Source organism: Paenibacillus sp. RRE4 (assembly GCF_031844205.1).
Classification (GTDB): domain Bacteria; phylum Bacillota; class Bacilli; order Paenibacillales; family Paenibacillaceae; genus Paenibacillus; species Paenibacillus xylanexedens_B.
In genome coordinates this window covers 1-57,671 of record NZ_JAUZUT010000006.1, presented here as the reverse complement: position 1 = coordinate 57,671, position 57,671 = coordinate 1, and the positions used below count along the sequence as shown (strand labels likewise).

43 protein-coding genes and 1 riboswitch (1 of these 44 running past the window's edge) are annotated in these 57,671 nt (G+C 47.9%); of the genes, 33 read left to right on the top strand and 10 right to left on the bottom strand.

Translation table 11 applies throughout. From position 1 onward, the window contains the following. The 5 genes from Q9R46_RS22560 to Q9R46_RS22540 all read left to right on the top strand — a co-directional run. Positions 1–2,650: the 3' portion of an alpha-mannosidase gene (locus tag Q9R46_RS22560; protein WP_311281880.1), read on the top strand. It extends 641 nt beyond the left edge of the window; 2,650 of the gene's 3,291 nt are visible here — the last part of the coding sequence; its start codon lies beyond the left edge, outside the window; the stop codon is at positions 2,648–2,650. A gap of 321 nt (positions 2,651–2,971) precedes the next feature. Then, positions 2,972–3,847: a sugar phosphate isomerase/epimerase family protein gene (locus Q9R46_RS22555; RefSeq protein WP_311281879.1), complete on the top strand. Its 876-nt coding sequence runs from the start codon at positions 2,972–2,974 to the stop codon at positions 3,845–3,847. Between the two features lie 11 nt (positions 3,848–3,858). Continuing rightward, positions 3,859–4,731 carry a sugar phosphate isomerase/epimerase family protein gene (locus tag Q9R46_RS22550; RefSeq protein WP_311281878.1) on the top strand — a complete coding sequence of 291 codons (873 nt, stop codon included), beginning with the start codon at positions 3,859–3,861 and terminating at the stop codon, positions 4,729–4,731. A gap of 189 nt (positions 4,732–4,920) precedes the next feature. Beyond that, the gene (locus Q9R46_RS22545) at positions 4,921–5,148 is read left to right on the top strand and encodes a DNA-binding protein (protein ID WP_311281877.1); all 228 of its coding nucleotides are present in this window, start codon (positions 4,921–4,923) and stop codon (positions 5,146–5,148) included. Positions 5,149–5,431: 283 nt separating this feature from the next. Further along, on the top strand, positions 5,432–5,860 hold the full coding sequence (locus Q9R46_RS22540) for a VOC family protein (RefSeq protein ID WP_145336034.1): 429 nt from the start codon (positions 5,432–5,434) through the stop codon (positions 5,858–5,860). A 146-nt stretch (positions 5,861–6,006) separates the two neighbouring features. Here Q9R46_RS22540 and Q9R46_RS22535 read toward each other — a convergent pair whose 3' ends face one another. After that, entirely contained in the window at positions 6,007–6,852 is an 846-nt protein-coding gene (locus tag Q9R46_RS22535) for a hypothetical protein (RefSeq protein WP_311281876.1), read from the bottom strand. A gap of 242 nt (positions 6,853–7,094) precedes the next feature. Here Q9R46_RS22535 and ytxJ point away from each other — a divergent pair, with 242 nt between their 5' ends. From ytxJ to Q9R46_RS22490, 10 genes are all read left to right on the top strand, one after another. Next, positions 7,095–7,634, top strand: a complete 540-nt coding sequence (ytxJ, locus tag Q9R46_RS22530) for a bacillithiol system redox-active protein YtxJ (protein WP_311281875.1) — start codon at positions 7,095–7,097, stop codon at positions 7,632–7,634. Positions 7,635–7,754: 120 nt separating this feature from the next. After that, positions 7,755–8,519, top strand: a complete 765-nt coding sequence (locus Q9R46_RS22525) for a spr1630 family ClpXP-sensitive toxin (protein WP_311281874.1) — start codon at positions 7,755–7,757, stop codon at positions 8,517–8,519. 223 nt (positions 8,520–8,742) lie between these two features. After that, positions 8,743–9,939: a spr1629 family repressor/antitoxin gene (locus Q9R46_RS22520; protein WP_311281873.1), complete on the top strand. Its 1,197-nt coding sequence runs from the start codon at positions 8,743–8,745 to the stop codon at positions 9,937–9,939. A 327-nt stretch (positions 9,940–10,266) separates the two neighbouring features. Then, positions 10,267–10,344, top strand: a complete 78-nt coding sequence (locus Q9R46_RS28630) for a potassium-transporting ATPase subunit F (protein WP_090924284.1) — start codon at positions 10,267–10,269, stop codon at positions 10,342–10,344. Positions 10,345–10,440: 96 nt separating this feature from the next. Beyond that, positions 10,441–12,114: a potassium-transporting ATPase subunit KdpA gene (gene kdpA, locus Q9R46_RS22515; RefSeq protein ID WP_311281950.1), complete on the top strand. Its 1,674-nt coding sequence runs from the start codon at positions 10,441–10,443 to the stop codon at positions 12,112–12,114. 144 nt (positions 12,115–12,258) lie between these two features. Continuing rightward, positions 12,259–14,352 carry a potassium-transporting ATPase subunit KdpB gene (gene kdpB, locus Q9R46_RS22510; protein WP_311281872.1) on the top strand — a complete coding sequence of 698 codons (2,094 nt, stop codon included), beginning with the start codon at positions 12,259–12,261 and terminating at the stop codon, positions 14,350–14,352. Positions 14,353–14,457: 105 nt separating this feature from the next. Continuing rightward, complete coding sequence (kdpC, locus tag Q9R46_RS22505; RefSeq protein WP_311281871.1) at positions 14,458–15,024, top strand: potassium-transporting ATPase subunit KdpC; 567 nt, start codon at positions 14,458–14,460, stop codon at positions 15,022–15,024. Between the two features lie 42 nt (positions 15,025–15,066). Then, the gene (locus Q9R46_RS22500; RefSeq protein WP_311281870.1) at positions 15,067–17,400 is read left to right on the top strand and encodes a histidine kinase; all 2,334 of its coding nucleotides are present in this window, start codon (positions 15,067–15,069) and stop codon (positions 17,398–17,400) included. Between the two features lie 17 nt (positions 17,401–17,417). Continuing rightward, positions 17,418–19,034 carry a DUF4118 domain-containing protein gene (locus tag Q9R46_RS22495; protein WP_311281869.1) on the top strand — a complete coding sequence of 539 codons (1,617 nt, stop codon included), beginning with the start codon at positions 17,418–17,420 and terminating at the stop codon, positions 19,032–19,034. Beyond that, positions 19,035–19,736 (top strand): response regulator, encoded by a 702-nt coding sequence (locus Q9R46_RS22490; protein ID WP_090924223.1) that lies wholly within the window; start codon positions 19,035–19,037, stop codon positions 19,734–19,736. Between the two features lie 120 nt (positions 19,737–19,856). Here the strand turns inward: Q9R46_RS22490 and melA are convergent, their stop codons facing one another. After that, on the bottom strand, positions 19,857–21,155 hold the full coding sequence (gene melA, locus Q9R46_RS22485; protein WP_311281868.1) for an alpha-glucosidase/alpha-galactosidase: 1,299 nt from the start codon (positions 21,153–21,155) through the stop codon (positions 19,857–19,859). Positions 21,156–21,383: 228 nt separating this feature from the next. Here melA and Q9R46_RS22480 point away from each other — a divergent pair, with 228 nt between their 5' ends. The 6 genes from Q9R46_RS22480 to Q9R46_RS22455 all read left to right on the top strand — a co-directional run bounded on the left by Q9R46_RS22480 (position 21,384) and on the right by Q9R46_RS22455 (position 27,765). Next, complete coding sequence (locus tag Q9R46_RS22480) at positions 21,384–22,220, top strand: AraC family transcriptional regulator (RefSeq protein ID WP_311281867.1); 837 nt, start codon at positions 21,384–21,386, stop codon at positions 22,218–22,220. A 99-nt stretch (positions 22,221–22,319) separates the two neighbouring features. Beyond that, positions 22,320–22,514, top strand: a riboswitch (cobalamin riboswitch). A 196-nt stretch (positions 22,515–22,710) separates the two neighbouring features. After that, a complete protein-coding gene (gene nikB, locus Q9R46_RS22475) occupies positions 22,711–23,649 on the top strand; it encodes a nickel ABC transporter permease (RefSeq protein ID WP_311281866.1) in 939 nt (312 codons plus the stop codon). Beyond that, entirely contained in the window at positions 23,650–24,486 is an 837-nt protein-coding gene (gene nikC / locus Q9R46_RS22470) for a nickel transporter permease (RefSeq protein WP_311281865.1), read from the top strand. 18 nt (positions 24,487–24,504) lie between these two features. Next, complete coding sequence (locus tag Q9R46_RS22465) at positions 24,505–26,112, top strand: ABC transporter substrate-binding protein (RefSeq protein WP_311281864.1); 1,608 nt, start codon at positions 24,505–24,507, stop codon at positions 26,110–26,112. A gap of 2 nt (positions 26,113–26,114) precedes the next feature. Further along, on the top strand, positions 26,115–26,936 hold the full coding sequence (locus tag Q9R46_RS22460; protein ID WP_311281863.1) for an ABC transporter ATP-binding protein: 822 nt from the start codon (positions 26,115–26,117) through the stop codon (positions 26,934–26,936). Beyond that, positions 26,926–27,765, top strand: coding sequence for an ABC transporter ATP-binding protein (locus tag Q9R46_RS22455; RefSeq protein WP_311281862.1), 840 nt, complete (start codon positions 26,926–26,928; stop codon positions 27,763–27,765). The genes Q9R46_RS22460 and Q9R46_RS22455 overlap by 11 nt, the downstream gene beginning before the upstream one ends. A gap of 223 nt (positions 27,766–27,988) precedes the next feature. On the opposite strand, the gene Q9R46_RS22450 is transcribed toward Q9R46_RS22455, so the two are convergent. The 4 genes from Q9R46_RS22450 to udk form a co-directional block, all read right to left on the bottom strand. Then, positions 27,989–30,700: a DUF5704 domain-containing protein gene (locus Q9R46_RS22450; RefSeq protein WP_311281861.1), complete on the bottom strand. Its 2,712-nt coding sequence runs from the start codon at positions 30,698–30,700 to the stop codon at positions 27,989–27,991. Between the two features lie 716 nt (positions 30,701–31,416). After that, positions 31,417–32,694 carry an S-layer homology domain-containing protein gene (locus Q9R46_RS22445; RefSeq protein WP_311281860.1) on the bottom strand — a complete coding sequence of 426 codons (1,278 nt, stop codon included), beginning with the start codon at positions 32,692–32,694 and terminating at the stop codon, positions 31,417–31,419. Positions 32,695–32,959: 265 nt separating this feature from the next. Continuing rightward, complete coding sequence (gene csaA / locus Q9R46_RS22440) at positions 32,960–33,289, bottom strand: chaperone CsaA (RefSeq protein WP_311281859.1); 330 nt, start codon at positions 33,287–33,289, stop codon at positions 32,960–32,962. Between the two features lie 137 nt (positions 33,290–33,426). Beyond that, positions 33,427–34,059, bottom strand: a complete 633-nt coding sequence (udk, locus tag Q9R46_RS22435; protein ID WP_090924213.1) for a uridine kinase — start codon at positions 34,057–34,059, stop codon at positions 33,427–33,429. A 419-nt stretch (positions 34,060–34,478) separates the two neighbouring features. Between udk and Q9R46_RS22430 the strand changes: the two genes are divergently transcribed. The 4 genes from Q9R46_RS22430 to Q9R46_RS22415 all read left to right on the top strand — a co-directional run bounded on the left by Q9R46_RS22430 (position 34,479) and on the right by Q9R46_RS22415 (position 39,535). Continuing rightward, on the top strand, positions 34,479–35,315 hold the full coding sequence (locus Q9R46_RS22430) for a PRD domain-containing protein (RefSeq protein ID WP_311281858.1): 837 nt from the start codon (positions 34,479–34,481) through the stop codon (positions 35,313–35,315). Between the two features lie 194 nt (positions 35,316–35,509). Beyond that, a complete protein-coding gene (locus Q9R46_RS22425; RefSeq protein ID WP_311281857.1) occupies positions 35,510–37,441 on the top strand; it encodes a beta-glucoside-specific PTS transporter subunit IIABC in 1,932 nt (643 codons plus the stop codon). Between the two features lie 24 nt (positions 37,442–37,465). After that, on the top strand, positions 37,466–38,932 hold the full coding sequence (locus Q9R46_RS22420; RefSeq protein ID WP_483874824.1) for a glycoside hydrolase family 1 protein: 1,467 nt from the start codon (positions 37,466–37,468) through the stop codon (positions 38,930–38,932). 135 nt (positions 38,933–39,067) lie between these two features. Continuing rightward, positions 39,068–39,535 (top strand): hypothetical protein, encoded by a 468-nt coding sequence (locus Q9R46_RS22415; protein WP_311281856.1) that lies wholly within the window; start codon positions 39,068–39,070, stop codon positions 39,533–39,535. A gap of 127 nt (positions 39,536–39,662) precedes the next feature. Here Q9R46_RS22415 and Q9R46_RS22410 read toward each other — a convergent pair whose 3' ends face one another. Together Q9R46_RS22410 and Q9R46_RS22405 are read right to left on the bottom strand one after the other, a co-directional pair. Then, complete coding sequence (locus Q9R46_RS22410; protein ID WP_397386403.1) at positions 39,663–42,701, bottom strand: DEAD/DEAH box helicase; 3,039 nt, start codon at positions 42,699–42,701, stop codon at positions 39,663–39,665. Next, complete coding sequence (locus Q9R46_RS22405; protein ID WP_311281855.1) at positions 42,698–44,446, bottom strand: SWIM zinc finger family protein; 1,749 nt, start codon at positions 44,444–44,446, stop codon at positions 42,698–42,700. The genes Q9R46_RS22410 and Q9R46_RS22405 overlap by 4 nt, the downstream gene beginning before the upstream one ends. A 258-nt stretch (positions 44,447–44,704) precedes the next feature. On the opposite strand from Q9R46_RS22405, the gene Q9R46_RS22400 reads away from it, so the two are divergent. Continuing rightward, positions 44,705–45,529, top strand: coding sequence for an endonuclease/exonuclease/phosphatase family protein (locus tag Q9R46_RS22400; RefSeq protein ID WP_311281854.1), 825 nt, complete (start codon positions 44,705–44,707; stop codon positions 45,527–45,529). Between the two features lie 189 nt (positions 45,530–45,718). Here the strand turns inward: Q9R46_RS22400 and Q9R46_RS22395 are convergent, their stop codons facing one another. Then, a complete protein-coding gene (locus Q9R46_RS22395; RefSeq protein WP_311281853.1) occupies positions 45,719–46,546 on the bottom strand; it encodes a methyl-accepting chemotaxis protein in 828 nt (275 codons plus the stop codon). 358 nt (positions 46,547–46,904) lie between these two features. Here Q9R46_RS22395 and Q9R46_RS22390 point away from each other — a divergent pair, with 358 nt between their 5' ends. From Q9R46_RS22390 to Q9R46_RS22360, 7 genes are all read left to right on the top strand, one after another. Next, positions 46,905–49,214: a glycoside hydrolase family 88/105 protein gene (locus Q9R46_RS22390; protein WP_311281852.1), complete on the top strand. Its 2,310-nt coding sequence runs from the start codon at positions 46,905–46,907 to the stop codon at positions 49,212–49,214. 219 nt (positions 49,215–49,433) lie between these two features. Continuing rightward, a complete protein-coding gene (locus Q9R46_RS22385) occupies positions 49,434–50,765 on the top strand; it encodes an ABC transporter substrate-binding protein (RefSeq protein ID WP_311281851.1) in 1,332 nt (443 codons plus the stop codon). Between the two features lie 133 nt (positions 50,766–50,898). Continuing rightward, the gene (locus Q9R46_RS22380) at positions 50,899–51,849 is read left to right on the top strand and encodes a carbohydrate ABC transporter permease (RefSeq protein ID WP_397351819.1); all 951 of its coding nucleotides are present in this window, start codon (positions 50,899–50,901) and stop codon (positions 51,847–51,849) included. Continuing rightward, on the top strand, positions 51,846–52,694 hold the full coding sequence (locus Q9R46_RS22375; RefSeq protein WP_145336082.1) for a carbohydrate ABC transporter permease: 849 nt from the start codon (positions 51,846–51,848) through the stop codon (positions 52,692–52,694). The genes Q9R46_RS22380 and Q9R46_RS22375 overlap by 4 nt, the downstream gene beginning before the upstream one ends. A gap of 27 nt (positions 52,695–52,721) precedes the next feature. Then, on the top strand, positions 52,722–54,611 hold the full coding sequence (locus Q9R46_RS22370; RefSeq protein WP_311281850.1) for a cache domain-containing sensor histidine kinase: 1,890 nt from the start codon (positions 52,722–52,724) through the stop codon (positions 54,609–54,611). Further along, positions 54,608–56,215, top strand: coding sequence for a response regulator (locus Q9R46_RS22365; protein ID WP_311281849.1), 1,608 nt, complete (start codon positions 54,608–54,610; stop codon positions 56,213–56,215). The genes Q9R46_RS22370 and Q9R46_RS22365 overlap by 4 nt, the downstream gene beginning before the upstream one ends. 182 nt (positions 56,216–56,397) lie before the next feature. Continuing rightward, positions 56,398–56,952, top strand: a complete 555-nt coding sequence (locus tag Q9R46_RS22360; protein ID WP_311281848.1) for a GNAT family N-acetyltransferase — start codon at positions 56,398–56,400, stop codon at positions 56,950–56,952. A gap of 404 nt (positions 56,953–57,356) precedes the next feature. Here the strand turns inward: Q9R46_RS22360 and Q9R46_RS22355 are convergent. Continuing rightward, the coding region (locus Q9R46_RS22355; RefSeq protein ID WP_311281847.1) for a hypothetical protein at positions 57,357–57,671 on the bottom strand (315 nt) is incomplete at its 5' end.

The following is a 57,671-nucleotide window of genomic DNA, read 5'->3' as shown; positions in this document are numbered from 1 at the left end:
TCCGGGACGCTGGCAGGATGGTGTATGGCTGCATGAGCTGGAGCAGAGAATCGCCCAGACCGTGGAGCGGCAAGACCCGGAGCAGCATCGAAGCGGGTTTATGCATCTGGTTGGACAGTCTCATATTGATGTGGCTTGGCTCTGGCCTGTGCGGGAAACCGTGCGCAAATCGAGCCGGACGTTCTCTACGATGTGTACGCTAATGGATACGTATCCGGATTTTGTGTACTCCCAGAGCCAGCCTCAACTATATGCTTTTGTAAAGGAGCATTATCCCGAGCTGTATGAACGGGTGAAGTCGCGTATTGCTGAAGGGCGTTGGGAACTGGTTGGTGGCATGTGGGTGGAGCCGGACTTGAATATTCCGAGCGGCGAGTCCTTGGTGCGCCAGATTTTGTACGGACAGCAGTTCTATCAGTCGGAATTTGGCAAACGTTCAAATATTGAATGGCTGCCGGATACGTTTGGATACTGCGCTTCGCTGCCTCAGATTCTGAGGCTTGCGGACGTTCCTTATTTTATGACGACCAAACTAAACTGGAATGATACGAATGTGTTCCCGTATGACCTGTTCGACTGGGTGGGGATTGACGGTACCTCCGTGCTGTCTTACCTGAATCATGGTGTAAATGAACATACACGTCCCAAGGATGTGCATGAGCACTGGCAGTCCTACAAGCAAAAAGACGTTCATGCGGAGCAGATGTTGCTCTATGGGCACGGCGATGGTGGCGGCGGTGTGACGAATGAGATGGTGGAGTTTGCCGAGCGTTCCCATCTGATGGCAGGGCAACCTAGCAGTCAATTCAGCACGGCAGGAGCTTTTTTTGAAGGGATTGCAGCGAGTAAGCCAACACTGCCGAAGTGGCACGGTGACCTGTATCTGGAGCTGCATCGCGGCACATATACAACCCATGCGCGGAATAAACGCAGCAATCGCAAGGCCGAGGTGCTCTATCGCGAAGCAGAAATCTGGAGCCAGTGGGATCAGAATCGCGGCCTGATGTTGGATCGCAAGGAAATGCTTGATGAAGGCTGGAAGCTGATCATGCTGAACCAGTTCCATGATATCATTCCCGGTACGTCGATTCCCGAAGTGTATGTAACTTCTGCCGAGGAGTATACGAAGGTATTTGCGCTTGGTGATGACGTGTTGCAGGGGTCACTTGAGGCGCTCACGGATAACATTGCAACGAATGAAGTATCAGGTAAGCCGTACGTTGTTTTCAACAGTCTTGGCTGGGAACGAAGCGAAGTGATCTGCATCTCATGTGGAGACGAATCAGCTGTATTGGCGGCGTATGATCGTCAGGGGAACCGTTTGATTAGCGAGGTAGAGCGGGAAGGGCAAGAAAATGAGGCTCGCCTGCATGTTCTTGTTCCTTCGATTCCTGCCTTCGGGTATATCACCATATGGGTGCGTGAGACAGAGGAAGAAGTAGAACGATATGCAAAGGGAGAAATAGCGGTAACCATAGAACAGGGAACAGATAGAGTATCTGAAGCGGTAGTAAGAGAGTTAACAACTAAAGCGGACACAATAGCACCAGACGCAAAAATACAACTGAAATGCGCAGAACAAGATTCGGCTAAGCTTGAGCAGATACCTGCATGTTGGGAAACCGGGTTCTACTTGCTTGAATTTAACGACTTGGGTGAGATCACAAGATGGTATGACAAGACCGTAGAGCGTGAATGGTTGCAACCGGGTGACCGAGCGAATGAGTGGCAATTTTTCCATGACAAACCGACGTACTGGGATGCGTGGGATATTGATCCGCGGTTTGAATCTCAACGGGCATGTGCTGTGCAGCTGATCGCCAGAGAGATTGTGCAGCGCGGCTCCGTACAGGATGTACTGCGTTTCCGCTGGAAGCTGAATGATTCCGAGATTAGCCAGGATGTAATTTTGTTTCATCACCAGCGGCGCGTTGATTTCAAAACTCGGGTAGACTGGAATGAAAGTCACAAGCTGCTCAAGGTGGCGTTTCCGGCAGATCTGGTTGCGGCTAAAGCAACCTATGAGATTCCGTTTGGTGCCTTGGAGCGGGCAACGCATAACAATACGAGTTGGGAACGGGCACAGTTCGAGGTGTGCGGGCATCGTTGGGCTGATCTTTCGGAGGGCAATAGTGGTATCAGTTTGCTGAATGATTGCAAGTATGGCTACGACATTAAGGATCGCACCATTCGTCTTTCGCTGTTGCGAGCGCCAAAATGGCCGGATGTATATGCCGATCAAGGGCAGCATGACTTCACATATTCGGTGCTACCACATGCAGGAGACTGGCGTCAGGCTAATGTTGTACGGCGTGCGATGGAACTGAATCATCCGGTACAGGTGGTTGCATCCAAACCACATGTGGGTGTAAAACCCTCTGAACACAGCTGGGTACAGTCTCATAGTGAACATGTCATTTTGGATACGATCAAGGTGGCCGAGGACGAATCAGGAACGGTACTGCGCTTCTACGAATCAAGCGGAGGCCGTGAAACGGTACAGGTGCAGTGGAATGAACGAAACGTGAGTGCTTCAATCATTAATCTGCTGGAAGATGAGCTTGCCCCACTCCCTTGCGAGGGGGGAGCTTTTAAACTGACGTTTAAACCCTATGAAATCAAGTCGGTAAAGCTTGTTTCTTTGAGCTGATACCATTTAAGTTGAACTATTCATTTACACTATAACGGAGAGGACAGAAAAAACCTGAAAAAGCGAAGCTACAAGCTTTCTGTAAGAAAGCTGCATCGGAAGCATAGGCTTCGCCTTTATCACCGGATTTTTCCCTTTGGAAAAGGGAATCCAAAAAAATCTGGGGATAACCGCTACTCTCCAGGTTATTCTGTCATCGGAGTGTTCCGTGTAAAAACTTCCTTTAGTTCAACTTATATAACATAATTTTTGAATTCACTGATGCACGATGGATTGAAACGTAAAAGAGCATAACTCATTGAATCTCATGGGAGGTACGACATGAAATTAACCAATCAAATCGGTGTAATCGTGGACAGTTTTGGTGTAGGTGTACGGGAAGGGCTGTTGAAAGCAAAGGACGCGGGGGCAGAAGGGGTACAGATCTACGCGGTGAAGGGAGAAATGGACCCGGAAAATTTGTCTCCTGAGGCACGTAAAGAGCTTCGCAGTTATATAGAGGGTCTCGGTCTTGAGATTTCAGCATTGGTAGGTGATCTGGGCGGTCACGGCTTTCAGGTTAAGGAAGACAATGCATGGAAAGTGGAAAAGTCCAAGCGAATTGTTGATCTTGCTCTTGATCTGGGCACAAATATTGTGACCACACATATCGGTATTGTTCCACACGATCCTTCTTCCGAAGTATACGAAACACTGCACGCCGCATGTGAAGAGCTGGGACAGTATGCCAAAAGTGTCGGTGCCTACTTTGCCATCGAGACGGGGCCGGAAACGGCTGCTGATCTGAAAAGTTTCTTGGATACCCTCTCCACGAACGGGGTATCCGTAAACTTTGACCCGGCAAATATGGTGATGGTGACAGGAGATGATCCGGTGCAGGGTGTGAAGCTGCTCAAGGATTATATCGTGCATACCCATGTGAAGGATGGTTTGCGTCTGAAAGAGGTCGATCCACGGGACGTGTACGGTGCGGTGGGTTACGCTCCGATGGATCATGAGAAAATTGCCGAAATGGTAGCTTCCGGTGCCTTTTTCCGTGAAGTTCCGTTAGGTGAAGGGGCCGTTGATTTTGATGCTTATTTTGCCGCGCTGCAGGATATTGGTTACACAGGGTATCTGACCATTGAGCGCGAAGTGGGGGACCAACCGGAAGTGGATATTCGCAAAGCCGTGCAGTTCATCAAACAATATCGATAGGAGTGGAGCAGATGAAGGTAGGTCTGAGCACGTACAGTTTGTTGAATGATCTGAATTCGGGAGCCATGACGGTACTGGATGTGATCGAGTGGATTGCGGCAAACGGCGGCGAGCACATGGAGATGGTTCCCTACGGATACACGGTGGAGGATAATCATGAACTGGCGGATGCGATTCGGGAGCGCGCCGAAGCAGCTGGGATTGAACTGTCCAACTATTCGATGCCGGCCAATTTCGTGCAGGAGACGGAAGAGGCTTTTGAAGAAGAGGTGGCTCGGGTCAAAAGACATGTGGATGTGGCACACCGGATGGGTGTTCGGCATCTCCGCCACGACGTTACTGCATTCAGGCTGCCCAAGGAGAGCACAACGATTGCCTGGTTTGAACAGAATCTGCCTCTGATGGTTAGGGGAAGCCAGATCATTGCGGATTATGCTGCGCAGTACGGGATGATCACAACGATTGAGAATCATGGGTTCAGCGTGCAGGCTAGTGATCGGGTTCAGCGAGTATTGCATGCCGTAGATCGGCCGAATTTTAAAACAACGCTGGATATTGGCAACTTTATGTGTGTAGACGAAAATCCGATTATCGGTGTGATGAAAAATTTGCCGTACGCTTCGCTCATTCATTTTAAAGATTTCTACTTCCGTCCGTATGACGAGCATCCAGGGGAGGGGGAGTGGTTCACCACAACCTATGGCAACTTCCTGCGCGGTGCAATTGTGGGTCATGGTGATATCCCCATTCGTAAAATCGTCAAGCTGATCAAGGACTCCGGTTACGATGGCAACATCACGGTGGAGTTCGAAGGCATGGAGGAATGCAAAGCCGCTTCCAAAATCGCCATGGACAATCTGCGCCGTTTCTGGGATGAAGCATAGAGGGAACGTTAATAGTGATCTGGAACAGGGCCGCGTTTTCGTGGCTCTTTTTGTCATATACAGCATACGAATTAGGAGATCATTTCGTAGTGCCATAAAGAGGAATAAGTGACGATAATCACAAGTATGCTATACTGAATGTACGCAGCCTGAAAATAACTGGCTATGGATAGGAGAGATCGTGAATCTATGCAGGTATTTGAGGACTGGAACCAAAAGGTAAAGAAGACGTTCAACGCAACGAATCCCGAAGTGGTATTGACGGTAACTGAGGCGGGCAACCTGCTAGGGCTGAGTAAAGACCAGATGAAATTATACGTGGATAAAAACAAACTCACCAAAGTACCTATTATGAGAAGTGTGCATCGATATCTTTTGTTAAAAAGTGAAATCGATCGCATTGTGCAGGCACAATAAGTATAGGAAAGAGTAGTACAGACTTGCATCACACGGGTAATAACTGAATATAACTTTTATAGCCATTCGACCGAAAGTACTCGGGAGAGTGGCTTTTTTCTTGAGTAGAGAGGGGGAGGATGAGGTAGAGAATGGGAGAAGAAGATGTTGGGAAATATAGCTCAGTAACGGTCACCGTATAGAGTGGAAACTTGTGCTTGTCAAAGGACAATTCGTTCCTATATACTCATGTCGCAAGTGGCCTGACCCATAAACTACACGAATCCAAGGAGATGAACAATCCATGGCAATTAGCTTGAATGTGTACCTTGTAACTAACGGTAACGGGCGTGAAGCTGTCGAGTTCTACAAAGAGGCATTTGGTGCTGAAGTGCTCGCAATGCAGACGTTTGGGGAAGGCCCATCCAGTCCGGAGCATCCGATTCCACCAGAAGCCAAAGACTGGATTATGCATGCGTCTCTGCAAATCGGCAGTTCGGTGCTGATGTTATCGGATACACTGCCCGGCATGCCTCACACCATTGGAGATAATATCACGGTGACGGTCAATACGGATACAGCTGAGCAAGCGAAGGACATTTTCAGTAAACTTGAAGTGGGCGGTAAAGTGAATATGCCGATTCAGGAAACGTTCTGGAGCCCGGCTTACGGTAATGTAACCGATAAGTTCGGCGTACTGTTCCAAATTAGCGCTACACCTGGACAAGCATAGGGACAGTTATAGGCTGGGCGTATGTGCTAAGTTTCAAGCGTTGAACCATAAAATACGTAATAACTAATAACTAGCTGAAAAAAACCTCCATTCGCTACATATTGCAGCGTGGAGGTTTTTTGTTGCTTTTTTTTATAAACGAAAGACTAATCTTCCTTCTGAATCTTGGACGGGTTGTTGATTTTGTATGGTACCGGATTGCGGGTCAACTTCTTTTTAATGATTTTAGCTTCAAAGGTTAGCACATCGCCAACTTCTAATTCCTGTTTCTTCATCGTTGCACTGTGACTGGACCAAGCCTCTCCAACCTCAATGACATCAGGCTCCATAATGGTTACAGACTCATAAATGATAACTTCATCGTCATTATCCGAGAAATGGTTGGGTACTGTCGTAAACTCCTTAACCACCCCGCTCATCTTCACTTTGCCTTCGGGCAGATCGATTTTAACGGCTTTTGTTTTCGGTGCAGCTTTGGTTTTAGGTTTGGTTTCTGAAGTCACATCGGCATTGTTCCCTGCCTGGGGCCCCATGTATTCCTCCACCAATCCGTCAGGATCACCTTTGAGCTCGGAGAAGGAATCTGGCCCATCCATGTCATCCTCCGGATCAACCAGCTCGGCTGGCGAGTCGTCCTGGGCAGATGTTTCATCGGAAGCATGGGCTTGTGTAGTGTAGCCCTGTTCCGTTCCCGTCTCTGCTCCCGCTCCGGTTAATCCTCTGGTGCTGTAGCCCGAGGCCTGCATTTCTTTGAGATAGGACGGGTGAATGCAGTGTTTTTGTCCATTATCCAGCTCAATTACAGCTGTCATGTGATCGACAAAGCCTAAAATGTTACAGGGCAGGTTCAGCCCGTTGCCTTTATAATAAAATGTTTTAAGTTTAGTTGCTTTCGCCGAAATCAGGCCCCATTCCTGACACTTGGCCATTAACTCAGGCTCGTTGTCCAGTGCATAATATTCCGGTGGTTCAATCGTAAAAGCGTATGTCATATTGGATTTCCGCCTTTCAGTTGCTCTTATGTTCATCGTTTCCAAATTACCATCAGTGTAACACAATTATGTACCCGAAAGATGCAGATTCTGAAAGCTTGTGTGCAGGGGCTGTGCTATAATTTGAACAAAATATGAGATAGAAACATGATCATTGAAGTATTCAGGAAAAGCCTGTTTAGTCGTTCGGCATATATAGCTTCGAATCGCTTGATTCATACGTAGAGAAAGGATGACTTGATGTGGAGAAAAAGGTAAATCATCAGGCACTTTGGCTCGGAGTCGGTGTGGCCCTTGGTGCAAGCTTTGGTACAGCTACGGGGCAGATTGGGCTGGGCATCGCTTTTGGCGCCGCCCTCGGCGTGGTGATCGGTGCCGTGGTCAGTAAACGTACAGGTGCCGATTCGCATGAGATGTTAAGCGAGCATGTTCTGGAATTACATAAACTTGAGGATTGGCAAGAGGTGCTCCAACGTTCGCAAGATCATCCGGTGCTTTTGCTGAAACACAGCACAACTTGTCCCGTTAGTGCGCGAGCATATAGAGAGTTCATGGCTTTTGTCGGCACAAATGCATCCGATCCGAAGCAGGCGATGGAATATCGGATGGTGAAAGTCATCGAGAACCGTCCATTATCTCGCCACATCGCGGAAGAGACCGAGGTTCGCCATGAATCGCCACAGGTGTTACTACTCGATCAAGGGCAGGTTATTCAACACACTTCACATGGACGGATCACCAAAAAACGGCTGACACAGTGGGCGCAGAATCCGTTTGGGTAAGTTGTGAGTTAATACAGTAATTTGTTCACTTTAAAAATATAAGAAAAAATCATATCATATCTGGGGTATATCATTTAAAATAAAAGAAGCCTTTATACCTTCTGAATCGGAGTGATATATATGGAACAATATAAATTCAAGCCTGAGCATAGTCAGATGATTGTTAAAGCTATTATCGAAGGGTACCGAGAATATATTGAGCACCGTATAGATCGACGAGATAACATGGAGATTAGTTCGGCATTTGCTTGGACAAAGGGTAACTTCATAGAGAGCAAAATTGCTGAATACTGTAAGGAAGACGACGGAAAAGCGTTCACGCATAAAAAGTCCAAAGCAGGTTTGACTTGGGATTATCTTCAATTCACACATAAGGACTCCAAAGTTCTGTTTTTGATAAAAAATGCAGCTTACTTTAATGAAAAATGTTTTTCTCGGGCAAAACTACCTACGGGTGAAGACCGAAAGGGGATAATGCGCACATATTTACATGACCTGTCCAAAATTAATGTGGGTTTGGACTTTCCGATAGAGCCACCCCTGAGTGATACGGATCATTCCGAAAAGGTAGTGCAGCTTTCCTTGCCTATTCAAGTAAGCCAAGTTACTCGTGTAAAAGAAGAACTTAAACAGCTGTCATCTCTGTATAATGAGTTTCACATTCTCACCTATGCTATTGATGATGCGTATCAAATATCCGCTATAAAGCACTATTTGCCTAATCCGCATGATAATATAGCCTATTTTATAGAAGATCTGTCTGATCTCATCTCAGGTGCGGAACTTAGCGATCATGAACGTGAAGTTCTTGCGCCCGACGTGGACGATATACTTGATCCGGCAGCATATGATATTGAAATTTTGGAAGAAGAACGGCAGGGGTAACCCCACCCCTAGCCTCTATAAGTTGAACTATTTAATTACACAGTAACGGAGAGGACAGAAAAAACCTGAAAAAGCGAAGCGTTCGCCTTTATCACCGGATTTTCCCTTTGAAAAAAGGGAATCAAAAAAATCTGGGGATAACAGCTGCTCTCCAGGTTGTTCTGTCATCGGAGTGGTCCGTGTAATCATCTTAGTTTAACTTATATTTTAAGGAGGAAACCGTGTGTTCATGGGTGAAAATCTGACCAATCTGCGCATCATGCATGGGTATTCGAGAAAGGAGCTTTCCGAAAAACTGGGTGTGACCGAGCAGGCGGTCTGGCAGTATGAAAATGCGTACACTTCCCCCAAAGTGCCTATCGTTAATGAATTGAAACGGATTTTCAGTGTGAAGAGCAAGTATTTTTATGAGAAGGACAAATTAACTGAGCGTAACAACCAAGGTAACATCAACGTGATGAACATTGCGTATCGATCCAAGGTGATGAATGTGATCTCCAAGACACAGACAGAGGCAAAGCATGTGGAGTATCTGGATACCTTTGTAAACTATATTACTGCTCAGATCAGCCTTCCTACCTTGAAGATTATTGAACTTAGGGAAGAAGCGATCCAGTACATGAATCAATCACAGGATGATCGTAAAGCCCAGATTCAATATGTTGCAAAGCTTGCGCGGGAGCGGCTGAATCTGGAGCAGACAACAAATGAAAACCTGATGTTCTGGATTGAAAAAAGCGGAGTGTACGTCTTCGAGAAGGCCATTGGCGAGGGGATTGATGCCTACAGTCTGTGGACGAAAGAGGATCGTCCTTTCATCATCTTAGGCAACATTAAACGCTCGGCCGTGCGTAGAAATTTTGATATCGCTCATGAGCTTGGTCATTTGTTGCTTCACTATCGCCTGGAGTTCGTAAATCTGGATCGCAAAGAGCATAAGGGCATTGAAAATGAAGCCAATCTGTTCGCAGGTGCATTTTTATTACCGGAAGAAGAATTTACACAAGATATGCAAGCCATTTCCCAACTAACCAATCCAGACCAATATCTTGATTTGAAAAATAAATGGAAGACATCCTTGCAAGTGTTAGGATACCGTGCAGCGGATCTGGGGTTGATGGATGCCAAAGCACACCGTAATTTTTATGCGGCAATGCATCGAAGGGGATATTTGGAAAGAGAACCGTATGATCAGACGATCCCCTTGCAGACACCTATGCGGGTTCGGACGATCATTGATCTTCTTGCGAATAAAGGGCTGGTAGATATTCGGTATATGGTCGAGCAGGATTGGAAAGTAGAGACATCTTTCTTTCATCATATGACAGGAATCAAACCAGAGTTTTTCAACAAATATATGAACAGTAGTCCGAGTACCAAGATTCGTGAAATGAAGGGTAAGACTACTCGCAGTTCTTAAAAAAGATGATCTATTCAATGTAATCCTTAATCCTACATTGATATGCATTTACGTCAGACCCGTTCTTTCAGCTGATCGCTGAGAAGAGCGGGTCTTTTTTACGCTTTTTTTACAGCCAGAGCGGCATTTCTTTACCCCCTTTTTACAGCGATTCGTATTACGATTTTCTCTGTAGCAAAGGAAGATGAACGGTAAAGAAGAGAGGGATGAAGGACGCATGGTGAATGATGCAACGATGATTGGACTGATCGTACTGTTGTTTGCGGTGTTTTGGGGCTTTGTGAAATTTTGCGAGAAGGCCTGAAGGCAGAAAGGAAGGGCGAAAAGATGATTTTCATCGGCGTGATTGTCATGGCTCTGATTGTCTATCTCGGGTACGTGCTGGTGAAGCCAGAGAAATTCTAACGTAACTGTTCAGACAATGTGCTTGTAGCTGAAGATAAAGAGTAGGTTAGTGGGAAACACCAAGGTTGGAATTAGGGAGGATATGCAGATATGGGTATCGGTGTAGTGCAAGTAGCGGTCACGCTACTCATTATATTGCTGCTAGTGAAGCCGGCGGGCAGTTATTTGGTGAGGGTATTTGACAGGCAACGAACGGGACTTGATCGTGTGTTTGGCGGACCGGAGCGATTATTGTATCGGCTGATGGGCGTACGGGAAGATGAAACGATGGGGTGGAAAAAATATCTGTCTGCCGTGCTCATCTCCAATGCGGTCATGCTGATCCTGATGTTTCTGGTGTTACGGCTGCAAAAGTTCCTGCCTCTCAATCCGGATGGGATCGATAATATGCCGGCAGCGCAGGCCTTTAACACAGCCGCGTCGTTTATGACCAATACCAACTGGCAGTCCTATACGGGCGAGAACGCTCTGTCATATCTGTCACAACTGCTGGCAGTGACGTTTCCAATGTTCACCTCGGCGGCAACGGGATTCGCGGTGGCGATTGCCTTTATTCGCGGATTAGTAGGACGCCGGGATGATCTGGGTAACTTTTATGTCGACCTGGTTCGGTCGATTACTCGTATTTTTTTACCGCTCAGCTTCATTGTGGCCTTGTTCCTTGTATTTCAAGGGGTGCCGCAGACGCTGGCCGGTGCGGTGAACGCAACCACGCTGGAGGGTGCACAGCAGACCATTACGCGCGGATTAGTGGCTTCGCTGGAATCGATTAAACACATTGGAACCAACGGAGGGGGCTGGTTCGGCACCAATGCGGCGCATCCATTTGAAAATCCAACCGCGCTGAGCAATCTGGTGCATATCGTTTGTATGATGTTGCTGCCGACAGCGCTGGTGTATGCATTTGGCTTAATGGTGAACAATCGGAAGCAGGGCTGGGCGTTGTTTGCCGCAATGGGAGTTCTGTTTCTAGTGATGCTGACGACGGTATTTGTTTCCGAGTATCGCGGAGTGCCTGCGCTGGATGCGAATGGATTACAAACCAACATGGAAGGTAAAGAGGTCAGGTTTGGCATTCCCGAATCGGCTCTGTTTACGGCTGTAACTACGGCGGCAACGACGGGGTCAGTGAACAATATGCATGAGTCACTTACTCCGCTTGGGGGATTGGTTTCTCTTGCTCAGATGATGCTAAACAATGTATTTGGCGGCAAGGGTGTAGGTTTGTTGAATGGTCTGCTGTATGTGATCATTGCGGTCTTTATCTGCGGGTTAATGGTCGGCCGGACACCGGAGTTCCTGGGCAAAAAGATCGAAGGCAAAGAGATCAAGCTGGCCTGTATCGCGCTGCTGATTCATCCCTTGATTATTCTCGTGCCAACCGCACTCGCTTTAATAAATCCGGAGGCCGTGGCTTCCATTTCCAATGGCGCTACACATGGGCTAACCGAGGTGTTGTACGCTTTTGCCTCAGGAGCGGCCAATAACGGATCGGCTTTTGCCGGACTGAACGCCAACACGGACTTTTACAATATCGCTATAGGGATTGTGATGTTGCTAGGAAGGTATATCTCGATGATTGCGATGCTGGCGATAGCGGGTTCACTTGCTGTGAAACGGGTTGTCCCGGTTACCACAGGAACGCTACGGACGCATACACCGCTATTTGCAGGCATTCTGGTCATGATGATTGTGGTCGTAGGCGCGCTGACATTTTTCCCTTCGCTGGCTCTTGGTCCTATTGCGGAGCATTTGGCGATGGTGCGATGAGCGGCAGGTGAACGATGCGAGATGGTGATGGCTGAAGAAGTGGCAGGCGAATAAGCCAGCGGAGCGACAGCGACACACCCAATAAATATGGAAGCACGACAAAGGATTGAAGTAAGCACGTATAGTATGGAGGTGGCATTCACAATGAATGCAGTGGAACGAAACAAAGAACAAATTCATCAACGCATCAACCACGTTCAGCATCATCCCGGGTCGAAACGATCTTTAAATAAATCCATGTTGCTCCAGGCCATGCGAGATGCATTCAAAAAACTGAATCCGATGGTCATGATCAAAAATCCAGTCATGTTTATCGTGGAAGTCGGCACATTCATTACGTTGCTATTATGTATTGATCCCAATCTATTTACCGCTTCGGATGCAGGGCGAGGATACAACGTGGCTGTATTTTTCATACTGCTCTTCACGCTGCTATTTGCCAATTTTGCTGAGGCGCTGGCTGAAGGGCGGGGCAAAGCACAGGCGGACACCCTGCGTAAGACCAAATCGGATACGATGGCCAGTCTATTGCAGAAGGATGGAACTGTAAAACAAGTCGCTTCGACTGAGTTGAAAAAAGGGGACCTCGTCCGTGTGGAAGCCGGGCAACTCATTCCAACGGACGGTGAGATAATCGAAGGTTTGGCCTCTATTGATGAATCGGCCATTACAGGGGAGTCCGCCCCGGTGATCAAGGAAGCCGGCGGCGATTTCTCTTCAGTCACTGGAGGTACACGGGTGACCTCTGATTACATCATCATGCGAGTTCAGACCGATCCCGGCGAATCGTTTCTGGATCGAATGATCTCTCTCGTGGAAGGCGCACAGCGTCAGAAAACGCCAAACGAGATTGCCTTGACTACCCTTCTTGCCGTATTAACGCTAATCTTCCTGATCGTCATTTTGACGATGGTCCCTATGGCTAATTATCTCGGTATCCGGCTTGATCTGGCCACCTTGATTGCGCTGCTTGTCTGCCTGATTCCAACCACGATTGGCGGCCTGCTGTCCGCCATAGGGATTGCTGGTATGGATCGGGTGACACAGTTTAACGTGCTCGCCATGTCAGGGAAAGCGGTGGAAGCGGCTGGCGATATCGATACGTTGATTCTGGACAAAACAGGCACGATCACATACGGCAACCGGATGGCTTCTGAATTTATTCCGGTTCAGGGCGTGACTGTACCTGAGATGACACGGGCGGCGCTTCAAGCTTCAGTGCGAGATGAAACGCCAGAAGGTCGTTCTGTCGTTGAACTTGCAAGTAAGCAGGGGCAGAGCTGGGAGGAAGGCAACTATACGAATGCCGATATTATTGAGTTTACTGCGGAAACACGCATGTCTGGGCTGAACTTGAGTGATGGAACAAAAATTCGCAAAGGCGCGGTAGATGCAATCAAGCGGCATGTAACCTCCGAAGGTGGACGTGTACCGGGTGATCTGGACGAAATCGCAACACGGATTGCAAAGGCCGGGGGGACACCACTGGCGGTAGCGATCCATAACCGAGTCTATGGTGTGATTTATTTGAAAGACACCGTGAAACCCGGTCTCAAGGAGAAATTTGCCGAGATGCGTGCCATGGGTATCAAGACAATAATGTGCACCGGTGATAACCCTCTGACGGCAGCGACGATCGCACTGGAGGCGGGTGTGGATGATTTTATAGCGGAAGCGAAGCCTGAGGACAAGATTGCGGCGATCAAAAAAGAACAGCAGGAGGGCAAACTTGTCGCCATGACCGGCGACGGCACCAATGATGCTCCTGCTCTGGCACAGGCCGATGTGGGCCTGGCGATGAATTCGGGAACCATGGCGGCCAAGGAAGCGGCCAACATGATTGACCTGGACTCTGACCCGACCAAGCTGTTGTCGGTGGTCTCCATTGGTAAGCAGCTACTGATTACCCGCGGCGCGCTAACCACCTTTTCCATATCCAACGATATCGCCAAGTATTTTGCCATCATTCCGGCGATGTTCATTCTCGCCATGCCACAGCTTCAGGCACTGAACATTATGAATCTCTCTTCACCGCAATCTGCAATTCTGTCCGCACTGATCTTTAATGCGATTATTATTCCGTTGCTCATTCCGATTGCGATGAAAGGCGTGAAATATCGTCCGATGTCTGCCGAACGGCTGCTGAGCCGCAATGTGTTCCTCTATGGTGTTGGTGGTGTAATTGTACCGTTTATCGGCATCAAGCTCATTGATCTGGTTTTGTCAGGTCTGATGTAAATGACATTGTAGCTGTGATGTACAAGTGTAATGTCACTCATGGTGATGATGACTTGGTCGGCCCTTTTTGAATAAAACATTAAATCCATTCAGGAAGTGATTTGTATGAAGATGTTTATACCCGCATTGCGGTTGTCTGTTGTGCTCATGCTAGTCTGTGGTCTGCTCTATCCGCTCGTCACAACGGGGGTGGCCCAGTTGCTGTTTCCTTCACAGGCAAAAGGCAGTCTTATCATTCAAGATGGGAAAATCATCGGTTCATCCCTGTTAGCGCAGGAAGTGAAATCACCGGGATTGTTCCAGCCTCGCGCTTCAAATGCGAAATATGATCCGACCGCATCGGCAGGGTCTAATCGAGCGGTGGCATCTCCGGAATACATTGCAGAGATGAACCAAAAGCTGGCTACACTCCGCCAGGAAAATCCTACTCTGCCGCAACAGATCCCTGCTGATCTGGTTACGGGTTCCGGTTCAGGGCTTGACCCGGACCTGTCTCCTGAAGCGGCTATGGCCCAAATCCCGCGGATTAGTCAAGCGACAGGACTTAGTAAGCAGAAGTTGACTCAACTCATTCAGGATCATATACAAGGCCGCCGGTTAGGTATATTTGGGGAGCCTCGTGTGAATGTGATGGAGCTAAATCTGGCACTCACTACAGCACAGAAGAAGTAGAAGTGGAGTTCATTATAGGAAGGAGAGGAGGAGAGCGACAGCATGGAGGGCAGCTTCAAGCGGAAATCGCCGGAAGAGATGTTGCGCATCATTTCGAAGCTGCAGGAGGGCACGTTTAAAATCTACATCGGCCCGGTCAGCGGTTCAGGTAAAACGTATCATATGCTCAGAGACGGCAATCATTTGCGTGAACAGGGCATAGATGTCGTCATATGTGCAGTCTCCACGATGAGAAGACCGGAAACGGTAGAACAGCTCGGTGAGCTTGAGCGTGTACCCAGCATCCACTGGATTCGGAGCAGTGACGGAGCGGAGATGAAAGACTTGAATCTGGATGCATTGTTAGTTCGCAATCCGGAGGTTGTTCTGGTCGATGGGTTGGCACATCGAAACCGGATAGGGGCAAGACATGTAACGAGACTGGAGGATATCCGTTTTCTATTGCGTCACAATATCAGTGTCATAACTACCGTGAATGTGTATGAGCTGGAGGGGTATACCGAACTTGCCAGACAGCTCACAGGAATTAAGGTGGCACATACCGTGCCGGCAGACACACTGGAACTGGCGGATGAAGTGAAGCTGATCGACGTTACGCCAGAGACCATTTTGAGTCGTCTTGCGGAAGGTCACCTGCAAGGGCACGGGGGTATGGATATTTTTCGCCATGGTAATCTCGGGATTTTACGTGAGCTGGCACTGAAACTTGTTGCAGAAGGGGTTAACGAGTCTTTACGTGAACATCGCGAGGAAATGGGCCTTCCGCACGCAACAGGCATTATGGAACGTATTCTTGTCTCCGCGCAGTACCACTGGAACGGTTCGATCTACATTCAGCGCGGACAGCAGATTGCCCGTCGATTGAACGGGAGCTTGCATGTCGTTGTCTTCCGTCCAATGAAACAGCCACTAACGAAGGAAGCTACGGTATTTCGCCGCAGTATGATGAAACTGGTGGAGAAGATCGGCGGGCACATGGAGGAGCTTCCGGTCATCCATCACCGCTATATCCCGGCAACATTGGCACAGTATGCGATCAGACAGGAGATTACCCGGATCGTTATGGGACATTCGCGGCGTACAAGCTGGCAGGAGTTATGGCAGGGCTCTCTCATTAACTCGTTGCTTCGCAAACTGCAAGGAGTAGATTTACTACTGGTTGCAGATCGGTCGGCGCAAGAGGGCGAACGGGTTGTGCCGACAAAAGTAAGTGAAACGGAACAGAAAACCTATCGCAGACTCAGTGAGCAGGAGATAGAGGAACAGATTGGGCTGATTCGGCGTGGTACATTCAAAATTTATATTGGAGCTGCTCCGGGGGTGGGCAAAACCTACATGATGCTGCGGGAAGGCAATGATCTGTTGCGCAAAGGCATCCATGTGCAAATCGGTTTGCTGGAAACCCATGGACGAGCGGACACGGTGGAACAAATCGGCTCCTTGTCCATCATCCCGCGAGCGCAGCGTGTGTATCAAGGCACATGCTTAGAGGAAATGGATACAGAAGCGATATTACGATTGCATCCCGAAGTGGTGCTTGTGGATGAGCTCGCGCATACCAACGTGCCTGGAAATGCTCGGCAGAAGCGTTACGAGGATGTGCTAAGGTTGCTGGACGCAGGCATATCCGTCATTACAACCGTGAACGTACAGCATCTTGAAAGTTTAAATGATGCCGTTGAGCATATTACGGGTGTTCGGGTACGAGAGACGGTACCTGATCGGATCATGCAATTGGCGGACGAAGTGCAGCTGATTGATGTTGCCCCCGAGGCCTTGCGGCAGCGCATGCGAGAGGGTAAAATCTATGCAAATGCCAAGGTGGAGCAGGCGCTTGCGAATTTTTTTAAAATGGGTAATCTGATCGCACTGCGTGAACTGGCTCTACGCGAACTTGCAGACGATGTGGATGAGCGGCTGGAATCGCAGCGAGCGGCGCGCACACTACGGGGCCCATGGCGCCGTGAGGAGTCGGTTTTTGTGTGTGTCAGCAGTGACCGTCACGCCGAGCGGTTAATTCGCAGAGGTTTTCGCATGGCTTATAGGCTGAAGGCATCCTGGCATGTCCATCATGTACACATCGGCACAGGCATGGTAATGACTCCAGAAGTGAAGGAGCACCTGGCTGGATTGGAGCAACTCACTGTGCGGCTGGGAGGTCATTTTCATATCCATCCAAGTGCAAGGTTGAGGGACGTGCCCGGCATCTTGGCTACAAAGGCTACGGAGGCGAAGGCGACACAACTGGTGGTGGGGCAGGCGAAGCGAGTGTGGTGGCTGAATGGCCATCGCGGCTCGGGATCGGTGGTGAACCAGCTTGTTCGTCTGTCGAGACATCGCGATGTATTAATCGTAGCCGATGATGATTATAAATAAAGCGGGTGGAATTGAATTTGTCTGAACATGAGGAAGAGGGCAAAGAACAGGAAAGCTTACAGGGAATCTCTCGCCAGAAAAGGGTTCCCGCCTATATATGGGTAACACTTGCCATCATCCTGTTAACTATACTGCTTCATATCATTGGTATGAGTGATGATCTGGTCAACGTTGCTCTGGTGTACCTGTTTCCCATACTGATCAGTGCTGTATATTGGGGAATGGGGCCAGCAATATATGCAGCGACCCTCAGCGTTGTTATGTTTGATTTCTTTTTTGTCCCACCTTATCTCAGTTTTACGGTGGAGGATTTGCGGTATCTTATTTCGTTTGGAGTATATTTGGCCGTTGCCATCATGACGGCAAGTCTCGCTGGGCGTTTACGGCAACAGCTGGATCGGGTTAAATCTCGTGAAGCCACAACGAATGCCCTGTATGATCTTAGTCGGCAGATCACTGCAATTACCGATCTGGATGCCCTGCTGGATAACATGACGAGCCAGATATCCCTTATGCTCGAAAGCCCGGCTGCCATATATCTGCCGGATCAGCAGGGTGAACTGAAGCTTTGGATGAAACAGGAACCTGCGTCTGAGATCGGGACAGAGAAGTGTACCTGGGGGAGTCATTCTTCGGAGCTGGCTATTGCGGATTGGGTCTATAAACAGGGGCAGATCGCAGGCAAAGGATCGCCAAAGCTCGGTGAGTCGGTGGGGCTGTATGTTCCGCTGCGCACAGAGAATCACATTCACGGTGTACTTGCCGTGCGCATGACTACCAATGAGCCGGAAAAGCAGCGGGAGCAACGCCAGTTGCTGGAAGCCTGCGGCAGTCTTGCGGCAGGTGCGATCGCCCGGGTGAAGCTGGTTGAGGAAGCACGCCTCGCTCAAGTGACCGCTGAATCGGAGCGCATCCGAACTGCGTTGCTGGATTCGGTATCCCATGAGCTACGTACGCCGTTAACTGCCATTATCGGTTCAGCTACAGGGCTGATGGAGAATGACAGTCTTTTTACACCCGAGGATCGAAGAGAATTAACAGGCAACATCCGTGATGGCGCGTTACGTATGAATCGTCTCGTGACCAACTTGCTCGGCATGGTGCGGCTGGAGAGCGGTATGCTGCAACTTAATCGCAAATGGTGTGATGTGGGGGATATGATTAGCGTTGTTTTGGCAAAAGTCAGAGAATTCAGCCCTCACCGTGAAGTTACGGTACAACTGCCGGAAGAGCCCGTCTTTTTTGACGGAGATGAGGTGCTGCTCGAGCAGGTGCTCGTGAACATCGTCAGCAATGCCATCAAGTATTCACCCGACGAGAGCATGGTGATCATAAGGGTTAAGAATGAACCGAGTCAGAGTTGTGTGACCTTCATCGTAGATGATCAGGGTGTTGGGATTGAGGAACCGGAGCGCACTCGCGTATTTGATAAGTTTTATCGCTCACCCTCCACGCAGCATATTACGGGAACCGGACTGGGACTTGCGATCTGCAAAGGCATTGTGGAGGTTCACGGAGGTACAATCCAAGCTGAGGGGAATCCGGATGGAGGAACAAGAATACGTATAGAGTTGCCTGTAGGAAGGGATGAAGTACCGCTTTCCTATACAGTGCAAGGAGAGGTTGGAGATTAGATGAATGCCGCATTAGGGGCTCGCATTCTGGTGATTGATGATGAGCCACAGATTCGCAAACTGCTAAAAGTGACTCTTCAGGCTCACCAATATGATCATTATGAGTGTGCTGACGGAGAGGAGGGTATTACCCAGGCAAGTGTGGTGCATCCTGATTTGATCATTCTTGATCTAGGTTTGCCAGGCATATCTGGCATGGACGTGCTTCACCGGATAAGGGAATGGTCTCAGGTGCCGATTATTGTGCTGACGGCAAAGGATCAAGAGGCCGATAAAATTGCCGCACTGGATGCAGGCGCAGATGATTATGTGACGAAGCCGTTTGGCATGGGTGAACTGGTTGCCCGAATTCGGGTGGCACTGCGGCATGTGGCCAAAACAACGGATGAACCCATTTTACGATTTGGCTCATTGGTTATCGATTTGGCTCTCCGGCAGGTTGAACTGGATGGAGAGCAGGTCAAATTAACGCCGACCGAATATGAGATGTTAAAGGTGCTTGCCTCGAATGCAGGCAAAATTATTACCCAGCGCCAGCTTTTGCAGCAAGTATGGGGTGCGCATCATCATGAGTCAGACAGCCACTATTTGCGAGTATATGTGGGTCATCTGCGTAAAAAGCTAAAGGAAGACCCCACCCGGCCATCCTATATTCAGACGGAGCCTGGGATAGGGTATCGTTTTCTGCTGCCTGCGGAGTGATTTGAAAAAAAAGTGAAAAAAAGCACCGTCCCTTCGATTTGGAGAGGCACGGTGCTTGATTTATATATTTTGGTCATATATCTTGGTTAAAATCTTCGTTTGTATGTCTTGATGTTTATATTATGAGAATTTTGGCAACCAATCGCCGTGGGCTTCAATCAAATCGTCACACATCGCCACGATGTCGTCCATGGACAGCTCGGCAGCGGTATGCGGATCGAGCATAGCCGCGTGATAGATATGCTCTTTTTTGCCTGTAATTGCGGCTTCAATGGTGAGCAATTGGGTGTTGATATTGGTACGGTTCAACGCTGCCAGCTGTGGCGGCAGGTCACCAATATACGTTGGGCTGATGCCCGAACCATCGACCAGACAAGGAACCTCGACACAAGCTTCGCGTGGCAAGTTGGTGATGAGTCCATTGTTCATGACATTTCCGCCAATTTTATACGGACGATCTGTCTCCATCGCTTCCATAATATGCGAAGCATATTCATGGCTGCGGGTATGTTGAATATTTTCACTCGCAAACAGCTTCTCCCGCATTTCCTTCCAATCAGCAATCTGGTTTACACAGCGGCGCGGATACTCATCGAGTGGAATGTTAAAGCGTTCGATCAATTCCGGGTAGTTACGTTTGATAAAATACGGATGATACTCCGCACTATGCTCAGAAGACTCGGTAACATAATAACCGAAGCGATGCATCAGTTCATAACGTACCATATCGTCATGGGTCTCCAGTTGTTTCTGTCTCGCGAGACGTTTGATCTCAGGATACAGATCGACACCATCCTTTGTTACTTCCAGAAGCCAGGCCATGTGGTTAATCCCGGCGATTTTGGCAACGACACCCGTCTGGTCAATTCCCAGCGTATCGAACAGATGAGGTACGCAGACTTGTACGCTGTGACACAGACCGATCGTTTTAATTCCGCCATGTACGTTCATGACATTGGTGAGTACAGCCATTGGGTTGGTATAGTTCAGGAACCAGGCATCCGGGCATACTTCCTGCATATCCTTGGCAAAGTCCAGCATCACCGGAATGGTGCGCAGGTTACGGAAGATTCCCCCAATGCCGAGGGTGTCGGCAATCGTTTGACGCAAGCCGTATTTCTTCGGAATTTCGAAATCGGTAATCGTACACGGGTCATATCCACCTACCTGGATAGCATTGATGACATATTTAGCTCCGCGGAGCGCTTCTTTGCGATCATGGTATGTTTTAACGGAACAGCGGCTTCCCAGCGACTGAGCCAGGCTTTTTAACAAACGCTCCGAGTCATTTAGACGTTCGGCATCAATATCAAACAAGGCCAGTTCAAAGTCCTGCAAGGCCTCCGTCATCATCACATCACCCAATACATTTTTGACAAAAACGGTGCTGCCTGCACCGAGAAACGTAATTTTGTTCATCTTCAAGTTCATCCTTCCCGAAAAAATGTTGTACCCCAACTATAGGCCGAACAGGCCCATATCACTATGGCTCAAACCCTTTCAAATATGGCATAATCCCATTTTTGTTTTCGTTTTCAGTAAGATTTCCTCTCTTCTACCTGTTATAATTTGTTGTATGTGTTGGTAGGGGGATACAAGAGCTCGCATTAAGATATCTTTAACCTCATCGTCGAAAGGAGGGGAAACATGAGTCGGAAAGTTGAAATGAATGTCGTCTCTGCCGGCTGGACGCAGATGGAACTGGTCTTGTTATTTTATGGTTGGGAGGCATGTGATCCTGCCCACTATTGGGGGCCGGGGGTGCGTGATTCATATATCGTGCATTACGTACATGAGGGTCATGGTACGGTTTATATGGGGGATCGGGAATATCCTTTGGGCGAGGGGCAAGGATTTCTCATTTTACCCGACACGGTCATTCATTATGAAGCCGATGAAGAGGAGCCCTGGACATATTCATGGTTTGGCTTCAAAGGTGTACAGGCGAAGGCTTTTATGCAACGTGCGCAGTTAAGCGAGGAGCAACCGGTGTTTACTGCTCATGATAAGAATATGATGGCAGCGCTGTATGACGAGATGCTTCAGGCTGGAACGAGCTCTGTTGCAGGAGGGGATGTGCTACATCAAAGCCTGTTATACCGACTTATGGCAGCATTAATCGCATCCTCGCCGATCAAAGAAGAAGAAAATCCGCTTCTTTCGACGAAAGAGACTTATATTCGGCAGGCTGTGCAGTTTATGGAGAACCGGTATAGCCAGCGTACTTCCATTCTGGATATCGCACAGGCGGTCGGGCTGGATCGAACGTATTTATCGGGGTTGTTCAAAGAGCGATATGGCAAGTCGTTGCAAGCCTTTTTCCTGGAGTACCGCATGAATCGCGCTGCGGAGTTGCTTCGTAACCCGATGCTGTCTGTGAGTGAAGTGGCCCACTCCGTTGGGTACACTGACCCGTTGCTCTTTTCCAAAATGTTCAAACGTGTGACGGGGGTATCACCCAAGGGTTCGCGAGTGCGAGATTAGCCGCATTCATGATTTTAAATTTTGAAAGAAAAGTTTTGAACATTATTCCGTATGCCGCTATACTGATACAGAAGTGTAACAGATACCAACTTTTAGTGAATTGAATACGTGGAACTTGGTGCTCTACCCGCTGGGGTAGAAGCTTAAAAGGGAAGTCCGGTGTGATGCCGGCGCGGTCCCGCCACTGTAACAGAGGAGTCAGGCAGCATATCCACTGGTCTGGAGAAGACCGGGAAGGAGCTGCTATGGCAATGATACTGGAGCCAGGAGACCTGCCAGGTTGGACAAACACAGCAGTACCCTACGGGAGATAGGAAGGTGTTTAAAGAGCATGATTTTTTCTGAAAATCTGTTTATTTAAGGCGTCCTTATCCCGTGAAACGGGAAAGGGCGCTTTTTTGGCTTGAATTGGCTTTTATGGAATGGAATGGGAATGGGAATGGGAATAAAGGCGGTACACGCGCATTAAACCGGGAAGGGCGTTTTAATATTGGGCAGATATATCGTTAAACGGTTATTACAACTGGTCGCCGTTCTGTTTGGAATCACCTTCCTGACATTTCTATTAACGTATCTGTCTCCTGGAGATCCCGCCAGACTGATGCTGATGTCCACCGGAGTAACACCTTCGGATGAATTGGTCAGACAGGTGAGGTCAGAGCTTGGGCTGGACAAGCCATTTCTGGTTCGGTATGGCACATGGCTGGGACAAGTAGTCACTGGAGACTTTGGTACGTCGTATAAATATGACCGTCCGGTGCTGGATGTGTTAACGGCCCGCCTTCCAGCAACGCTCAAGTTAACCGGGAGCGCGATGTTTCTGGTGATCTTGATTTCCTTTCCGCTCGGAGTTCTTTCGGCTGTACGCCGGAATCAATGGCTGGATTATGTGATTCGCCTGTTTTCGTTTGCCGGTCTATCCATGCCAAGCTTTTGGTTGGGAATGTTGCTGATGCTGGTATTTGGTGTGCAGCTGAAGCTGCTACCCGTTATGGGCAATTCCGGCTGGAACAGCCTGATCCTGCCTGCTGTCACACTGGCTATTCCACTGATCGCTCAATATAGCCGGCAGATTCGTGCAGTCATGCTGGAGGAGATCAGCCAGAATTACGTGGTGGGAGCAAGAGCGAGAGGTGTGAAGGAATCGATAATCATTTGGCAGCATATTTTGCCGAACTCACTGCTGCCGATCGTGACCCTTCTGGGCATGACAACAGGGGCACTACTTGGCGGAGCAACGATCGTGGAAAGTTTATTTGTATGGCCGGGGGTGGGCCAGATGGCGGTGGATGCCATTTTCACTCGGGACTATCCCCTGATACAGGGGTATGTGATCTGGATGGCTATCATCTATGTCACCCTGAATCTGATCGTGGATCTCTGGACACATCTGCGTGACCCGCGCATTCAACTGGATGTGGATGTGTAGATGATGATGAAGATTCGAGCATACCTGACACAACGCCGTTTATTTATTTTTTTGCTATCCCTGACCGCGGGATGGATCGTTCTGGCTCTGATTGCGCCGCTTCTGGCACCTCACGATCCACTTGCCACGAATTTTGCCAAAGTATTGCAACCATCCAGCTCCGAGTATCCACTCGGCACGGATCAGCTTGGGCGATGTGTCCTGTCCCGACTTTTATATGGAGCACGCACCTCTCTGTTGCTCACATTTATGATGATCGGTATTGTTTTCAGCTTAGGCGTAGCGGTTGGTGTCGTTGCAGGTTTTTTGCGAGGACTGGCGGATACGATGCTGATGCGATTGTGTGATACGTTGATGGCATTTCCGGGTTTGATTTTTGCAATTGCTGTAGTAGGAATGTTAGGGCCGGGGCTATTTAACACGGTGGTCGCACTGTCAGTTGTCTGGTGGGCAAAGTATGCACGGATGGCCCGAAGCCTAGTCATTTCTCTTCAGCAAAAAGAGTTCGTCGCTGCCGCCGCGTTCAGCGGTGCGCGTAAAATCCAGATCATCAGCAGAACGATTCTGCCGAATATGTTGCCCGCTTTGATCGTCATGGCCATGATGGACGTGGGTGGCATGATGCTGTCCATCTCGGGTTTGTCCTTTCTCGGACTTGGTGCACAGCCGCCTGATCCCGAGTGGGGAGCGATGTTAAATGAAGGTAGAAGATATCTGCAGACCGCGCCTTGGCTGTTAATCTATCCGGGGCTTGCGATATTTAGCACGGTTATCATTTTTAATTTGCTGGGGGATAGTCTGCGAGATGTGCTTGATCCCAAGAAAAATACAGTGTAACTGAAGGGAATGGAAAGCATGAGCAAGGTTCAAAAAACATGGTTGCTGGCTATCATATCAATGATGACTATTCTGTTGCTCGCGGCCTGTGGTAACGATAAAAATTCAACAACTCCATCATCCGATGCTACGAGGAAAAAGACAGGTGTGGATGCGAGTGGTGCGGCAGGTGGGACTGGTGAGGGCAAGAAAACACATCTGAATGTGGCCTTGTTCTGGCTGGGGAGCAGCCTTGATCCTGCGGAGGAATGGAATGGCTGGACGCTGACGCGCGCGGCTATTGGGGAGACGCTGGTTCAGTTTGACAAGCAGATGAAGATGGTTCCCAAACTGGCGGACAAGTGGGATCGGATCGATGATACAACCTGGCATTTTCATATTCGCGACGGAGTAACGTTCCATAATGGCAATCCTGTGACTGCGGATGCGGTGAAAAAATCAATCGAACGCTCTATCTCGCTGAATGAGAGAGGTCAATCCACACTGCCAATTGCGTCAATGACTGCCAAGGGGCAGGATCTGACGATCAAAACTACGCAGCCTGATGCCTCACTGTTAGGCAATATTGCAGAGCCTCTGTTTATTATTGTGGATACAAGTGCAGACACGTCAAAATTCAAGAGTGTGCCAATCGCTACCGGTCCGTTCATGGTTACAGGATATACGCCCGACCAGGAGATTCAGGTGAAAAAGTACGATGGATACTGGGGCGGTGCGGCTGATCTGGATACGATGACACTGAAATACATCAAGGATGACAATACACGGGCGCTGGCGCTGCAATCAGGAGAAATTGATGTAGCGAGTAACGTGGGACGCAGCCAGATGCCTCTTTTTCAGGATAAAACACAATATACGATTGATGAAATTCCGAGCCTCCGTACGCAGTTTGTGTGGTTTAACACGACTCATTCACTGCTAAGTGATGTAAAGGTTCGCCGAGCGATTTCTTACGGAATTGACCGCGATATGTACGCGAATACGCTGGTGGGTGGACAAGCAGCCAAAGGTCCGTTTACCTCTGCATTGCCTTTTGGGTACGACAAAATTACCGGATATGATTACGAACCTGCGAAGGCTAAACAATTGCTGGATGAGGCCGGATATAAGGATACAGACGGAGATGGCATTCGGGAAAAGGATGGGAAGAAGCTATCGTTACAACTCATCCTTAACTCAGCTTATGAATCCGATTCCGTTGTGGCTGCTGCGATGCAATCCCAGCTTAAAGAAATTGGGGTTGGGCTGGAGCTCACCTCATATGAGGATCTCACCGACCATCAGAAGAGCGGGAATTATGATCTGGCTCTGACAAGTATTAACACAGGCATCACGGGCGATCCGCAGTATATTCTCGACTTTTATTTCAAAACAGGCGCGGAGTGGAATGTTGGCGGATACAGCAATCCGAAGCTGGACGAGCTGATTGAACGTCTTCACTCGGAGTTTGATGTGGAGAAGCGTTATGCCCTTGCGGCAGAAGCGCAGCAGATCATCCTGGATGATGCCGCTTATATGTTTTTGACATATACGCCGATTAATATCGTCAGCAAAAGTGATGTCAAGGGTGCAACGATGTACCCGATTGACTTCTATCTGCTAGACCGCAACATTAAGGTCGAGTAGTCATGACGTCCTTGCGTGGGGGAACGACATCTTTGCTTGTTGAGATGAAGAATCTGTCTGTAAGTTATAAGGAAGGGGTTCCTTCCTTGCGGGATGTATCCTTTTCGATGAAGCCAGGAGAAATCATTGGCATTGTGGGGGAAAGCGGCAGCGGGAAGTCGACCCTGATCCGGGCTGTGCTGGGCCTACTGCCTGTAGGCGGACGATACACCGGAGGAGAGATTGTCTTTCGGGAGAGGGTGTTGCTGCGTGACTCGCAACAAGATTGGCAAGGGATGCGTGGCAAGCGAATCGCGATGGTATTTCAGGATAGCGGTTCGTATCTGAATCCGATTCGTCGTATTGGAAGTCAGTATGTGGAGACCATTCGTGCCCACTTGCCCATGTCTCGCAAAGAGGCTTGGAGATTGGCCGTTCACACACTGGCCCGTATGGGACTGGATGATCCTGAGCGAGTCATGCATGTCTATGCTTCCCAGCTTAGCGGGGGGATGAAGCAACGAACCGCGATTGCGATGGCGGCTACGTTGGAGCCGGAACTGTTGCTGGCGGATGAGCCGACGAGTGCGCTGGATGTTACGACACAAAACGAAGTGATGAGCCAACTGAGCAGGCTCTGTGCGGACAAGGGAACGGGCATGATGCTCGTGACGCACAATATGGCGGTTGCGGCCCATATGGCTGACCGGATCGGTGTGATGGTAGACGGCAGGTTGGTGGAACTGGGAGATACACTGCGTGTCATATCGAATCCCACTCATGAGTATACTCGCAAGTTGCTTCAAGCTGTACCTGAGCTGGAGGGGAATGCACATGACGAATGACAGATCACCCATTCTAAAACTGAGTAACGTATGTAAAACGTATGAGTTGAAAGGGCAGCAGGCTGTTCAGGCTTTACAAAGTGTAGATCTTGCGTTATATCCCGGGGAGTGTCTGGGCATTGTCGGGCAGAGTGGAAGCGGCAAAAGCTCTCTTGCCAAATGTGTAACTCAGTTGGAACAGGTGACTTCAGGAGAGATTTGGTACCATGGGCAGCAGATTACCCGTTTGAAAGGTGAAAGGTTGCGCCAGATGCGCAAGCAGATTCAGATGGTTTTTCAGGAGCCTGCGGCGATTTTCAACCCACGCATGAAGGTGGGCATGTTTATCGGTGAGCCTCTGTTGAATTATAAAATGATGAAACGGCAGGCGGCTGCTCAGGAAACACGTAGATTGCTGGAGCGCGTTGGATTGTCGGCTTTGGATGCGGATAAGTATCCGCACGAATTAAGCGGTGGGCAACAACAGCGAGCCGTCATTGCCCGTGCGATTGGTGTACGGCCCGAGATCATTCTGTTTGACGAAGCTACCTCTGCCCTGGATGTTTCCATCCAGCAGCAGATTTTGGATCTGCTCATGGAACTGCGTACGGAGACAGGAGTTTCCTCTATATTCATATCACATGATCTTGCGGTGGTGCAGCAGGTGAGTGACCGTATCGCAGTCATGCATCAAGGGAGAGTAGTGGAGGTTGTGAACAGTGCAAGGCTGACCAGTTTGGCAAATCATTCGTATACCCGAAGTCTGATGTCCTCCGCTCTGTCGCTGAGAGAGTTGAAGGGTGAAATGCAGATGTGTGAGCGTGTAGAGGTTTCGGCTGGAAGCAGATAGTATGGGTTAACTATATGTATGTGAAAGTTATAAATCATAAGAAAAAAGGGTTATCTGCAGCGAATTCATTTGATAGATGAATTCATTTGAGATAGCCCTTTTGTTGTTTTGATATTTCTAATTATTACGGATGAGCATAGTTCCTTGATCTGGTGGAGGTGCTTCATAATCCTTATTCTCTAATCCCGAATCCTAATCCTAATCCTAATCTTAACTCTAATCCTCAGTGAGGCACCTGAGACTGAAAGTCATTTCGGCTGGACTGGTCCGCGTAATAAAAGAGAACATCACCATCCTTCAATGGCCATTTACTACTGTTGTTGTTGTTGTTAGTGCTATTAGGGGAGCGGTTGTAGCCCTCTAACTGCCACTGATTCATAAGTGGAGCATGGATATATTGCAGATGCGGTGCCTGTGTATTGCCGTTACGTAGACTCTCGATATCAAAGTTGACGACGATGTACCCATTTTTCAAAAAGATATCGGATTGTTCATCCAGCATATTCTGTTTGGCAAGGGGTTCAAGGTTCGTACCTTTGGGAACGGCGTACACATCAGCCGGCAGACTGTATTCCCCGTACCAACGCTGGATTGCGGCGTTTGCTCGGTCCACGTTAACGCTGGAAGGAATGTTTATTTTAGGTCCAATAAGTGTACGAATCGGCGCCGTCAGAATCATCCAGTCATAACGGCCTGTCCAGGTCTTTTGGTGTGAAGTCTGGTTGGCGACTTTGACCATGTGTTCTGCCAATGTGAGACGGTTGCGTTCGTCTGGTGAAAATTCATACGTATATTGGTAACGTGCCGCGTCGCTCAATTCTGTGCCGGGCACATTACGTAGTCGTGAGTTCAACACAACAAATCGTTTCTCCATATCCTGAGCTGAACCAATTCGGATAAGACGTTCCTGCCCCCGATGGTAGTATAGATCAACATCCTGACGGGAAGAACCGTCCTTGCTTATAAAAGAGAATGTGGGTGTTATTCGAATGCCATCCTGTTTTCCAAACATAGTACCCTTTGTCTTTAGATCGAACTTGAAGTGATAACCTGTTTTCACAGCAACGTTTCGAAATCCCTGAACCGGATGACTGCCAGGTCTAATCGGCAATACAAATGGAGCGAGGTTTCCTCGGGGGTCACCATCGATACCGCGTAAACCGCTCCAGTAGCTATGGCCTGTAGGTTCCGGGCTACCTGGTCGTTTGCGGAATACACTCTCCCAGTTATAGTCGGATACATCCGTCACATGAAAGTCATACAGCCTGCCGATTACGTCTACAGGTATTTTGTCACTTGCAACATGATGGGTTAGATCGGTGTTGGCATCGGGCTGCTCTGTGAAGTTTGCCGGTGAATTCTCGGCGATGTTCCGAAATTCAATGGTATACTTCCCCTCGTCCACCCATACTGGCAGATAAAATGTTGTATCGATTTGGTTGACCGGAATGTTGACCCATGTATGGCTTGGGATGAACTGTGTTCGATCTGCTGTATAGACATCAAACGAGAACAACACCTGTTTGATGCGAAAATATTTGGCATAGTCCCGATTGCCGTATCCGGGATAACTGGACGCATCCAAGTGCTGCCCGGATGTAGGGATCCGCACAATGAAGGGACGCTCCAGAATGAGCGCAGCACGGGTAGGATCAGGTATTGTTTTCTGATTATGCGGCTGATCGTCCGACACCCATGCGTAGTTTACGACGGGGGTATGCACCGTAACGGTGTTTATTCCATTAATCGGAAGTATCTTGTGGGCTCCGCCGTTCACGTTACCCGGTAGTAGATCATAATAGATTTGGCCAGAACTTTCCGTGTTGGCTTTGTTAAGCAGGGAACTGCTAATCCTGTGGTTGGGAGTGTACAAAACATCCCGTCCGATTGTTGTTGGTGAAGGAATATTGGTTGGCTGCGGCCCATCCTTGGTTGCTTCGGTATCATTCATGATTACTGCATTGTTGAATTTCACCAAATCATTTTTTACGGTGCTTTGTGGTGTGTTAGTTTCTGCCATTCCCTTTAATAGGGCTGTGTCATCTGGCACATCCGGGGGTGCATTCAAGCCACCTGTTCGTTTGGATGGAGTGTACGAGATGGAGGACGTTTGTCCTGGCCTTACATGGCGTTCAACGGCAGAATCATTGCTAGACTCAAGTGTCGGTGGAACATAACCGGCAGGATTCATCGTAATCGTTTCGGCAGGCAATGCATAATTTTTCATCGTTGCTTTGACGAGCTTGTACACTTCAAGATTGCTAATCATCCAGTAGGAATAGTCTCGTGTAATTTGGAAGTTGTACGGTTTAGGAACGGTATCGCTTTTAGGTATAGGTGTACCATCCCTACATCCGTCGTCATTACAGACCTGCGGTCCAGGTACGGTCCATTCTCTATCATAGGAGATGGTGATATTACAATCATATATCACTTTGCCGCTCATTTTGGTCCAGGCTTGCTTGAATAGATAACTGTCCGCGAAGGCGTTAGTGTAAAGAGACTCGGAAGTAGGAATTCCTTTCAATACATCGAATGTTTCATTATCTCTGTTATCTGAATTTATTATACCTGTAGCGTTGGGATCAAGGTCACTCATATTCATCGTTGTACCTGGAGATGGTGATCCAATCGTAGGCGTACAGCCACCACCGCCTCCGCTATCTCCACCGCCGGTATTCCCGCCTCCGTCGTCACCACCACCACCGGTTCCCTGTTCAACACCAATGGTTGTTCGGGTCGTTAATTGAAATCCGTCTTTTTCCCATAAAACCGTGATGGATGTAGTACCCCTGCTAATCGCTTGTACCAGTCCGGAGTTACTTACCGTTGCAACCGAGGGATTGGAGGACTCCCACGTGGTCGTTCCTCCGCTGCCTGTGTTTACATTGGTTTCTGCACCAAAGTTGCCATCCCCTGTTTTGGTTTTAACCATCGCATTGAGCTGTTTGGTTTGATTTAACCGGATTTGCCCTCCAGGGGAGAGGTTGATTTCTTTGGTGGTTTCGGCGACAGCCCGCCAATATATATCGGTATTAAATACATAGTCAGCGGAGTACTTGGGTGGATTATATGGCCTATATTCTATTGGTTCAATTACTCCTCCGATTTGAGTGGTGAATTTAACCCTTTTACCAGTAAAGGAATCTACACTTACTAAAATAGGCCTTCCAGGACGATAATGAGCTATATTATCCATGTAGATTGGCTTTAAAGAAAGCTCGGTGAGCTCATTGCTGGGATGTTGATTACCCAAACTGTCTTTATACAAAGAAGGTTGATAACTAGGATCTTCTAAAGAAAGGTCAACACACACCAGGGATGAAACAGGTTTGTTAGTAGATCTGTTATTAGATAATTGTTGACCATTACATTCTCCCTCGACCATCCATTTTAAACTATCCAATTGGTAAATAAACACTCCGATATTTGTTGTGCCTGTTCCCTCTACAGGAGTCAATTTCTTCTGTGATTTGGCGGGTATTGAAGGCTCAAAGTACGTGGCCTCCAATATAGGTTTAGTACCTGGACCCCCACCTGCAAAAACAAAATGAAAAGGGTAGAATAGAATGCAGACCGTTATCAAAGAGATGAGAAACCTTCTAAAGATTGAATTGCTATGTATATCCAATAATAATCATCCTTTTAGATTTAATTTGGCACTATGTAAAAAGTGGTGCCATCTTTGAGAGTAAGATGGACCTCTGGATTTAACGTTTTGTCAAAGTGTAATAAGCCCTCTCCCCAATAAATTGGATTTTTTACATTGAAAATACCTTTAGAGCTAAGCAGATTGTTCATATGTGGTACCGCGTATTCTCTAAATGCTTTGCTATTAGGTGAGGTTAATGGATTTATCGTTGGGGAATTAAAAAGACTTCCAGCTTGTAAACGACTCATAGAGTCAATGATGTTAAAATCATATTCCGTGAAAGAGTAATATGCGCCACGAAGAAGTTTATCCTTTTCGTCAACAAATACTGGGTAATAGATACTTCGTTCGGTTTCTTTCACATAGGGATTAATTACAACCCAATTCTTTAGCTTGGCTGAAGCATATTTAGTTACAGTATTCAATTCTTTATTACGAATTTTTGAGAAGTCATCCGTTACCTTGCTATAGTCATATGAGTCTGGATATCTGTTTTCAGGGAAAACTTGATACCTCGGTGCAATCACACTCAAATTGGTGCCTGTCAATCCCACCTGCCGCAGCTCATTCAGCCCTTGAAGATCGGCAGGTTTGGTTTTGGCCACGGACGCGTAACGACTGAGCAACACGGCGACTTCTGCCCGAGTTGTGGTGCGGTTTACGCCAAATGTTTTATCATTCGCAACGCTCATCAGCCCTGTTCCGAGGGCAACAGCGACAGCATTTTTTTGCGAGTCTGCCAGCTTGCCAGTAAAATATTCCTTCGCGGGAATGACGGTGTTCGTCACATCCGAGAGAGCCTGTCCATAGTCTGAATCCACTACACTCAATCCTTGTGTTAACCACTCCGCCATCTCGCCCCGCTTAAGTGCAGCTTGAGCATCCAGTTTGTCCTTATAGCTGGAAGGATGGATAAATCCTTTGGCAATCGAGGTAGAGACACCATTTTTAGCCCACTCCGGTACATCTGTAAAATGATTCGGTTCAGCAGTCGGCAGCTCCGGCTGATCATTCAAACGTGCTAAAATACTGGCCATTTCAGCTTTGGTCACGGGTGAACCTGGTTTAAACGTTCCGTCTGCATATCCCTTGAAATAGCCTTTCTCTACTGCGGAATGGATGGCTGAGGATGCCCAGTGGGATGCGGGTACATCTTTAAATGAGCTGGCGGCTTGCGCTGCTTCCGCCTTAATAGTGCCGCCCATTCCCGCAAAACTCCCAAATCCCCCTACGAATAATGCTAATGCTGTTACGCTGGAAATGATCTGTTTTCTCATGAATCTAACTCCTCTCGACCGATTGATATAGGTTTGTATGTACTTATTAGGAATTTAGATGCTAAATTTGTAATAATAATCAATATTCTACCATGTATATCCTCCCATAAACACAAAAAAAGGCCACGAATCCGCAGATTCATAGCCTTATGCTTTAAGGTCTCTCGAACATATGTAATTCATTTCAGTTATTGCTCAATACATAGAGAATACTTCATTTTCCAACATTTGAAAACCCCATATGCATCGAATTTTAAAAATAAAGTCAGGCAATCGGTGTTCCATTCGGTAACGGATGATCTGGAGAGAGCAGAACGACATCACCTTCTCCGGGAACACCGCCCAGAACAAGAACCTCAGACACGAAACCGGCAATCCGCCGCGGTGGGAAATTCACGACAGCCACGACCTGTTTGCCAATCATCATCTCCGGCGTGTAACGGTGGGTAATCTGGGCACTTGAATTTTTTAAACCGAGTGGCCCAAAATCTACTTTCATCTTAATCGCAGGAACACGAGCCTTCAGAAAAGGTTCAGCCTCCACCACGGTACCTACTCGAATATCATGTTGCATGAACTCTTCAAAAGTAGCCATAGATAAACTCCTCTCAACAAACGATGTCATATAGTATAGATGATATATCCATCCCGGAAAACAAAAAATCCAGATTACGCTGTATCGTAACCTGGATTAATTCCTGAAAAACTCCTGTTATCGTTAGGCAACAGTGATTAAGATCTGTTCCAGTTTTCTCCCGTGAGATATTTCTCGGTAAGAATGGACAGCATCTGAATCCCTACTTCATTATGTCCGCCCTCAGGGATGATGATATCGGCATACTTTTTAGATGGCTCGATAAACGCATCATGCATCGGTTTGACCGTTTCGAGGTACTGTTTGTACACGGATTGAATCGAGCGTCCACGCTCCTCCATGTCACGCAGTACTCTGCGCAGAATACGTACATCGGAATCCGTATCTACAAATACCTTGATGTCCAGCAGTGTACGAAGATGCTCATCAATCAGCACATGTAACCCTTCGACAATGATGATGTGGTTCGGCGCAAGCTCAATCGTTTCGCCTGCGGCGCGGTTATCTATGGTGAAGTCATACACGGGAGCATACGCTGGCTGGCCCTTTTTTAACAGGGTAAGATGTTCGATCAACAGATCGTTATCAAAAGCAAACGGGTGATCATAATTCGTCAGTCTGCGTTGCTCAGGTGTGAGGTCCGACTGGTCTTTGTAATAATTGTCTTGGGATATGAATGTAACTTTGGCTGATCCCAGACGTTCAATAACGGAGCGGGCTACCGTTGTTTTGCCGGAGCCGGTTCCTCCGGCGATACCAATAATGAGCATGGTTGTTCCATAAACCTCCCTAAAGTGGCAGCATGATCAATCGATAAAGAGTGCCCAAAATATTTTATTTTTAAGCGCGATCTGCATGTCTGTCTGCGAATACACAATTCCTTCATTGTATCACAGCTCGCAGACTTTTTCATCTTAAGGAACAGACCATGTTTTGCCTTCAAGTAAGGAAGCTTATTTTCTCTATTAAAGGCTTCACAACCAGGTATTTCATGTCCGTAATACAATCTACATAGAAACCAGGCCCTGATTTTCCTGATATTAACCGATTGACTTTTCGAAGGATGCGCCTATAATAAAGGTATATTGTTAACACGGACTGTTACTGGGGAAACCAGGCATGACCGAATTCGATTGCTTTCGTGTAATCGCTTTCGGTCTTTTTTTATTTCTAGCGGGGGGTGAGAACATTGAAGGTTATCAAAAAAGTAAATAATAACGTGGCGATTGCCATTAATGAACATAACGAAGAGGTATTCGTGGTGGGTAAAGGTGTAGGGTTTCTCAAAACCCCATATGAGCTGACCGAGACGGATCTGGTGGAGAAAATTTTCGTAGCCCCGAAGAACATCCGGATGTATGATCTGCTGAACAGCATTCCGATCGAGGATATATATCTCGCGGAGGAAGTGATGAAGCTGGGCAGCGAGATTTTGAACAAAACCTTTAACCAGAATCTGCTTCTCACCCTGTCCGACCATATCAGTTTTGCCCTGTCTCGTACCAGAGAAGGCATCAGTATTAAAAATCCGCTGGAATGGGAAGTGCGGACACTGTATCCGGACGAGACCCGGGTAGGGGAAGCTGCACTGAAGCTGATTCGGGAGAAAACGAATTTGGCTCTGCCTTCAGCCGAGATCACCTTGCTTGCCCTGCATTTTGTGAATGCACAGGTAGGCTCTGGCGAGATGAGTGATACAACCAAGGTAACTACCGTGACGGGAGAGATTCTTTCCGTAATCAAATACGCACTCAAGATTGATTTCCAAGAAGACTCCATTCATTTCATGCGGTTCGCCACACATATAAGATACTTCATCATGAGGCAGATGAGCGGCAAGTCGCTGAAAGATGAGAATGAGTCCCTGTATACGATGGTAAAAGAAAAGTTCCCGAAGGAACTCGCTTGTGTGGAGAAGATTGCCGATTTCCTGAAAACAAACTATGGCTGGACATGTTCCGATGATGAGAAATTGTATCTGATCCTGCACATCCAGCGATTAACCACCAACGAACCAGCAGAATGACAGCAGAGTTTCTTCTGTCATCGAAGTGTCTGTGTAAACCATTCTTGTTTGTATAGTATGACAACTGAATACTCATTAATGGACTGTTACTGATTCGATCAGGCATGACCAAGCGTAGGGAATGACGATTCCCCGGCTTGGTCATTTTTCATATATATCTAATTATCCATCATGAAGCAGAGGAGAAGAGGGTTATGAATAACAAAGACTTGGCTAAAAACGTGCTTGAGCTCGTTGGCGGCGAGCAAAATATATCCGGACTTACACACTGTGCTACCCGTTTACGGTTTGTATTGAAGGACGATAGCAAGGCTGATCTGAAGACATTGAATCAGCTGGAAGGTGTGCTTAAAGCGCAGAACTCCGGGGGGCAGGTTCAGGTCATCATTGGAGCGAAAGTAGATGCTGTTTACAATGAAGTCAAAAGCTTAACCTCAGATCGACTTGAAAATTCCGAGGAATCCGCAGCAAGCAGTGGATCGAAGAAAAAACGCAATCCGTTCAATGCGGTACTTGAAACGATTGCCGGTATTTTTACGCCGATTCTCCCGGCTCTGGTTGGTTGCGGCATGATCAAATGTTTTGCCACGGTAATGGCAGCACTCGGATGGTTGGAAGGGTCTGGATTCATGGTCATTATCAATATGATCGGTGACTTGATCTTTTATTTCTTGCCGTTCTTCCTTGCTGTCAGCGCAGCACATAAGTTCAAAACGAATCCCTATCTTGCGGTAGCGCTTGCCGCTGGACTGATGCACCCGACGATTCTGAATGCGGCAGCTCAAATTGCCGAGACAGGTGTGAGCACAGTTGATTTTCTGGGCATGCCGATCCTGTTAATGAAGTATTCATCTTCGGTTATTCCTATTATTCTGGCTGTTTGGATTATGAGTTACTTATATCCACTCGTCAATCGAGTGATTCCTAAGTTTTTGCAAGTGTTGCTTACGCCAATGATCGTGCTGTTTATTATGGTTCCACTTGAACTTATCGTGTTTGGCCCTGTGGGTTCACATATTGGTGACTGGCTGACGAACGGTATTAACTCACTCTTCTCCACGGCGGGTGTTCTGGCAGGGGCGATTCTCGGATTCTTCAAACCGATTATGGTTATGTTTGGTATGCACTATGCCATTATGCCGATTCAGGTTCAACAAGTGGCAACTTTGGGTGCAACCGTGTTGTTGCCTACAGCTCTTGCAGCGAACTTGGCGCAAGCTGGTGCGGCCTTTGGTGTATTCGTACTAACCAAGAACAAAACGATGAAATCAGCAGCAGGCTCAAGTGGATTAACAGCTTTGTTCGGGATTACCGAGCCGGCGATCTACGGGGTAACGTTGAAATATAAACGGCCGTTTTTCGCAGCGTGTCTTGCTGGAGGTATCGTATCTGGATTCTTCAGTCTGGTTCATACGACAGCTAATGCCATCGCCCTTCCCGGTGTACTGGCATTAGGCACATATACATCGGATCGTTACATGTATGTAGTCATTGGATGTATCGCGGCCGTTGTGTTAGCTTTTGTATTTACGCTGATTGCAGGCATCAAGGAAGATGCGGACGGAAGCCCATCGCAAAAAAAATCTGGCAGAGTAAGCATCGATTCATCGAATGATGTGGGAAGCACAGCACCATTGGAAAAGTCTATTTTGAACGAGACTTCTTCTTCAGACATGCTCATCGTAAGTCCGATGACGGGTGAGATTAAACCGATCTCCGAAGTAGAGGATCAAGCTTTTGCACAGGAACTGATGGGAAAAGGGATTGCGATTGTGCCAACCGAGGGCAAGGTATATGCCCCGTTTGACGGAGTGGTTGAAGCTCTTTATCGCACGAAACATGCTATTGGCTTAAAGGCAAATAACGGCGTAGAGATTCTGATCCATATCGGGGTAGACACCGTCAGCCTGAAGGGTAAATATTTTAACGCACATATCAAACAGGGAGAGGCCATCCAAGCAGGAGATTTGTTGGTGGAGTTTGATCCAGACGGCATTAAATCAGCAGGTTATAACACGATTACATCGATTGTTGTTACCAACATGCAACAATATGGAGATGTGCTCACGACAGCGAGCAGTGGCCCGATCCGGGAGAGCGAAGCATTGATAAAGCTTATTCCATAAATAGAATAACAGGAGGAAATTACAATGACGAATATGAGCAAATCCCATTTTCCAAAAGACTTTTTATGGGGCGGTGCGTTATCTGCTTGTCAGGCAGAGGGCGCTTATGATGTGGACGGCAAAACGTTGACCATTCCCGAGGTCATGAAGTTTAACGAGAAGAACGACCGCAAGGTGACCAAGCAGATTCGAGTGAACTGGGACATGATTGAGGAAGCTCGAAACGACCCGAATGGGGAAAACTATCCGAAGCGGCGGGGAATTGATTTTTATCATCGATTCCGTGAGGATATTGCGTTATTTGCCGAGATGGGCTTCAAAGTGTTCCGTTATTCCATCGCGTGGGCGAGAGTGTTTCCGGGCGGGGATGATGCTACTCCAAACGAGAAGGCGTTGCAATTCTACGATCAGGTCATTGATGAATGTTTGAAGCACGGCATGGAGCCGTTGATTACGATCAGCCATTTCGATACCCCGATTGTACTGATGGACAAGTTCGGTGGCTGGTATAACCGCAAGCTCGTGGATCTATATGTGAAGTATTGCGAAGTGCTGTTCAATCGCTACAAAGGCAAAGTGAAATACTGGGTTACGTTTAACGAGATCAATATGAGTGTAAAAGCGTCGGCAAAAACGCTAGGCATCATTGAGTATGACGCGCCTAACTATGAGGAAATGCTCTTTCAGGGTCTGCACCACCAGTTTGTGGCTGCTTCCAGAGCAACGAGGCTGGCACATGAGATTGATCCGAATAATCAGATTGGCAGCATGGTGGCCTATTTCACCACGTATCCGTACACATGCAAGCCGGAGGATGCGCTCCAGATGCAGCAGGATGATCAGATGAAAAATCAGTTTTATCTGGATGTGCTCAACAAGGGGGAGTATCCTTACTACAGCAAGACATATTTTAAAAATAAAGGCATTCAGCTCCACATTGAGGATGGTGACCTGGAAGAAATTCGGGCACATACGGCTGACTTTGTAGGCATGTCGTATTACAACTCTATGATCTCCAGCAGTGATACCGAGCAGCTTGAGCTGACAGCAGGCAACGTGCACAGCGTATACAAAAATCCGCATCTGCCTGCAAACGAATGGGGATGGCAGATTGATCCGATCGGCCTGCGTTATACACTGAATCTGGTCTATGACCGGTATCAGAAGCCTGTGTTTATTCTGGAGAACAGTTCCGGTTTTTATGACACGCTGAACGAAGATGGCACGGTGAATGATCCATATCGGATTGATTTTTTGAGCAAACATATTGAACAGATGGGACTTGCCATCTCGGATGGCGTCGAGGTGCTTGGGTACACGATGTGGGGGCCGATTGATATGATCAGTTCAGGCACGTCCGAGATGAGTAAGCGCTACGGATTTATCTATGTGGATCAGGATGATTACGGTAAGGGTACGTTGAAAAGATACCGCAAAGACTCGTTCTACTGGTATCAAAACGTGATCCGCACCAATGGGGCAGAGTTATAGCAGATTCCCAGCTGCAGGAGTTTATCTGAAATTTAAAATAAATAGATTTAAAGTCCCGGGCCTTCTGATATAATCATGTCGAAAGATGTCAATTATGACCGGATGTCTTTCTACATATGTCGGGAGGTCTATTCTATGAAAAAGTCAATCAAGCTTCTCTCTTCAACAGCTGTTGCCGCAATTGCAGCTGTATCGGTTGTTACTTCGGCATCTGCAGCAAGCAGTTATGCGATTCAACCGATATCTTCGTTATCCAGCGTGGACATTTCCTCCATGGATATTGAAACGGCATTGATGATGGTGCAGCAAGAACGTGCTAAACTACTGGATGCTCAATTGCAAGCACAAATTCAAGCGGTACAGAACCGGAATCAACAGATCGCCGATCTGAATGCAAAACTGCAAGTAGCTCAGCAAAACGGGGATCAAGCTGCAGCGCAAACGCTAAAAGCGCAGATTGATGCCCTCAGCAATTCGCAACAAATGGATATGCTTCGTCTGCAGTCTCTGACCAACAAACGGAATGAAGCTTTTGATTTGATGACTAATTTCATTAAAAAAATGCAAGACTCCAGATCTTCCATCATTGGCAACATGCGTTAAGACCGGGATCTAAAACAAGGTTTTGAATGGTACTTTAATCACAAACCACAACGTTACAAAAGCAAAAAAGAGCAAAGATGGAATCCACATTCCAAAGCTTCGCTCTTTTTTTATTTTGCCCCCAAGTTTAACCAGACCAGTCCCGGCGACGCGTGAATAAATCCTTCAGCTCATCGGTCGACAGTTCGGTAATCCAGTTCTCGGAGCTGGTGATGATGTTGTCGCTAAGCTGTTGCTTGCTCTCTAGCATCTCGTCGATGCGTTCCTCCAGTGTACCGAGAGAGATAAACTTGTGCACCTGTACATCCTTGGTTTGTCCCATCCGATAGGCCCGGTCTGTCGCCTGATTCTCTACCGCAGGGTTCCACCAGCGGTCAAAGTGGAAGACGTGATTGGCTGCTGTCAGATTAAGGCCGACACCGCCAGCCTTAATCGACAGAATGAAGACCGAAGGCTGCTTGTCCGCAGGCAGTGTGCGAGACTGGAATTCCTCAATCATGCGATCCCGTGCTGTCTTCGACGTGCCGCCATGCAGGTAGAGTACAGGTTCTTGCAGCTCCTGCCGTAGAACTTGCTGTAACATCTGCCCCATGCCGATATATTGTGTGAAAATAAGGCATCGTTCCCCCTCATCACGTAGCTCGCGGACAAGTTCCATCAGCCGTTCCAGCTTGGCCGAGCGGCTGATCAGCATCGCCATGTCCTGCGGGCTGTACACATCATAAGTTGAGGTTGCCGGGTCATCTGCAGGCAGCTCTTCAGGCAACGTTTCCTTGGTGAGCAAGAGTGGATGGTCACACAATTGCTTCAATTGGGTTAACGCGGAGAGAATCGCGCCTTTGCGTTTGATACCCTCCAGCTCTTTCATTTTATCCATCAGGGCTTGCACGGATTGGTCATATAATGCACTCTGTTCACCTGTGAGGTGAATATACGTTTTCATCTCATTTTTGTCCGGCAGATCGAGCTGGATATTCGGATCTTTTTTCTTGCGGCGAAGCATAAAAGGTTTTACGAGCTGTTGCAGATCCTGCATGCGCTGTTCATCCTTATCCTTTTCAATCGCACTGATGAAGCGGGTTTGAAATGCCCGGGCACTGCCCAGATAACCCGGATTGATGAAATCATAGATCGACCACAGCTCGGATAACCGATTTTCGATCGGTGTACCTGTGAGCGCAATGCGATGTTTCGCCGGGAAGCTACGTACAGCCACGGACTGTTTCGTCTGGGCATTCTTGATATTCTGTGCTTCATCGAGGCAGATGGCCGCCCATGTATAGTTTTCCAGTAATTCCTGATCCAGCGTCGCCGTGGCGTAAGAGGTAATGATAATATCCGACTGTTCGGCTTGCTCCCGGAATTCTTCTCCGTTTAACCGACGTGCCCCGTAATGCAGACTGACACGGATGGAGGGAGCAAAACGGCTAATTTCCTTCTGCCAGTTCCCGAGTACGGATGTTGGACAGATCAGAAGGGCGGGTGCTTGTCCCGGCAGTCTTGGCTCATGATCCTTGATGTGCAACAGATACGTAATGAACTGAATCGTTTTCCCAAGACCCATATCATCAGCAAGACAAGCGCCCAAGCCAAACCTGCGCAGAAAACCAAGCCATGCGAAGCCTTCCTTCTGATAGGAACGCAATTCTGCATGAAGTCCCTCCGGAACGGGCAGGGAAGGGGCTCCGCCTTGTCCGCCTCCAAGCTGGGCGATGACCCGGTTCAGATGATCATTTAACTCCACCTCAAGCCGGATACTCTCGCTGGACTGAGATGGCTCTGCTTCCTGTCCGCCCTCAGCCTGTTGACCTTCCTTCCATTTCTGCTTGGCATATTCCCGCTGTTCATTGTGAAGCAGATGAAGATGCAGAATATCCTGGAACGAGAGTCCTTGCTCCCGATCTACTCCGCCCATCGCTCTGCGAATTTGCTCCAGCAGATCGGGGTCCAGCGGCACCCATTCGCCACGGAATCGAACGAGCCGTTCGTTACGGGCGACGAGATCTGCAAATTCTTCTTCGCTAAGGTCACTGTCCCCAATGGCGATGCGCCAGTCAAAATGAATGATGGAGTCCAATCCAAAGAACGATTGGCCCCGCTCGCTACCTTCCTCCGGTTTTACCTTGGCTCGTAGCTTCGGTTTTTTCTTCCGGGCGGCTTCCCACCAGCCCGGCAACAGCACTTGCCATCCGGCGGCTAGCAAGCGACCGCTCTCTTGGGTGAGAAACTGCCAGGCTTGCTGATCATCCAGCGGATCGCTCAGAATATCTCGTCTGCCGCTGATGGAGCTACCAAGACGCGGCAGTTGCGCACGTAGCTGATCCAGCCAGCCAGCCGAGCGATCCAGAATAAATGGCGTCCAACCTTCGGGCCACTCGCCCTCCAGTCGTCCGCGTGAATCCAGCATGACTGGCACGAGAACAGCGGCGTCCAGCTTGTTCTGTAATACCAAACGCAGTCGCCATGAGAAGTCGTCCTCATCCGGCTCCTGCAATTGCAGCATCGGGCGGAAGGGTGCAGCATCGGCTTTCCAGCCGATGGACACCAGCCACGACCGAGCATCAAGACCACCTGTTCGCGGAAGCACTCCGCGCTCGGGGAAGAGCTGCGGGAACTCCCGCCGTAGGTCGGTGGCCGCTTCTTCGGAGCTGTACCAGCGCTGGAACACAGCAGCGGAGTAAGCTGCGCCAAGTCCTTCAGCGAAACTTTCGTCCGTCTGTTGCATGGCTTGGTGAAGTGCAGCCAGATCCTGCTTTTTCAGACTATCCAAGTCCCATGTCCATTGCAGTTGTCCGGCACGATAAGCCTCAAAGCTGGGTACATACTTGCGATGATCAATAGACGAGGACAGTATTGGGGCTAGTCGGATCAGGTACTCAGCCTGCTCATCCCACTTCCACTCAATATGAATCAGGGTCTTCATCTCCGCAAAGAATGGGAGAACCTCTTCCGCAGGCAAGACGACAAGCTCAATCTCTTCAATCTGTCGGATTTCAAGCTCCGTACCGTAAAAGGAGGGAGCATGCCATGCGAATAGACGCTGCTTCAACGACTGGCCTGACACAAAGTGATGTGTATTCAGGGCACCGTAAAATAGCGCATCGCCATAACCGGTCAAAGCTACGTGTACCTCAATCGTTTCGGTGTAAGGGTGAATTAGACTCATGGAATCAGTTTACCTTTCCGAAGCTCCTCCTGCAGGGCCCGCAAACGGCTGTTGCGAACAGCCAGTGCAGTGATGAACTGCTCCCACGGCTCCTCTTGCTTCATTTTTTTGTATATTTTGGACAGCCGTTTCAGCAACTTTACTGCGGCTTTATAACCATCCCTGTTCTTGTGCACGATATAACGCTCCACCGCCTGATGATAGAACGGCAAAAGCAACTCAGGGGCATCTTTCTCAATGGGCTGCAATACGGCTACTCGGAATTCGAGAGGCTCAGTGCCTGTACTCAGCTGAAAATCAATCCATCTGCGCCACTGTCCTCGCGAATGCATGGCATCCTCATAAGCAGGCCTGGAGTGGGGAAGCATGCTGACCAGCGTGTCCCACATCCGGTGCTCGGCGTCCGGGACATGCTGAATCGCGATATCCCACAATCGCATGTAATCCTGTAAAGGAGCATTACGGCGGTTTGCGAGCAGAGGCCCGAGCTGTACCAGCCATTCGGACAGACGTGTCCATTCAGCCGCATCGGTCAATGTATGGAGAAAGTACAGCAGGTGTTCTGGAGGAATACCATAAGCTGAGCTACCATGGATGAGTTTCTGCCAAGCCGATGAATCTTGTTCCAGATGGTAGTACATCCAGCTCTGCGCCAGAACAAGAGGCAATGGCAAAGTTACTTTTCTGGCGTTCTTCTCTGTGCCGGTAACAGCTCCTCCAGACGAAAGGATCTTTGCTTCTGCTTCGTTCAGTAGAAGTAGTTCTGACTCCAACATCGCCTGTCTACCTCGAAGCCAGGGCACAATCCAGTTTAGCCACAGCTTAGAGTAAATAGGGGTGAAGAACATCATATTTGCTGTCTCCGGCAACATCTCTGCCCGCAAATAAGCCGAAGTTTCGTCCAGCCTTGCCCAGAATTGTTCAAGTGCCGTGCTCTTCAATCCGGACAAGTCCAGCGACTGGAGCAGAAGGGTCTCAATTCCTTTTTGGAGAGCGTCTACTGCCAGCTGGGCAGGGTAACTTAAATACACAGGAGTATGCGTAATTGAATTGCGCGCGGGCGGTATACAGTAACGCATGAGGTAAAGCTGAACATGTAGCTCAAACAGCTGATCCATCGCTACTGACATCTTGGGTTTGATCGCGTATAGTTCATCCGCGGCTTCCTGAACGTAGGCCGTCGTTGCTGTTCCTGTGCCGAGTCGTTTGAGGCTCGCTCGAAATAGTTCGTGCCATTCCGTAATGTCCATTCCGGCGAGTTCGGTTGCCCGCTCCTTAATCTCGCTATACTGGTAGCCATCCGAAGAGTTGTCTTGGATAGCTTCCTCTTGTTTCGTAACATCGCCGAAGCTGTAAGCTCTCGCAGAAGTAGAACCTGCCGGTTTGCTGGTTTGTTTCAAGGCAGTACTTGCATGTGCATTGACCAGTGCAGGAACGGGGCGTCCTTGCTGTTCGGCGTAACTCATCAATACAGCGGCCATATGTTTGCATGGAGAGTTAACCGGACAGGCACAATAACTGCTGGACAAGTCCTGCATACGGAGCACGACCTCGTAAGATTCTGATCCTTGTACCTCGGCGGTAATAGCCTGAGCATCGTTGAAGTTTATAGATCCAACACGTTTCTGTTTATAATATTGGAATCCACGCATGATTGTCAGGTTGTTGAAGAGAGCTGCAACTTCACGAATCAGTGCTTGCCACTGCGTGTCATCCATGATCTGATCCTTAGGTATGTTCATCATTCCATCTCCTGGGGTATACATGGTTAACTAATGATGACGTCTTCGACGTCACGGCCTAGAGTTTCAATCCTTCCATTATACCTTCTATCATATCAGTTCTGGAGAAGCTCGTGCAGACGTCATCGGAATCTACTGCACGAATACTCCATATTGTGTATGCTTATCTTATAACGTATGTATTCGTTTCAGGAGCAGTACTGGCTGCGCGGCGGCCATATAAAGACAAGACTATATTCAACAACAGGAGCGAGCACAGAGATGAAAATCCTTACATTAAATGTCCATGCCTGGGCGGAAGAAAATCAACGGTACAAGATCAGCCAACTGGCTGATTTTATCAATACACATCAATTTGATATCATATCGATGCAAGAGGTAAACCAGCCGATTCAAGAAACGGCGCTGACCCAAGAGGAATTGCAGACGTATACAGCAACCGAAGCGGATGTGACGATTAAAAAAGATAACTACGCTCATGTCCTCCTACAGCAGTTGACCGAGACGTATTACTGGACCTGGATTCCAACACATATCGGGTTTCGTACATACGATGAGGGGCTGGCGATTCTAAGCCGGACACCCATTACTCGTACATTCGGCGAATACGTATCCCACATGCGGGATTATGACAACTATCGAACGCGCAAAATCGTCGGGATTGAGACTACCCCGGAAGGTGATTCCACATCCACATGGTTTGTGAATGGACATTATAACTGGTGGGATGATGCACAGGAACCTTTTAAGGGACAATGGGATTTAACCGAGCGTGTGCTTGCACCATATATGCATCAACCCTTGTATCTGATGGGGGACTTCAACAATGTCGCGGAGATTCGTGGACAAGGCTACGATTACATGGTGGAGCATGGCTGGAATGATCTGTACACGACAGCCAGGCAAAAAGACGACGGAGCTACTGTAGTCAAAGCGATTGCCGGCTGGGCGAATAATGAACAACCGCTAAGGATTGATTATATTTTCTCGAATCGTCCTATCCAGGCTCAAACCTCCAACGTTGTGTTAAATGGTAAAAATGGGCCTGTCGTATCCGATCATTTTGGTGTTGCGGTAGAGATATAAGGATCTTCCGAGTTTATGCTTTCGCACGTACATTCTCTTTCCCGTGTACGCCTGAATGCTATATTCAATCATGTACATAGCAAGCCTCCGCTCATTTCCCGAACAGGGAATGACAGCGGGGGCTCTTGGTGTGTCTTGATGGGACTATTTCTTATGTAATTCGTGAGGACTAGGGTTAATTACTCAAGTTTACTCAAGCGCGAGCATCTGCTGTACAAACTTTTTCAAATTCGTACTGGTCTCGCTCAGTTGTTCGATACTCTGCATAAATTCTGTCACAAGCTTGGCTTGATCTCCAGTTGCTGTCGTAATCTGGCCAATTTCTTGTTCCATATATTTCATGGAATGTTGCACACTGCCCAGAGAGGTCTCGATATCCGATGCAGCTTGTTTCGTATGATCGGAGAGTTTACGGACCTCACTAGCTACGATGCCGAATCCGGCTCCTTGCTCACCGACACGGGCGGCCTCGATCATTGCATTTAATCCAAGTAGATTGGTTTGTTCGGACACTTCACGAATCACGTTAGTGACTTTTGTGACGTTAATTGAATTTTCGGATGCCTTTTTAGAATTTCGCAAAATTTCCTCCGAGGTTGTTGACAGTTGCTCCGAATGAGCTGCAATTTGCTGAATGCCGCCAACAAGGGAGTTGATTGTTGTTTCACTTTCGCTAATCAGCGTTTCCAGTGTCAGGTGATTATCAAGTGCATAGTTGACCCCCAGGATGCCGACAACTTGTCCGTTTTCTTTTACAGGGATGAGGATGGAATCGAACGGCCTCCCTTGGAGATCACCAGGCATACGCACAATAGTGCGGGAATCCTTGTTGCTTAGCATTTTGAAATGTTTGTAGTCATCATCTAGTTCGTCGCCGGCTTTTACACCAATATCTAGACTTTGGGCTTCGGAGAAATATAATACCTTTTCATGATCATTGATCGATATGGAGATATCATCACGGAACATTTGACGTACGAAGGGCATCGAATTGACCAGAGATTCAAGCGTATTCAATATAAATCTGTCCTTTCCAAAATAGTATGAGTTGTTATTAAACTACCTCATATATATCGGCTACGTCTCGAATTTCTTTTAACCATGATTGTAACAGGTACCATATATTTCATGGTTTTGGTGAGCGAAGAGATGATTTGTGATTGTATTGTAAGCGTAAACAAAAATCTATAGCCACCATGAGCTATGTCAGTTATACTAGGATTATTAATCGGTATGAATGTTAAAAGTAATACTTTTGTCATCCCCACAAAGGGTCAACCTTACTGAGGTTAAGCGCTATATCTATATCCTGAAAATAGGTGAACAACGTCCTGTAAACAAGCATGGGCTTTATAAGATGGAGAAGTACTTCAACATGAGAGGAATGTGGCATTCAATGACAACGTATTTCAGTGAACCGCAGAGCATGTATTATCGATTTGGAGAAGATCAGGAGCAGGTATTGAAGGTGCTTGCCGAAAGATATATTGGTGCTAATGCACAGGCCGATTTCGTATATCGGGCGTTTCAGCACTCCGGAATTTTGCAAAATGATAAAGGGCTTTATGATTTGAATCTTGGTAAACGCTTTCCAAATGCGCCGAAAGATCACATCTCCTATGCCGCAGCACTGGTATGGGGGGATGAGAACCGTAATCTCGATGTGCTGGTACGTTGCTATGGACCGGTCCGTTTTTATTTTAACAGCGAGTTGATCTACCGTTCTACGGTCATTGATGAGATAACGCCAGATGCCACGGTGAAGCTTGGAATTGACATTCAGCCTGGCTGGAATACCGTGTGGCTGGAGATGAAAAACACCCCTGCCGGATTCGGATGCCAGTTCGGTTCTGATGAGGGCAAAGTACGTATTCTTAATGTGCTTGCTCCTTTTCAGGAGCGTTCTGGTCAAGCAGGATGGGTCTTCTCTGAACCTGTTACATCTGCACAAGCCCAGCCAAACCTGCTCGCGAGTCAAGGAGAGAGTGATCTTAAATGGTTGCCAGAGACCCAGTGGTCTGCTTCCGATCGGAATAAACCGGCTTTGGAACGAATCTATGGACTGCTTCCGGGCAGACATGCTTATGCATGGACGCACCTGAACAATCGTGATACCTCTGGACGTCCGGTTCGATTATCTGGACAATCCTCTGGTCCAATACAGATCTGGCTCGGGGACAAGTCGGTTGCAACAATAAAAAATGCAGGATCGTTTGAAGTACAGGTAGAAGCCGCATTTGGCCGAAATGATCTTCTGGTACGAAGTGAATGTCAAGCCGGTGCTGGCTCATGGGGGTTTGACCTGAAAGCTTCCGTCGGTACAGAGTCTCTTCAGTTGGAGCTTCCGCAACGAGTGCAGGGAGCATTGGAGGAATGTTGGTTCTATGCAGGTCCTTTTGAATCTGGAGCCGAGCCGGAACTTGCAGACTTGATGCGCTTGGATCGCGTGTACCGGACTAATGCAGGACAGCAAGGTACAGGGACGAGCGGCGTTTCGCAAGCAGAGCAGACGTACTGGCGTTTGGATCGGCCAGACACGTTCATCCGACCTTATTATGAAAATGCGATGCTGAGCAATAAATGGACCGTGGGCAGTGTAACCAACTACGGACGTTGGGACTACCCGCTGGGTGTCACAGTCTATGGCCTGCTCCAGGCGGGACGATATATGCAAAGAACAGATATTACGCGTTATGCCGCAGAACATGTACAGTCATGCACCCGGATGTATGAGTACTCTGTATGGGATCGTGAGCAGTATGGTTTCCCTTCTATTAATCAGCAGTTAATTATGTTGAAAATGTTGGACAACTGTGGTTCCTTCGGCTCAGCGATGTTGGAATCATATACGGAATGCAAGGAACCAACTTTCCTTCCCATTGCTGAACGAATCGCAGACTTTATGCTTAACCGTTTGGAGCGTCAAGCGGACGGGGCGTTCTATCGCACATGTGCTGGGGAATATGCCGAGAATACGATGTGGGCGGATGACCTTTACATGAGTACACCATTCTTGGTGCGGTATGCTCGTGTGACAGGGAAATCCGAAGCACTCGATGAGGCGGCCAAACAGTTTTCACTGTATCGCAAATATTTGTTTATGCCTGAATACAAGATCATGTCTCATGTATATGATTTCAAATATAAACAGGCGACTCAGATTCCTTGGGGGCGTGGTAACGGGTGGACTCTTTTCTCCCTGACGGAAGTACTGGAGGCATTGCCTGAAGATCACGCGGAGCGTCCCGCTTTAATCGAGTTTTTCAACGAGCTATGCGAGGGTTATGCAGCACTGCAAAGCGAAAGCGGGCTCTGGCATCAGGTGTTGAATCATTCAGAAACGTATCTGGAAGCCTCCTGTACAGCCATGTTTGCGTATGGTTTCGCACGTGGTGTGCGTTTCGGCTGGTTTAAAGATCCTTCGGCATACGTTACAGCGGCTCAGCGGGCCTGGAAGGGGCTGGTAAGCAACGCCATTGACCGTCAAGGGAACGTTCATGGTGTATGTAGCGGCTCAAGATATGCATTCACGGCTGAATACTACGATCAAGATTTGCGTACCGTTACCAATGATAATCACGGGATCGGGATTATGATGCTGGCTGGAACAGAGGTAGCCCAAATGGAAAAATATTTATCGGCGCGCCCGGCGAAGTCTGCAACTTCTGCCGTGCATTCCGGTTAAACTAGGTCGTACCAGCTTCCTATCTGTTTCATTTTACTCCTTGTCCATCATGAAGGAATGAGCGCCACCGGGAATGTGGTTTCCGGTGGTTTTTTTTCCGATGAACCCCTTACTTTTTTGACAGGATAGCTTACTTTTGTTTATGTCATGTAAAGGGACAGGCGATTACAATAGTTTTGTAAGCGATTTCATATAAGCAAAAGGGGAGGAAATTCATTCATGATCATCAACAAAAAGTGGGTAACCCTGTTCTGCCTGTCCCTATTATTATTCGCTACAGCCTGTTCTGGAGGAACCTCAAGCACACCGGCATCTTCCGGTGAATCAGGCCAAGGCGGTGCTTCCGACAAAATTGAACTGCGCATGACCTGGTGGGGATCACAGACCAGACATGATCTGACAACCAAAGTGATTAAACTGTTTGAAGAGAAACATCCAGGCATTACGATTAAAGCTGAATATTCGGGCTGGGATGGATATTTTGACAAACTTACGACTCAGGTTGCAGGCTCGAACGCTCCGGATATCATCCAGATGGATTACGCGTTTCTGACGGACTTTGCACGGCGCGGTGCTTTGCTTGACTTGACGCCTTATGCAGATAAAGAGCTACGCATCAAAGACCACGACAAGAGCATGATTACAGCCGGATCGATTGATGATAAATTATATGCCATCACCCTTGGGGTGAATGCGCCAGGTGTCATTTACGATGCAACATTATTCCAGCAACTGGGCATTGAAGAGCCGAAGGAAAGCTGGACATGGGAGGACTTCTCGGCCATTGCAGCCAAGATTGCTGCAGCGAAGGGAGAAGGATTCTACGGTTCGGCTGATATTTCCGGTGCTACGAATATGTTTGAGGTATTTGTACGCCAGTCCGGCAAAGGTTTGTTCGAGGATGGTACCATGACGGCAACAAGTGACCAATTAAAAGAGTGGTTTGAGATGTGGGCTGCGTTGCGTGAGAACAGAGGGGCTACATCCGCTGAAGTCGCTGCTTCCACAACAAATGCACTTGAAACCAGACCGATTTCTTTGGGTACAGCGGCTATGGACTTTGCGTGGTCCAACCAACTGCTTACGTTCCAACAAGTGAACAAAAACCAGGATCATAAGCTTGGCATTCAAGTGTTGCCACATGGTGTGAACGAACAACGGATCGGCGAGTATCTGAAGCCAGGCCAGTTCCTGTCCGGTTATGCCAAATCCAAACATCCAAAAGAAGTAGCCATGTTCATTGACTTTATGGTGAATGACCCTGAAGCGACAGCGATTCTTGGATCAGAGCGCGGTGTACCGGTCAATGCAAGCATCCGTGAGCAGATGCAACCGAAGCTGTCAGAGGGAGAAAAAGTCATTTTCCAATTCATTGACACTGTATCAAAGCATTCCAGTGAAATTAGCCCACCATACCCGCAAGGTTTTGCTGAAGTAGACACGAGTTTCAAAAGTGCAAGCGAACAGATCGCTTTTGGCCAAGGTAGTATGACGGACATCATTGCCCAGTTTATTGAGGGTGCCAAAGCAACGCTTGGATCAAGCCAGTAAAGAGAATGTAACTTGTAGCTAGACGAGTTTAACCTGTATCTGTATCTGTAAATATATCGCGTAGATATATTTACAGATACAACTGGCAGAAACCGTTCTGATTAACTTCAAATACTGCGGGGAGGTTGCGAAAATGACGACATCACAGGTCAGTCAAGCCAGAATCGAGAAAGTAGCCGCCCGGCGCATGAAACGTCGATACGCCCATAATGGAGCCGCACTGCTTTTTCTCGCCCCTTGGCTTGTCGGATTAGTATTTCTGACCCTGGGTCCCATGCTTGCTTCGTTATACATTTCCTTTACCGATTATAGTATCCTGGCGGCCCCGAACTGGGTTGGTCTGAATAACTACGTCACCATGTTTACGTCTGACAAGCTGTTCACCAAGTCACTTCAGGTGACATTTACCTACGTTGCTGTCTCCGTTCCACTCAAACTGATTTTTGCCCTATTTGTCGCGATGCTGCTCAACAAAGGCATTCGCGGACTTGGCATATACCGCACCGTGTATTACATCCCGACATTGCTGGGAGGTAGCGTAGCTATCGCAATGTTGTGGCGTAAAATGCTGGGCGGTGACGGATTGCTCAACAGCGTACTGGCGATGGTAGGCATTAAAGCACCTGACTGGGTTGCTAATCCGAAGTACGCACTGTATTCCATTGTTCTGTTGTCTGTATGGCAGTTCGGTTCATCCATGATCATATTCCTGGCAGGGCTCAAACAGATTCCACCGGAGTATGATGAAGCTTCTGCGGTAGACGGTGCGGGTCCGATGCGGAGATTTTTCTATATCACATTGCCGATCCTGTCACCTGTCATCTTCTTTAACTTAGTTATGCAGCTGATTACGTCCTTTCAATCGTTCACACAGGCTTTCATTATCAGTAACGGCAGCGGGGGTCCGGTAAATTCCACATTGATGTACTCTCTCTATCTATACAAAAAAGGGTTCTCCTTCTTCCAGATGGGTTATGCTTCTGCCATGGCGTGGGTGCTGGTAATCCTGATCGGCGTATTTACATTGCTCGTATTCCGCAGCAGCAAGTTGTGGGTACACTATGAGGATGGTGGAAAATCATGATTGGACAACGTAACTCCGTAGCATGGATTGTCACCAAACATGTACTGATTTCAGGTATTGCCCTTGTGATGCTCTATCCTGTTCTGTGGATGCTGGGCAGCTCGTTCAAGCCGGGGCATATGATTTTTACAGAGACCTGGTTCTGGCCAAAGGAGTGGAATTGGCAAAATTACATGACAGGCTGGTCCGGTGCTCAAGGGAATGCCTTTTCCAAATTTCTGACCAACTCCGTGGTTCTGTCGCTTGGAGCCGTGCTGGGCAATGTGATCTCCTGTTCGATGGCCGCCTATGCCTTCGCCCGGCTAAACTTCCGCTTCAAAGCGATCTGCTTCGGGCTAATGCTGATGACGATTATGCTACCGCATCATGTTACGCTAATCCCGCAGTATATTCTCTTTAATAAGTTGGAGTGGGTGAATACGTACTTGCCGCTTGTTGTACCAAAATGGCTGGCAACGGATGCATTCTTCATCTTCCTGATGGTACAGTTTTTCCGGGGATTACCTCGGGAATTGGATGAAGCTGCGACGATCGACGGTTGTGGCCCGGTAAGAATCTATACCAAAATCATTATCCCGCTCGCTTTTCCGGCACTGGTAACGACGATGATCTTTACGTTCTTGTGGACATGGGATGATTTCTTCAGTCAATTGATCTACCTGAGCGATGTGAGCAAGTACACCGTTCCGCTGGGACTACGCCTGTTCCTGGATTCGAGCTCACAGTCCGATTGGGGTCCGATGTTTGCCATGTCTGTTTTATCCCTTGTGCCATGTTTTATCGTATTTATCGTGTGTCAGAAGTACTTCGTGGAAGGAATCGCGACCTCTGGGCTCAAAGGGTAATTCCAAGACGAAACGAGTTGATTCCGAGTGCGAAAAACAAGATGCTCTACCTACATTCTTCAAAAGTTACAACAAAGCAAGCTCTCCACATTGATGGTGACTTGCTTTATTGCGTTTAATTTGTTGCTTGTTTCCATTATTGTATGGCTGGCCTACCAATCTTTCTCGGCGGTCACATTTGCCGAAATCAGCAAAGCACGTCTTGCTCTTTTGAATGAGAGCACCAGGCGGGGCTTTGATTTTATTACTGGGGTAACAGGCACGGCCTATGGGCTTGCAAGCAACAGGGAGCTGTCCAATTTGCTGGATACATCCCGTACGGGCAGGTTGGCACAGATTCATCAGCGGAGAGAGGTTTCAAAAATTCTGGATCATACCATGGTGGTGAGTGATGGGATTACCTCGATTGAGCTGTACACCGATGCCTTTAATGAAGTGACGGTGACGATGGCTGACCGTATTTTCCCTGTAGATGTTATATCGAATGATTCATGGTTTGCAGCACTGGATAAAGCGGACGCAGCCTGGGTTCCGTTAGGTGAAAATGAGTCAGGGCAATCTTTAGTGGGATATGCACAGCGCATCTATGACAGTCGAGGGGGGACGGTCGCTTACGTACTCATTCGTCTAAGCAGAGCGGATATCGTACGCAGGTTTGCCGATGTTCCAATGGTGCTCGATGGCAAAGTGCTACTGGTCGATACCGCAGGCAATGTGGTGATGCGGATGGGGAAATCGGATCCGTCAGGGGGGAGTGCAGCTGCGTCTGATCAAGAAGATCGATCACGTTCTGGAGAAAAACAGACTATAATTCAAGGAACGGTGGATGGGACCGATTCATCTTCTTCTATTATAGATAGTGCCTGGATTCAGGAGCATGCTCGGCCTGGGGAAGATGGATTCGAGGTGGTATCAGGTCAACCGGGTGGAGCAGAATTGGTGCTGTACTCCAGACCTGCTATGCTTCAGTGGCGTCTTGTGCAGACCATTCCTGTATATACCTTGTTATCCCCGGTGCGCCAAGCAGGCTGGCAGATTCTCGGCATCGCCGTGTTTGGACTGTTATGCTCGGCTGTGCTTGCATATTTGTTTGTACGGCAGATTATTCGGCCTCTGCGCCAACTGATCAAACGAATGAGACAGCTTGAAAAAGGGGACTTCGATACGCGTGTAAAACTGTCGTTTACAGAGGAGTACGCCCATCTCGCGTATGGTTTTAACCATATGGCTTCACAGCTTACGATGCTGATGGAGCAGGTCAAGGAAGAGAGCCGAGCGAAACGGGAAGCACAAACCAGCTTACTTGAGGCTCAGATCAAACCCCATTTCCTATACAATACGCTGGATATGATTCACTGGCGTGCACTTGATTATGAAGCGAAGGACATTAGTCGTATGATTGTGCAATTGAGCAAGCTGCTACGGATTGGGCTGAGTGGGGGCCGGTTGTTTATCCGTGTAAGGGATGAATTAGAGCATGCCCGTTGTTACGTCAGCATTCAATCTGAACGCTTACCGTTCTCGATTCAATATGAGGAGCGCATTGATCCACGTATACGTGGGTGCCACATCCCCAAGATCATCTTGCAACCCTTTATTGAAAATGCCGTGATGCATGGGCATCCATCAGAAGGAACGTTGCGTATCCAAGTATGTATTGCCCCGGCGGAAGGATCTGTTGCTGACATCACCATTCGAATCACGGATAATGGACAAGGTTTGCCGGAGGATTGGAACATGGAGGATGCGCGCGGTATCGGTGTTCGTAATGTACATCAACGCATTCAGTTGTATTGTGGACAAAGGTATGGCGCGCAACTACGGAATGGAAGTTCAGGCGGTGTCGAAGTGGAGATTACACTACCGCGCATTGAGACCGAAGAGCAATTAAATCTGTGGCTGGACGGTGAAAAATGATGAAAACCATTATGCTTGTCGATGACGACCCGCATATTATTAAAGCGCTGACCGAGCATATTAACTGGCCCTCCTTGGGCCTGAGTATTGCTGGTACAGCGGCAAACGGGGTGGACGCACTTGAACTGTTCCACTGCGTGCATCCGGATCTTGTCATGACCGACGTATACTTGCCGGGTATGACCGGGCTTGAAGTTACGCAGGAACTGCGGCGTGACTATCCCCACTTGCCGATTATCATCCTTAGCGGATATGACGAATTCGAAAACGCCAGAGCGGCTATGCGCTGGGGCGTGAATCACTTTTTGCTAAAGCCAGCAGAGGTGGAGGAGATTGAGTCAGTGCTGCGGGAGGTGTTACTGGAACAAGATGTGCGAGAGCGACGAGAGCGGCTGGAGCGGACGTACAAACAAGAAGCGGGACGCGTGCTCCCATACTTACGCAAACAGTTCCTTCATGAGTTGCTGACTACACGTTATCGAGCGGACGAATTACCCGAGGCACGGATGGAATATATCGGATTTGCAATCTATGATAAAGTTCGTGCAGTCAGTTTGCAGCTGAATCGTCCGGGGTTTATGACACGTATGAAAGAGCGGGACTGGCAACTGTTACGTTATGGAGCGGCGGATATCATTCAGGAGACCGTAAAGCAGCAGGCCGCTAGGATGGCAAATGGCCAGGTAGAGGTGGTGGATTATTCTGACCAGGTATTTGTGCTCGTTATGCTCGGAGACAAGGATTATTTGGAGGACTTGCAGGCTCTCGTAGGCCAGATGATTGATCAAATCTTTACGTATCTGAAAATTGAAGTTAGCGCCGGCATTGGTCGGGTGAAAGATCATCCCTGCGAGGTTATCGACTCTTATCTGGAGAGCAGGGAAGCTGTAGAACGAGCCGAGTTTCAGGGCGGGAACCGCATATATCATGTGGAAACAGCGGAAGGGGTGGAGCAGAGTATTACGGATTACTCTTTGCTGCTCCATCAGTGGGATGAGGCGTGGACTGATCTACGTATTAATGAGGCGGAGGAGGTCTGGCATCAACTATTCCAATCGCTGCAAGAGGGGAACTGTGCGAGCATTCAGGATACCCAGGTGGTAGCGGTTAGTTTATTTGATACGATGATGCACAGCTGGAAAAAGCAACATCCGTTGCTGACACCGCCACTCACGATGAGTGATTTTCTGCGTGAAATACAGTCTAAATATGCCTTGCATGATCTCATAAACTGGATGGATGGCGTCATTAAGGGATGGCTGGAGCAGATCCGGAAGGAGATGGGGGAGAAGAAAAGCAACAAGCTTATCGCACAAGTGAAACAATACGTAGAGGAGCATTATGCAGAGGAAATCAGTTTTGAGGCCATCGCCAAAGGTCTTTTTGTGCACCCCAAGTATTTAAGCCAGCTATTCAAAAGGGTAACGGGAGAGAATTTTGTCAGCTATCTGAACGGGTATCGTATCCAGCGGGCAGTGGAGCTTTTGCAGTCGGGACATTATATGGTGTACGAAGTCAGTGAGATGACGGGGTTCCGAAATGCGACGTATTTTAGCCAGGTGTTCAAGATGTTAACGGGGAAAAGCCCGTCAGAGGTGGGTTGAGGTGGAAGAGTTGTCAGTCTGGCAAGTTGAAGATTCGGGGTTCCGAGCCAGATTGAATTAGGTAATTGCACTGAAAAGAGCATTATTAAGTGGAGAATGACGCAACGAGAGTATAGAATGTACCCTAACCGGAGTAAATAATGTTGTTTAATGATAAGCGTGAAAGGTGTGAGAGGGGCAAAATGATCATTGATGACCAGGAGTATCGAGTCAAAGGGATGCAATATACCATTCGTTCAGCCGTGGAAAAGGATGCGGATACGTTGTGCTCACTTCGTGTGCAGCTGGACGGAGAGACGGAAAACATGGATCGTGAAGCGGGAGAAGCCTTCATTGATGTTGCTGGTTTCAGAGAGCTGATTCGCATGGATACCGCAAAGCGTAACCATCTGTTTCTGGTTGCAGTGGCATCGGGTGATATTGTCGGGTACTGCAGGTGTGCCGGATCTGAGTTAAAGCGTTTTTCGCATCAGGTTGAGTTTGGAGTATGTGTTGCCCGTTCTTTCTGGGGATATGGCATAGGAAAAGAGTTATTGGAGTCGTCCTTACAATGGGTAGAACAACAAGGGATTGAAAAGGTAACGTTGAAGGTACTTGCGACGAATGATAAAGCGATACGATTATATGAGGCAGACGGTTTTGAGATTGAAGGTGTACTCAAGCGAGATCGACGGCATGCGGATGGACAGTATTACGATACCGTGGTAATGGCCAGATTTTTCGATGGGATGAAGTAGGGGAGGAAGTAAGTGCGGTTGTTTAGAGACTAGAATAAATGAGTACATGATACCAAGGGTAGCTTTAACTATAACAATGGATGATAGGGTGATATAATGGATGCAGGCATGAGGATAATCATTAAGGAAACAATGGCCTGCTTATTCTTATTCTATTAATTGATGTGCAGGAGTAGTAGTAAGTATTTAAAAGAATGCAACATATTAGTGTAGTATCAATATTCATTATACAAGTGTGTTGAAGTTCCTATATAATAGTAATCAGTAATCTTTTTAAAAGAATACCTACTGGGATATTTTACAAGTTGTCAAAGGGTTGTACGTTATGGTATATTCTAAATCCGGCCAAGAAAACACAGCTTATGTGGTGCGGCAAGCAAATAATAATAAGCTTCGAAAGAAACTTAAAAAAAAGCTTGCAAAGTTGGCTTGGAAGTGATATGATATAAAAGTTGCTGAAGAGAAATGAATTCAGCTGCGGAACAAGTTTGATCTTTGAAAACTGAACAACGAGTGAGTAAACATTCTGCTTGCAGAATGACGTGAAGGTCTTTGGTACATGCCATCTGGCTGTATGAAAGCTGGAACACAAATGAGATTTTTAATCTCGTCAGATTCAAAATGAGCTTATCGCTCTTTTCAATACCCCGATGAGTTTCACAGCGTCTAACGTCGCTGACGAAATTCATCTTTATTGGAGAGTTTGATCCTGGCTCAGG

Coding starts and splice junctions, on each gene's coding strand:
- Q9R46_RS22555 (WP_311281879.1), top strand. CDS start 2,972: ATGAAATTAACCAATCAAATCGGTGTAATCGTGGACAGTTTTGGTGTA.
- Q9R46_RS22550 (WP_311281878.1), top strand. CDS start 3,859: ATGAAGGTAGGTCTGAGCACGTACAGTTTGTTGAATGATCTGAATTCG.
- Q9R46_RS22545 (WP_311281877.1), top strand. CDS start 4,921: ATGCAGGTATTTGAGGACTGGAACCAAAAGGTAAAGAAGACGTTCAAC.
- Q9R46_RS22540 (WP_145336034.1), top strand. CDS start 5,432: ATGGCAATTAGCTTGAATGTGTACCTTGTAACTAACGGTAACGGGCGT.
- Q9R46_RS22535 (WP_311281876.1), bottom strand. CDS start 6,852: ATGACATACGCTTTTACGATTGAACCACCGGAATATTATGCACTGGAC.
- Q9R46_RS22525 (WP_311281874.1), top strand. CDS start 7,755: ATGGAACAATATAAATTCAAGCCTGAGCATAGTCAGATGATTGTTAAA.
- Q9R46_RS28630 (WP_090924284.1), top strand. CDS start 10,267: ATGATTTTCATCGGCGTGATTGTCATGGCTCTGATTGTCTATCTCGGG.
- kdpB (WP_311281872.1), top strand. CDS start 12,259: ATGAATGCAGTGGAACGAAACAAAGAACAAATTCATCAACGCATCAAC.
- kdpC (WP_311281871.1), top strand. CDS start 14,458: ATGAAGATGTTTATACCCGCATTGCGGTTGTCTGTTGTGCTCATGCTA.
- Q9R46_RS22500 (WP_311281870.1), top strand. CDS start 15,067: ATGGAGGGCAGCTTCAAGCGGAAATCGCCGGAAGAGATGTTGCGCATC.
- Q9R46_RS22490 (WP_090924223.1), top strand. CDS start 19,035: ATGAATGCCGCATTAGGGGCTCGCATTCTGGTGATTGATGATGAGCCA.
- melA (WP_311281868.1), bottom strand. CDS start 21,155: ATGAACAAAATTACGTTTCTCGGTGCAGGCAGCACCGTTTTTGTCAAA.
- Q9R46_RS22480 (WP_311281867.1), top strand. CDS start 21,384: ATGAGTCGGAAAGTTGAAATGAATGTCGTCTCTGCCGGCTGGACGCAG.
- nikC (WP_311281865.1), top strand. CDS start 23,650: ATGATGATGAAGATTCGAGCATACCTGACACAACGCCGTTTATTTATT.
- Q9R46_RS22465 (WP_311281864.1), top strand. CDS start 24,505: ATGAGCAAGGTTCAAAAAACATGGTTGCTGGCTATCATATCAATGATG.
- Q9R46_RS22460 (WP_311281863.1), top strand. CDS start 26,115: ATGACGTCCTTGCGTGGGGGAACGACATCTTTGCTTGTTGAGATGAAG.
- Q9R46_RS22455 (WP_311281862.1), top strand. CDS start 26,926: ATGACGAATGACAGATCACCCATTCTAAAACTGAGTAACGTATGTAAA.
- Q9R46_RS22450 (WP_311281861.1), bottom strand. CDS start 30,700: ATGGTTAAAACCAAAACAGGGGATGGCAACTTTGGTGCAGAAACCAAT.
- Q9R46_RS22445 (WP_311281860.1), bottom strand. CDS start 32,694: ATGAGAAAACAGATCATTTCCAGCGTAACAGCATTAGCATTATTCGTA.
- csaA (WP_311281859.1), bottom strand. CDS start 33,289: ATGGCTACTTTTGAAGAGTTCATGCAACATGATATTCGAGTAGGTACC.
- udk (WP_090924213.1), bottom strand. CDS start 34,059: ATGCTCATTATTGGTATCGCCGGAGGAACCGGCTCCGGCAAAACAACG.
- Q9R46_RS22425 (WP_311281857.1), top strand. CDS start 35,510: ATGAATAACAAAGACTTGGCTAAAAACGTGCTTGAGCTCGTTGGCGGC.
- Q9R46_RS22420 (WP_483874824.1), top strand. CDS start 37,466: ATGACGAATATGAGCAAATCCCATTTTCCAAAAGACTTTTTATGGGGC.
- Q9R46_RS22415 (WP_311281856.1), top strand. CDS start 39,068: ATGAAAAAGTCAATCAAGCTTCTCTCTTCAACAGCTGTTGCCGCAATT.
- Q9R46_RS22410 (WP_397386403.1), bottom strand. CDS start 42,701: ATGAGTCTAATTCACCCTTACACCGAAACGATTGAGGTACACGTAGCT.
- Q9R46_RS22405 (WP_311281855.1), bottom strand. CDS start 44,446: ATGATGAACATACCTAAGGATCAGATCATGGATGACACGCAGTGGCAA.
- Q9R46_RS22400 (WP_311281854.1), top strand. CDS start 44,705: ATGAAAATCCTTACATTAAATGTCCATGCCTGGGCGGAAGAAAATCAA.
- Q9R46_RS22390 (WP_311281852.1), top strand. CDS start 46,905: ATGAGAGGAATGTGGCATTCAATGACAACGTATTTCAGTGAACCGCAG.
- Q9R46_RS22385 (WP_311281851.1), top strand. CDS start 49,434: ATGATCATCAACAAAAAGTGGGTAACCCTGTTCTGCCTGTCCCTATTA.
- Q9R46_RS22380 (WP_397351819.1), top strand. CDS start 50,899: ATGACGACATCACAGGTCAGTCAAGCCAGAATCGAGAAAGTAGCCGCC.
- Q9R46_RS22375 (WP_145336082.1), top strand. CDS start 51,846: ATGATTGGACAACGTAACTCCGTAGCATGGATTGTCACCAAACATGTA.
- Q9R46_RS22365 (WP_311281849.1), top strand. CDS start 54,608: ATGATGAAAACCATTATGCTTGTCGATGACGACCCGCATATTATTAAA.
- Q9R46_RS22360 (WP_311281848.1), top strand. CDS start 56,398: ATGATCATTGATGACCAGGAGTATCGAGTCAAAGGGATGCAATATACC.